This window comes from Alistipes sp. ZOR0009, assembly GCF_000798815.1.
Lineage (GTDB): Bacteria > Bacteroidota > Bacteroidia > Bacteroidales > ZOR0009 > Acetobacteroides.
The window spans coordinates 57,672-115,342 of record NZ_JTLD01000016.1 but is presented as its reverse complement, the minus strand read 5'-3'; the positions used below and the strand labels follow the sequence as shown (position 1 = coordinate 115,342).

The 57,671-nt window shown below is 42.1% G+C and carries 50 protein-coding genes (2 of these 50 cut by a window edge); 20 read left to right on the top strand and 30 right to left on the bottom strand.

What is annotated here, in order from left to right; genetic code table 11:
* The 20 genes from L990_RS05675 to L990_RS05585 all read right to left on the bottom strand — a co-directional run.
* Positions 1 to 106 carry the start of a hypothetical protein gene (locus tag L990_RS05675; protein WP_047446355.1) on the bottom strand. It extends 215 nt beyond the left edge of the window, so 106 of the gene's 321 nt are visible here — the first part of the coding sequence; it begins with the start codon at positions 104 to 106; its stop codon lies beyond the left edge, outside the window.
* A 1,059-nt stretch (positions 107 to 1,165) separates the two neighbouring features.
* The gene (locus L990_RS05670) at positions 1,166 to 1,357 is read right to left on the bottom strand and encodes a hypothetical protein (RefSeq protein ID WP_047446352.1); all 192 of its coding nucleotides are present in this window, start codon (positions 1,355 to 1,357) and stop codon (positions 1,166 to 1,168) included.
* Positions 1,358 to 1,400: 43 nt separating this feature from the next.
* Positions 1,401 to 2,972, bottom strand: coding sequence for a vitamin K epoxide reductase family protein (locus tag L990_RS05665; RefSeq protein ID WP_047446350.1), 1,572 nt, complete (start codon positions 2,970 to 2,972; stop codon positions 1,401 to 1,403).
* A 72-nt stretch (positions 2,973 to 3,044) separates the two neighbouring features.
* Positions 3,045 to 3,242 carry a hypothetical protein gene (locus L990_RS05660; protein ID WP_047446348.1) on the bottom strand — a complete coding sequence of 66 codons (198 nt, stop codon included), beginning with the start codon at positions 3,240 to 3,242 and terminating at the stop codon, positions 3,045 to 3,047.
* A gap of 232 nt (positions 3,243 to 3,474) precedes the next feature.
* Positions 3,475 to 3,642, bottom strand: a complete 168-nt coding sequence (locus L990_RS19865; protein WP_156121360.1) for a hypothetical protein — start codon at positions 3,640 to 3,642, stop codon at positions 3,475 to 3,477.
* Between the two features lie 111 nt (positions 3,643 to 3,753).
* Complete coding sequence (locus L990_RS05655; RefSeq protein ID WP_047446347.1) at positions 3,754 to 4,887, bottom strand: hypothetical protein; 1,134 nt, start codon at positions 4,885 to 4,887, stop codon at positions 3,754 to 3,756.
* Positions 4,888 to 5,053: 166 nt separating this feature from the next.
* Positions 5,054 to 5,266, bottom strand: coding sequence for a hypothetical protein (locus L990_RS05650; RefSeq protein WP_047446345.1), 213 nt, complete (start codon positions 5,264 to 5,266; stop codon positions 5,054 to 5,056).
* Between the two features lie 183 nt (positions 5,267 to 5,449).
* On the bottom strand, positions 5,450 to 5,605 hold the full coding sequence (locus L990_RS19860) for a hypothetical protein (RefSeq protein ID WP_156121358.1): 156 nt from the start codon (positions 5,603 to 5,605) through the stop codon (positions 5,450 to 5,452).
* A gap of 596 nt (positions 5,606 to 6,201) precedes the next feature.
* The gene (locus L990_RS05645) at positions 6,202 to 6,360 is read right to left on the bottom strand and encodes a hypothetical protein (RefSeq protein ID WP_156121357.1); all 159 of its coding nucleotides are present in this window, start codon (positions 6,358 to 6,360) and stop codon (positions 6,202 to 6,204) included.
* Between the two features lie 399 nt (positions 6,361 to 6,759).
* Positions 6,760 to 7,047: a hypothetical protein gene (locus tag L990_RS05635; protein ID WP_047446339.1), complete on the bottom strand. Its 288-nt coding sequence runs from the start codon at positions 7,045 to 7,047 to the stop codon at positions 6,760 to 6,762.
* A 130-nt stretch (positions 7,048 to 7,177) separates the two neighbouring features.
* Positions 7,178 to 8,551 (bottom strand): S41 family peptidase, encoded by a 1,374-nt coding sequence (locus L990_RS05630; protein WP_081981607.1) that lies wholly within the window; start codon positions 8,549 to 8,551, stop codon positions 7,178 to 7,180.
* Positions 8,552 to 8,638: 87 nt separating this feature from the next.
* Positions 8,639 to 10,183, bottom strand: a complete 1,545-nt coding sequence (locus L990_RS19125) for a S41 family peptidase (protein ID WP_052180765.1) — start codon at positions 10,181 to 10,183, stop codon at positions 8,639 to 8,641.
* Positions 10,184 to 10,298: 115 nt separating this feature from the next.
* On the bottom strand, positions 10,299 to 11,261 hold the full coding sequence (locus L990_RS05620; RefSeq protein ID WP_156121356.1) for a tetratricopeptide repeat protein: 963 nt from the start codon (positions 11,259 to 11,261) through the stop codon (positions 10,299 to 10,301).
* Positions 11,262 to 11,435: 174 nt separating this feature from the next.
* The gene (locus L990_RS20190) at positions 11,436 to 11,774 is read right to left on the bottom strand and encodes a hypothetical protein (protein ID WP_197057241.1); all 339 of its coding nucleotides are present in this window, start codon (positions 11,772 to 11,774) and stop codon (positions 11,436 to 11,438) included.
* Between the two features lie 6 nt (positions 11,775 to 11,780).
* Entirely contained in the window at positions 11,781 to 13,133 is a 1,353-nt protein-coding gene (locus tag L990_RS05610) for a hypothetical protein (RefSeq protein ID WP_047446334.1), read from the bottom strand.
* A gap of 91 nt (positions 13,134 to 13,224) precedes the next feature.
* Complete coding sequence (locus L990_RS05605; protein ID WP_047446332.1) at positions 13,225 to 15,426, bottom strand: peptidase domain-containing ABC transporter; 2,202 nt, start codon at positions 15,424 to 15,426, stop codon at positions 13,225 to 13,227.
* A gap of 984 nt (positions 15,427 to 16,410) precedes the next feature.
* On the bottom strand, positions 16,411 to 17,907 hold the full coding sequence (locus L990_RS05600; protein ID WP_047446330.1) for a TlpA family protein disulfide reductase: 1,497 nt from the start codon (positions 17,905 to 17,907) through the stop codon (positions 16,411 to 16,413).
* Between the two features lie 11 nt (positions 17,908 to 17,918).
* The gene (locus tag L990_RS05595) at positions 17,919 to 18,578 is read right to left on the bottom strand and encodes a TlpA family protein disulfide reductase (protein ID WP_047446328.1); all 660 of its coding nucleotides are present in this window, start codon (positions 18,576 to 18,578) and stop codon (positions 17,919 to 17,921) included.
* A gap of 379 nt (positions 18,579 to 18,957) precedes the next feature.
* Positions 18,958 to 20,397 (bottom strand): TlpA family protein disulfide reductase, encoded by a 1,440-nt coding sequence (locus L990_RS05590; protein WP_047446326.1) that lies wholly within the window; start codon positions 20,395 to 20,397, stop codon positions 18,958 to 18,960.
* 62 nt (positions 20,398 to 20,459) lie between these two features.
* Positions 20,460 to 20,660 (bottom strand): hypothetical protein, encoded by a 201-nt coding sequence (locus tag L990_RS05585; RefSeq protein WP_047446324.1) that lies wholly within the window; start codon positions 20,658 to 20,660, stop codon positions 20,460 to 20,462.
* Positions 20,661 to 21,583: 923 nt separating this feature from the next.
* Here L990_RS05585 and L990_RS05575 point away from each other — a divergent pair.
* Positions 21,584 to 22,540: a carboxypeptidase-like regulatory domain-containing protein gene (locus tag L990_RS05575; protein WP_047446321.1), complete on the top strand. Its 957-nt coding sequence runs from the start codon at positions 21,584 to 21,586 to the stop codon at positions 22,538 to 22,540.
* A gap of 179 nt (positions 22,541 to 22,719) precedes the next feature.
* Here L990_RS05575 and L990_RS05570 read toward each other — a convergent pair whose 3' ends face one another.
* The 4 genes from L990_RS05570 to L990_RS05555 form a co-directional block, all read right to left on the bottom strand.
* Positions 22,720 to 24,717, bottom strand: a complete 1,998-nt coding sequence (locus L990_RS05570; RefSeq protein ID WP_047446319.1) for a S41 family peptidase — start codon at positions 24,715 to 24,717, stop codon at positions 22,720 to 22,722.
* Between the two features lie 408 nt (positions 24,718 to 25,125).
* Entirely contained in the window at positions 25,126 to 25,623 is a 498-nt protein-coding gene (locus L990_RS05565; RefSeq protein ID WP_047446317.1) for a hypothetical protein, read from the bottom strand.
* A 515-nt stretch (positions 25,624 to 26,138) separates the two neighbouring features.
* The gene (argF, locus tag L990_RS05560) at positions 26,139 to 27,140 is read right to left on the bottom strand and encodes an ornithine carbamoyltransferase (protein ID WP_047446315.1); all 1,002 of its coding nucleotides are present in this window, start codon (positions 27,138 to 27,140) and stop codon (positions 26,139 to 26,141) included.
* A gap of 149 nt (positions 27,141 to 27,289) precedes the next feature.
* Positions 27,290 to 28,258: a carbamate kinase gene (locus L990_RS05555; protein WP_047446313.1), complete on the bottom strand. Its 969-nt coding sequence runs from the start codon at positions 28,256 to 28,258 to the stop codon at positions 27,290 to 27,292.
* A 618-nt stretch (positions 28,259 to 28,876) separates the two neighbouring features.
* On the opposite strand from L990_RS05555, the gene L990_RS05550 reads away from it, so the two are divergent.
* A complete protein-coding gene (locus L990_RS05550; protein ID WP_047446311.1) occupies positions 28,877 to 31,381 on the top strand; it encodes an FtsK/SpoIIIE family DNA translocase in 2,505 nt (834 codons plus the stop codon).
* A gap of 42 nt (positions 31,382 to 31,423) precedes the next feature.
* Positions 31,424 to 32,071, top strand: a complete 648-nt coding sequence (locus tag L990_RS05545) for a LolA family protein (protein ID WP_081981606.1) — start codon at positions 31,424 to 31,426, stop codon at positions 32,069 to 32,071.
* Positions 32,072 to 32,111: 40 nt separating this feature from the next.
* Here L990_RS05545 and L990_RS05540 read toward each other — a convergent pair whose 3' ends face one another.
* On the bottom strand, positions 32,112 to 34,184 hold the full coding sequence (locus L990_RS05540; protein ID WP_047446384.1) for an HD family phosphohydrolase: 2,073 nt from the start codon (positions 34,182 to 34,184) through the stop codon (positions 32,112 to 32,114).
* Positions 34,185 to 34,317: 133 nt separating this feature from the next.
* Between L990_RS05540 and L990_RS05535 the strand changes: the two genes are divergently transcribed.
* From L990_RS05535 to L990_RS19120, 4 genes are all read left to right on the top strand, one after another.
* A complete protein-coding gene (locus tag L990_RS05535; RefSeq protein WP_047446308.1) occupies positions 34,318 to 35,103 on the top strand; it encodes a C40 family peptidase in 786 nt (261 codons plus the stop codon).
* A gap of 1 nt (position 35,104) precedes the next feature.
* Positions 35,105 to 35,542 (top strand): NUDIX domain-containing protein, encoded by a 438-nt coding sequence (locus tag L990_RS05530; protein ID WP_047446306.1) that lies wholly within the window; start codon positions 35,105 to 35,107, stop codon positions 35,540 to 35,542.
* Between the two features lie 276 nt (positions 35,543 to 35,818).
* Positions 35,819 to 38,281 (top strand): AMP-binding protein, encoded by a 2,463-nt coding sequence (locus L990_RS05525; protein WP_047446382.1) that lies wholly within the window; start codon positions 35,819 to 35,821, stop codon positions 38,279 to 38,281.
* A 43-nt stretch (positions 38,282 to 38,324) separates the two neighbouring features.
* The gene (locus tag L990_RS19120) at positions 38,325 to 39,092 is read left to right on the top strand and encodes a hypothetical protein (RefSeq protein ID WP_052180763.1); all 768 of its coding nucleotides are present in this window, start codon (positions 38,325 to 38,327) and stop codon (positions 39,090 to 39,092) included.
* A 62-nt stretch (positions 39,093 to 39,154) separates the two neighbouring features.
* Here L990_RS19120 and L990_RS05515 read toward each other — a convergent pair whose 3' ends face one another.
* Positions 39,155 to 39,898, bottom strand: coding sequence for a hypothetical protein (locus L990_RS05515; RefSeq protein ID WP_047446297.1), 744 nt, complete (start codon positions 39,896 to 39,898; stop codon positions 39,155 to 39,157).
* Between the two features lie 249 nt (positions 39,899 to 40,147).
* Entirely contained in the window at positions 40,148 to 41,377 is a 1,230-nt protein-coding gene (locus L990_RS05510) for an NAD(P)/FAD-dependent oxidoreductase (RefSeq protein ID WP_047446296.1), read from the bottom strand.
* A 234-nt stretch (positions 41,378 to 41,611) separates the two neighbouring features.
* On the opposite strand from L990_RS05510, the gene L990_RS05500 reads away from it, so the two are divergent.
* From L990_RS05500 to L990_RS05490, 3 genes are all read left to right on the top strand, one after another.
* Positions 41,612 to 42,769 carry a transglutaminase domain-containing protein gene (locus tag L990_RS05500; protein ID WP_047446294.1) on the top strand — a complete coding sequence of 386 codons (1,158 nt, stop codon included), beginning with the start codon at positions 41,612 to 41,614 and terminating at the stop codon, positions 42,767 to 42,769.
* A gap of 151 nt (positions 42,770 to 42,920) precedes the next feature.
* Positions 42,921 to 43,367: a hypothetical protein gene (locus tag L990_RS05495; protein ID WP_156121352.1), complete on the top strand. Its 447-nt coding sequence runs from the start codon at positions 42,921 to 42,923 to the stop codon at positions 43,365 to 43,367.
* A gap of 77 nt (positions 43,368 to 43,444) precedes the next feature.
* Positions 43,445 to 43,891: a hypothetical protein gene (locus L990_RS05490; protein WP_047446292.1), complete on the top strand. Its 447-nt coding sequence runs from the start codon at positions 43,445 to 43,447 to the stop codon at positions 43,889 to 43,891.
* A gap of 49 nt (positions 43,892 to 43,940) precedes the next feature.
* Here the strand turns inward: L990_RS05490 and L990_RS05485 are convergent, their stop codons facing one another.
* Positions 43,941 to 45,188 (bottom strand): aminotransferase class I/II-fold pyridoxal phosphate-dependent enzyme, encoded by a 1,248-nt coding sequence (locus tag L990_RS05485; protein ID WP_197057242.1) that lies wholly within the window; start codon positions 45,186 to 45,188, stop codon positions 43,941 to 43,943.
* A 184-nt stretch (positions 45,189 to 45,372) separates the two neighbouring features.
* On the opposite strand from L990_RS05485, the gene L990_RS05480 reads away from it, so the two are divergent.
* The 6 genes from L990_RS05480 (at position 45,373) to L990_RS05455 (ending at position 51,418) form a co-directional block, all read left to right on the top strand.
* Positions 45,373 to 46,176, top strand: a complete 804-nt coding sequence (locus L990_RS05480; protein WP_047446289.1) for an outer membrane protein assembly factor BamD — start codon at positions 45,373 to 45,375, stop codon at positions 46,174 to 46,176.
* Positions 46,177 to 46,191: 15 nt separating this feature from the next.
* A complete protein-coding gene (locus tag L990_RS05475; RefSeq protein ID WP_047446288.1) occupies positions 46,192 to 46,521 on the top strand; it encodes a DNA-directed RNA polymerase subunit omega in 330 nt (109 codons plus the stop codon).
* 7 nt (positions 46,522 to 46,528) lie between these two features.
* On the top strand, positions 46,529 to 47,740 hold the full coding sequence (gene coaBC / locus L990_RS05470; protein WP_047446287.1) for a bifunctional phosphopantothenoylcysteine decarboxylase/phosphopantothenate--cysteine ligase CoaBC: 1,212 nt from the start codon (positions 46,529 to 46,531) through the stop codon (positions 47,738 to 47,740).
* Between the two features lie 6 nt (positions 47,741 to 47,746).
* Entirely contained in the window at positions 47,747 to 48,664 is a 918-nt protein-coding gene (locus tag L990_RS05465; protein WP_047446286.1) for a DUF4835 family protein, read from the top strand.
* A gap of 11 nt (positions 48,665 to 48,675) precedes the next feature.
* Entirely contained in the window at positions 48,676 to 50,328 is a 1,653-nt protein-coding gene (recN, locus tag L990_RS05460) for a DNA repair protein RecN (protein ID WP_047446284.1), read from the top strand.
* Positions 50,329 to 50,539: 211 nt separating this feature from the next.
* Complete coding sequence (locus L990_RS05455; protein WP_047446283.1) at positions 50,540 to 51,418, top strand: enoyl-ACP reductase; 879 nt, start codon at positions 50,540 to 50,542, stop codon at positions 51,416 to 51,418.
* 105 nt (positions 51,419 to 51,523) lie between these two features.
* Here the strand turns inward: L990_RS05455 and L990_RS05450 are convergent, their stop codons facing one another.
* Positions 51,524 to 52,384, bottom strand: a complete 861-nt coding sequence (locus L990_RS05450; protein ID WP_047446282.1) for an RNA polymerase sigma factor RpoD/SigA — start codon at positions 52,382 to 52,384, stop codon at positions 51,524 to 51,526.
* A 42-nt stretch (positions 52,385 to 52,426) separates the two neighbouring features.
* Positions 52,427 to 53,884, bottom strand: a complete 1,458-nt coding sequence (locus L990_RS05445; protein WP_047446281.1) for a Do family serine endopeptidase — start codon at positions 53,882 to 53,884, stop codon at positions 52,427 to 52,429.
* 283 nt (positions 53,885 to 54,167) lie between these two features.
* Between L990_RS05445 and dapF the strand changes: the two genes are divergently transcribed.
* The 4 genes from dapF to L990_RS05425 form a co-directional block, all read left to right on the top strand.
* A complete protein-coding gene (gene dapF / locus L990_RS05440; RefSeq protein WP_047446280.1) occupies positions 54,168 to 54,959 on the top strand; it encodes a diaminopimelate epimerase in 792 nt (263 codons plus the stop codon).
* A gap of 252 nt (positions 54,960 to 55,211) precedes the next feature.
* Positions 55,212 to 55,883 (top strand): ABC transporter ATP-binding protein, encoded by a 672-nt coding sequence (locus L990_RS05435; protein WP_047446279.1) that lies wholly within the window; start codon positions 55,212 to 55,214, stop codon positions 55,881 to 55,883.
* A gap of 6 nt (positions 55,884 to 55,889) precedes the next feature.
* Positions 55,890 to 57,143, top strand: a complete 1,254-nt coding sequence (locus L990_RS05430) for an ABC transporter permease (protein ID WP_047446278.1) — start codon at positions 55,890 to 55,892, stop codon at positions 57,141 to 57,143.
* Positions 57,144 to 57,164: 21 nt separating this feature from the next.
* Positions 57,165 to 57,671, top strand: the beginning of a protein-coding gene (locus L990_RS05425; RefSeq protein ID WP_047446277.1) for an ABC transporter permease. The gene runs 762 nt beyond the window's last position; the window shows 507 of its 1,269 coding nt (coding positions 1-507); the start codon lies at positions 57,165 to 57,167; its stop codon lies beyond the right edge, outside the window.

Sequence of the window (57,671 nt, the reverse complement as noted above, 5' to 3'; positions counted from 1 at the left end):
ATTTTGAAAATACGCCTACTCTTCTTCCTTTTTCGGCATCCAGGATAGCTCCGTCAAATGTTACTATGCGGACTACGCTGGCTAATATAATTCCATATCCGTCCATTATTTTGGACTGTAGTACTTTAACCAATAAATACTAGCATAATTCGACTATAAAAATTCGGACTCAGACATCCTTCTAAATATATTTTCAGCTTTTCTCTAAAACTTTTCCGCTTCCTTCAAAAATAATCTCAAGTGAAGGCTATTACGGCTAATATTTATCTAAATCTGACTATTTTGGCATAGTAAACAGGCTATACTTCCTCCTAAAAAGAAGCTAAATAGGCAAATAAATGCAAGTAGTTTTTTTTGAAAATGTAACCTCTAAAATTCAATCGGCCCACGTTTTTGTAAAAAAATGCAGCTCTCAACCTAAAAACAGCAGTATTTTTCCTCAAAAATGTAGCTCCAAACTTCAATACAGCAGTACTTTTTCTTCAATAATGTCGTTCTAAACCTAAAAAATGCAGTGTTTTTTCTAAAAACAGACGTTTTTTAGCACAAAAATCCCGTTTTGTTTGTTAAAACAGACGTTTCAAAGGTTAAAACAGCAGTTTCTTCCGTTAATGGGCGTTATACAAAGTTCAAAACAGCAGCTTCGTAGCTCAAAACAGCAGCATTTTACTCAAATACAGAAGCACAAAATTGAAAAACAAGCGTTACCACTAAAATTGCATTTCACTAAATAACAAATACATAAATCAACAAAAACACCATATTATTCTCATACGTTAAAACGCGCTCTTTGCCTCAAAAAGAGGCAAACTCGACACTAATAAAATATACCTTATTTAAAATACGCTACAAACTTTAACAGTAATAGTAATGCAGCTTACTGAAAAGCCAATACAGACCATATACCATTCACTTTACAAATAGAAACGTTAGCCATTAACCAGATAATCGTTATAAAGCAGCATATACTGCAACATAAAATCGTTTTACAGTCTTAATTACCCCCTTTAAATTGGCTTTAAAGCATAACCCGTTTGCGCAATGCAAATAATGGGTTATGCCATCTACCCAACATACATCATCTCAATACCTTTATATAAGACCATATAAAAAGCGCCAACCTTAACTAAGGCTGGCGCAAATGCTTTTGTCATAAAAAACAAATCTACTCGCAAGCAGGTAGCAGACCGCCAGGTCCTGGCTTGGTACTTACGCAGTAACCACGAGAACAGCATGTATTGGGATCATCACAGTTACCATCAATACAGCGAGGAACTCCTTTGCCACCTAAAATTTGCTGTTGCTCCTTTGCTTTTAGAACTTTTCCTTGAGCAAGCGTTTCAATTGCTTTTAGCATAGTAGTACATTTTAGTTTAAATAATATCGAAGTAGCTTGTAGCTTAACAAACAGACAGCTCCTCTACGTTTTCGGCAAGCGACTCTAGCACTACAGGCAGGTCTATCCGATCGTAATCTTTAGGGAATGACTTCCCATTTATTAGTATTTCGGGAGTAAAGCTGATATTATGGTAATCGCACCAGCCACGCTGGTTGGCTATAACCTCCAATACCTTTTCATCCTGCAGCTTTCCGTGCTTACCCTCCCACTTACCTAACGGAATGTTTAGGTAGGCATCGCTTAGCGCCTCCCTACATTTCTCCTCGCCATCCAAAAGGTATATTTCTATTAAACGAGCGCAGATTTGTGCTCCAAATCCAGCCGTATCGCGAATGTTGAAGCGGATAGTAAACTTTACGGATGCCTTTGCCCGCAGCATCTGCTCTACCATCGAGTGTACCTCCTTGCAAAATCCGCATAGCGGAGAGGTAACAATCACCACTTCCAAAGCAGAATTCCTATCTCCAAGTACTATTTCGGGACTATTAATTCTAGTATCAATAGCATTTGTGGCCTGTACAAGCGATGTGTAAACGTTCAATTTCTGCTTAAACCGCTTTGAACGTACCTTTAATTCAGAAAAATCCTGCCCTTCCTTTACCTTTCTTATCCATAAATCAATAACCAAAAATGCAGCAGCAAATAAAATAGCCAACCCAACCAGCTCCCTTCCATTGATGCTAAATAGATTGAGCGTTTCGTTGTATAAGAAGATGGACGCCCCCATTAACCATAGTGTAACAACTACCGAAAGGCATAAGGTACACCATTTCTTTACGGCTAAAAGCTGATAAAAGATGGAGTATAGCGTAAAAGGTAGTGCAACTAGCGTAAGCTGAATAATGGGTACGCTGCTAAAGCTATACAACGAGGCAAAAAACCAAGCTAGGCCCAACATTACAAAAAAACTTAGCCCAATCTGTCCAAAGGAGTATCTGCCAAACACCATAGCCCCCTTCGATTTGAGCACATCATTACAGCTAATACGCTCGCCCCCACCCGAACAAACAGCATCAACCAGCTTACCGCCCCTACCAAGCTCGTGCCTTACAATAAGGTAAGCAATAAAGCCACCCAGTAAGCATAAAACGGAGTGAACAGCAGCAAAAGCGGTTCCATTTAAGCCAATAGCGGCTGCTACAATAGCCACAATAACCGCAGGTGCAATATATCGCTGAACTTTAGAAACCGAAAAAGCCGCTTTTTGAGCATTTTCTTCCACCACTAGGACTACCCCATCCCAGACCTCTAAAAATTCGTCGTTAGTCATTTGCCCCTTACTTCCATCATCAAAAGTAACCGCCAGCTTTTTATCCTTCCGCAGCACAAGTACAAAGCGGTCGTTAACCAGATGGGCCATAAACGATGCTGGCAGCTGAGGAATAATATCTTTTTCGCGGGCAACTTCGGCGGCAATATGCTCAATAGCAAAATGATCGAGCACGGCAGTCATTGCCCGTAAAGATGGGTAGTAGGGACTGCTCTTAAATTGGTATTCCACCTCTGTCTTGTCGATCTGATACCCATTAATGCGAATATATTGGGCTAATATTTCGGATGTTCTATCTTGCATACAATAGTATATATGTTTAACTACTAAAATAAAAAGAGCACATAAGCCCAAAGGCTATGTGCTCCTACTCTTTTAAAAATCGCAGAACATGTAGTTCCCCCGCTTATCAATTTTAGGAATGCAATAGTTATTAAGGCAGCAATAACCAGCCATAAAACAAGGATTTTCCTCGTCGCAATATTGGCTATTGGTATCTCCACCTAAAATAGAAGACTGCTCCATTTTGCTTAAGCATTTAACAACCTGAATGTTTTCAATACTTTTTTTCATACAGATATACCTAAATATAACTCCTACTCATTCCCTTTTCAGAATCCGGGACAAAATGGTTCTTCCCATTTTGCATAGGCCAATATATGCGCATTGCCGTCCAATATTTTGGACGGCAACGCCTATTTTTAGGATATTTGTTAAAATAACAAGAATAATATACATTTAATAAAACGTACAATAAAACAATGTTGAGTTACTATTTTTTAAAACCCAACATTGTTTCTAAATATTAAGCCTTTTTTTTATATTCGGGAAGTGGAATACCATAACGACCACAATTGGTATAATACACATCCATTCCCCAAGAATAATCTCCTTGATAATCGCCATTAATTAAAAGTTCACCTAAAGTACCACAATATGCTTCTCTAGTTTCACCTCCAATAATTTTTCCCATTTCATCCTTGGATAACTATCTAAATGTCTTCAACATAATACAAATTTTAATTGATTATTTCCCAATTTATTTACAGACATTCGGGGTTATGTCTTTTGTATAAAAAACTTACTAAAGTATTTTCTTTATTTCATTTTCTACATTAAATATCTTGTCACCTCTTTTTATTGTATATGTAATATGCAATCCTTCAATATTAAATAATTCTTCAAGTTTGTCAAATTCCTTGCTTTGAACACTTACTCCATTTACTGCTATTATAATATCATCGAGCTTAATCTTACTATGAATAAATAATGGATGATCTAATATCGAAACAACAAGGAGACCTCCTAAATCATCGACTCTATTTCTATAGCTAACATTATCTCCAGTATAGCTAGAAACAAATCCATCTATATGTAAATTTTCTTTAAAATAAATAGCACGACCACTATAATCAACAACTATTTTAAAATTTCGTAAAAACCCACCTCCAATAATACCATCAATAGCAGTTGATGCCTCCATATTTTCATCCATTGAATAGTCAGCTATTAATCCAGAATAAGTTATTTTATTAAAAATAAATTTATCCATTTTAAACACCTTACTCACATTAAACCCATACCAACTAGCATTTTTGCCTCTCCATGTAAAATAATCCTTTTTCACTTTAACAGGAACGTGTCTAAGAAGTGTTATATTTCTTCCGCTGCCTGTGTCAATTATAAATCGCCCCGTATAAGCTGTACTGTCATTAAGTACAATTGTAGCATTAGTTATAAAACTGCCTAAAAATTGAATATGCTTTTGCCATTTGGCTTCTAACTGTATGTACCCTTGTAATACTTCGTCTCTTGAATATATATTTAATACATGCTCAGTATAATCAATTTCCACTAAATAATCTTCAAATAAATTTATTCCAACAATCCCCATATCCATAGTAGAACCTATAGTCTTGCAATCTTGAACCTTATAAAACAAAGTTTTTTTGTTAAATTCACCTATTGATATTTCTATTTCAGATTTATCTTTCAATGACATTTCCTTAACATTATTATTTTCAGCAAATTCTTTATCAATAGTAATTCCATATGCTCCAGTATCATACAATAAAGTACATTTTTGACCATTGATAAGACCTTCAACATAAATTCTATTACCAGAAAATATAAACGGAATTTTATATAAAAACTTAGCATGAACATTCATGCTACAAAAAACAACAATAACTACCAAAAATATTTTCTGTTTGTTCATTCTTAAAAATTTAGAGCAATAAACTATACCATTACAATTTTTTTGCAAGAAGTTACTCTAGCAAATGCAATAGCGTTGCCGTCCAATATTTTAGACGGCAACGCCTATTTTTAGGATATTTGTTAAAATAACAAGATAAGAAAACAGCCGAAAGCAGCCTTCCTACCTAAATTTCAACATGCATACAAATTGCAGAGCGATTTCCACAATGTCTCGGAAAATCGGCTTCTGCATCTTTGTAGCTATCATACTCTCCAATCCAATATTTATTGGAAAAATCATTGCATTCACATTTAAGAGTTACACCTCCTTTTACCATTTTTTGATCTTCCTTGCTTAGAATTTGAAGATCCACCAATGCTTGCATCTTTTTAATCATCGTTTAATTCTTATTTATTACTCCTACTCTTACCCTTTTCGGAATTTGGGGCTGCAGCAGTAGCATTAAGCAGCGCAGCAGTGCTAATATAAAAGTAGAGGTGTCCAAAATTTTGGACTCAGCACCATATTTTGTAAAAAAATAGGGCATAGCTATGCTATGCCCTATAAAAAAGGGTGGTAACTACAGATCTTTGCAATTCATTCTGCAAATTCCATCAATACAACAAGCTATAGGAGGGCATGGATATTGCTCATTGCATGCACGACCACCAGTAATTGCTTGCTGCTGAATTTTTCCCAGCATCGTAACGCCTTTAATCTCCTTTAAAGTCTTCATAACTGAGTTTTTTAATGTAATCGCATCCGATATTTTCAGGCAATCAGAATATGCCAACAGAAAAAATAGTCTTTTCCTATAAAAGTCATTCTCTGTCAAATCAAATGTACATCATCAACTGTCCAAAATTTTGGACTCTTCAAAATTTTACAAAAAAGAGACATAGCACCAAGCCATGTCTCACTTGTTTTCAAATAGGAATAAGGTGCTTAATTTAAAAATCCTCACATTTCCGACAAACACCTTTAATACAGCATCTATATATAGGACATAGATACTGCTCATTACAACCTATACCACCACTTACTAGTAATTGTTCTGCCTTACTAAGCGTTTTAACGCCATTAATACTTTTCAAAGTCTTCATAGCTGAGTTTTTTAATGTAATTGTTCCTAATATTTTCAGGCAATAAGGATTTGCCAGCAGTAAAATCTGCCTTTTTAAAATGAGACTCACTGCCAACTCAAATGTACACCATCAACCGTCCAAAATTTTAGACGGTATGCCTATACCACAATCAGCTACGATCCTTTTTAAATAGAAATATTAAAAAAAAGGGAAACTTTTAGCTTTAAAGTTTCCCTTTTCTCCTCATTTAGGGTTCCATAACCCTCACACAAATATATCCTAGCGAGCACTGGTAGCCTTTGGGGCAAGGTCCCCCCTTACAGGTATATATAACACCTCCTGTAATTGCTTTTTGATCTTCCTTCAAAAGTGTCTTTACACCTTTAATGTTCTTGATTAAGTTCATTTTGGGAAAAAGTTTAATAGGTTTTACATAGAATCGCATCTTGGCCATATACCATTTTTATCTGGACCCGAATTAATGCAATAATTATTGGTACAACATAACCCCTTAGTATTGCAAGGATTTTCTTCGTCACACCTTCTAGGAAATGGTTGTCCTCCTATAACATTTGTCTGTTCCTTTTTACTCAATATTTGAGCATCTAAAAGGTTTAAAACTTTTTTTAGCATAAGCTTTGCATAAATAAATTGCCTACTCTTTATCCTTTTCGGCATCTGGAGCAGCATGCGCTAGCAAGCTACGCTAGCAAATGTAATATCGATGCCGTCCAATATTTTGGACGCCCACTAATAATATAAAAAAAGGTCGTTCTATAAAGCCGACCTCCTTTTTAATAAAAAGTTACTGCATACAACCAGGCTCACCACCTCCAGGCAGTGGACGTTTCATTACACAAACTCCCCGATAACAGCAGTAGTTTGGATCAGAACAACCGTCTTCGGGTAGACATTTAACCCCAGAAATAGCTCCAAGAATATCTTTTTGCTCTTTTTCTGTTAAGATTTTCCCTTGTGCAAGCTTTTCAATCATTTTTAACATGGCAATTTCGTCTAAATAAAACAACACTTTTCGATTTGCTTCTTGTAAAATACAAGCTACGCAAACAAATGTAATAGCGGTGCCGTCCAATATTTTGGACTAAGATGCCATTACTAAATTATTTTGTAAATAAAGTCTAAGCACCAATTCTGTGTGCCATGAAGATGGGTAAACACCACCAAAAAATCTTTTTATCAGATTTTTATCCAAATAGCAGGAGCTAATTGTACGCCTTAACGGAAAACGCCTCCTTAAAATTGGAGTAGATATCGGGTTTTATTGGATAAAAGGTAGCATTTCCGTTAGGTCGTATAAACCTAGAAGTTGATACTTGCAAAATCAGCTTACTATTTGGGAGTAAAAACGCTTGAAAGTTCCCAAAATCTGATCCTCTTCCACCCGTATCCTCACCAACTAAAACTCCAAGCTTATTATCCTGAACAATTGCACAAAATGCGCTTGCTGTCGAAAAAGTACCGGCATTACATAAAACAAACGCCTTCTTACTAATCCCACAAATATTACTTGTACTAAGCAGAAGGCTATCTCTACAAATGCCTATTTTATTTCCCCTAATAGTTTCGACCTTCTCCATTTTCATCTCCGCACTAGCTACACTTGCTAGGTTAACCTCAACTCTATCAAAATAGCAAACCTTGTTTTTAGGTGGAAATAGCTTAAGTAAATAAGGATATAAGTTAGTCGTTCCTCCTGTATTATCACGAAGATCGAGCACAAAATACTTTACGCTATCCGATTTTATAAGCTGATAAACTCTATTTATCAGGCTTGTATCGTTAAGAGAATCAAATTTCGGATATTTAAAAATGACAGCAGAGTCCTTTTTAGAATAAAAAATTGATCCAAAGTCGCTGCGCTCTACCATAGAGCAGCTATCAAAAATATCCCTATTAGAATATGTTGATTTACTTCCAAAATATTTTGGCTGGCTAATACCCTTCAGAAAAACCTCACGACATTCTCCGTTAGGAGCTTTATACTTTACGTTGTAGTTACCTGAATATCCTGTCTTTATAAGTAAATCAAGAGATAAAGATCCACTATTAATAATATGCTCCTTATGCTTTATACTATTCCCCGAAGTTCTCTCTAACAATTTTCTATAAATAGAATCAGCATCTACTCCATTTATCTCAAGAATCTCACTCCCAGACGCTATGTGAGAATACTTTCCAACATTACTTAAAACCAATAACCTACCATCCTTAACCTCCAATTTCAACGGAAGGATTTTACTTCTCCAAAAGAAAGCACGAAAACGAGTATTGTTGTCCAAATTGACTGCTGTATGCCCATCATTCAGCATGGCTACTGCATTTTGTAGCTGCCCGCATAGGTTAAGCCTAGCTATTTTTGTATGCGGAGCAATACAATCTAACCTTTTTATAAAAGCTGCCGAATCGGCTAAAAAATATGGATTAGGATGTAGCAGGCCGATTTGCTTTTTGACAAATGCTACATCCTCCTTTACTTCTTGTGGAGCTACCTTCTTACTTAATGCGCAAGACGAGAGACCTACTATTACGATACAGCATGCTAGTAAACCAATAAAACAAAAATATTTTTTCATCATAGTTTTAAATAAAATTGAAATGTCCTCACTTAATTCTATAATGTATCTCTCTATTTTCAAAAATCATATAAGCAATACTTTCCCGGACTATCTTACTGCTTCCAGATAGCTTTTTACAAAATATACCCAATCGTCTATACGACTATAAATCTGTTTTGTATTAGGAAATGGAATTCTGACATCAGGTGCAATACCTTTGTTGTCGATAGGATTTTCAGGTAGCCGTCTCGATCGAGTCATTGGAAACCTAAGCGAATAATTTCCTGATGGAAATACAATTTGTACTGCATTCGAATAGTCAAGAACTCCTGCCGTACTCTTATCGCCAAATAGAATTACCTTTTTACTATTCTTTGCGCTCAAAATAAATTGCTCGGCCGAAGATCCATTAGTCTCCTCTATAATAATTCCTACTCGTTTTGGATAGGTGTAGATAGTATCTCGCGTAACAGCTCTATCATGCCCCATCATAGGATGCAAAACAAATCCGCCTACATTCTTATGCATTGCCTCTAGCAACGCCTTGGTTGCCTTTATACCTTCATCGCCACCGTTTATCTCTTTATTCTTTATTGCATCCTCAAATAATTTAATATTATCAGAGCACGCATACCACTCAACACCCTTCGTAAAATATGGATTGGTGTATACTAGCTTAAGCAAACTTTGGTAGTAAATATCGGAACCACCATCATTAGATCTTAAGTCGATAATAAGGTTAGGACGCGAGGTTATCTCCTTCCAATGCTTATCTACCAACTTTTCAACTGTACTATCGCCAAAAGAAGATGCTCTAAGATAAAATGTGCTATCATTTAAATAAGTCGTAAATTGAAAAATGTTACGCCCATTAGGATACTTCGGCTGATAGGTCTCCCAAAGCGCATTATCAAATTCTTTCGAGTTGGTTGCCCTAACAAAGCGAGTATCATTATGGAGTTCCAATATCTTATTATCAAATTCAAGCGATGCTTTACTTTTTGTGGGAGCATAGTTATAGTAGCTTGGGAAAAAAGTCAGCTCAAAATCGGCTATCCCTGTTGGTTCAAAGATAAAAACAAGCTGATTGGGTGCTGCATTTCTATACTTCAATGCTATTCCATAAAACTTATTCTCCTGCCTATCCTTAACTATAGCAATTTGATAGTCGAATATGCGCCAAACACCTTCGATTGTCTGCCCAGATTGAGTCTGTTGCCTTAAGCTATCGATGTTTACAGTAATATAGCGATGATTGGGAGCCGATTTCTCTTTTACCTGATTGTTATTGCTCACATTCCTTACTGACAAATGGAAATCCTTAAACCATCTCACATACTGCTGCATATAAAATTTACACGAATCGGGATAAGCTGCAATTTTTCTACGCAGCTCCTTTTCCAACATTTCAAGTTGCGGTCTGGTTTGGGGCGTTACCTTATCCCTATATCCTGGATATACAGCCTTAACCTTTGCTACAAGAAAATCAAAATCTTGAACATTGCTGTATTCTTGCGAAAATGCTGTAATTTTTGATCCAACTAAAAGGATAAGAACAACACTTATCTTTACAAAACTAGCAAACAGATTTTTTTTAAATCCCAATAACGACTTTAAAAAGTTATACAAAACAACGGCTACACCTTTTATCATAATAGTTCTTCAAAATTTATTAGCAGAAATCATCCTTATTGCAATACAACAAAATCTCAGGTATGTTAAATTACAAATTCTATGTAATCTCTGAAACTTTTAACTTCGATTGCACCTATTCAGCCTTATAATTATTTGGTAAAACAACCCCCTTCAATTTTTCCATAACCCATAATGGTGGCAAAAAGAGACTTGCCCTTCGTTTATCCAATTTTAATGGATCTTCTACCGGCATAATTTGCACGCACATCTTTGATTTTTCTTCATTCCAAGAAGAACTATAATGCGCACCATAATACGACTCGGAGTGTCCCAGTACTCTGACATAATTCTGATCAAAATAGATTGCATATTGATTTGGATGCAAATTGCCAATAATAACCTGCCTCTTTAAATAGTCGAATAGAGTATTTACATCATCCTTTTTGGATACACTTAGTGCTATATGTGCTAAGGATATATAAAAGTAGCTCCCGTAGATGTCAAAGGGAATCGATTCATCAATCAAATTAGATCTTATTAAGTTCAAAAATATCCTTGCATTAGCATCAAATCCTATTTCTGAAATTAAGGATTCACCACTACTATCTGCTAATGTCCTCATATACCCAACAAATCGATCGTTTGTGCTAATACTTTGAATATATTTTACAGATTCCTTATCAAAATTCTTAATACTCCTTGTTTTTAAATCGTTATAATTTACCTTCAACCTAGCTAGCAAAGTAGTATCTTCTATAAAATCTGTATTGTCAATTTTCTCCAATGCTGGTTTAGTAGGTAAACACAGATAACTTTTTTCCTCTAACCGAAATCCAGAGATAACCATTCGTTCTAATGTCCTATAGGCATTCTCCTTATCATTTACAGCAATATAGCATTTATACAATTCCTGCAGGTCATCAACAAATGGATGATTTTCACTAAATGCCTTTTCGTAGTACTCAATCGCTCTTTTTGTATTCCCATTTATTTTTTCAATCAGCGCTCTGTTACATGATTCGTGATACTTTGCATAATCTGCAGCCAATAAACTATTACAAATCAGTAAACATATAATCGTAACCCAAACTTTCATCTTTTTCTTTTTTTTAATGCAAATTGCAAATGATATCATAGATTGCTTCAACATCAACCTTTTCTAAGACACAGTTTGTATCAAAGAACTTCAAATCTCTTTTTTTATTTTATCAAGACCTACAGATATCCATTTCAGCATCCACTACACTACCGCAAATAGTCAGCACACTCGTTACAATGAGGAGAATAAATGTATAGAACTATCAAATTTTTGACAACTCAAAATAGATCTTGCCCCTCCCATTATTTTTCGAATGTCATTCATAAGCAAATAATCCTGAGATTCCCGGCCTATTGCCAAAACAATTTTAACCTCCTTAGTATAGTAGTAGGTTTTACGGTGTGCATCGTAGCTTATCTCGGCACCCACCTCTTTTAGCTCCAAAAAAAGATTAAACAGCGTACTTCGCGAAACACCAATTTGTCGAGCCAAATGCTTCGAATCTCCCGTACATCCTTTATGCAGCAGCCTATCAAGCTCTGCTAGCTTCATCATTTCTTTTAGTGCCATAGCCTGTTAGTTTTTCTGTTGGGTTATCATATACTTCAGCGGCGACCATACCCTTGCGAGAATGCTCAGCTCGTCGGTGCTGATTTCGGCCGTTCCGGTGAGCTCACCTCTTAGGTGAAGCTGCCGCCTATAGGTTGTTACAAGATTTTGAGGGATGGATATTGTCGCCGCGTAAATGCTATCGCCGGGTGCCAACGAAAGGTTAAGCACCTTTCCTCTTAGCGTTCCAAACTCCTGGTTGGGATATCCGCTTAGCTTAATGTTTACATTTTGACCTTCGGCAACTTTTCCTATAGCCGCCTTATTTACGGTGGCAACACCAACTATTTTTCCTGCCTTTTGGGGGATTACTGCAAATAGAATCTCACCTGCTCGCACCTCCTGGCTCGTACTCCAGACCTTTAGGTAGGTTAGCTTCCCTGCCTGATGCGTTTTTAGGATATACTTCTCCTCCCACTGCGCTACCGCACTTCTCAACTGGTTGTATAACCCCACCAACGAGCTTTCGAGCTGCTGCTGCTTGTTCTGCGCCTCCATTCGCAGCTCTGTCAGACTCTGTTCGAGCCGTGCTTGCTCTATTTCGGCATTCGTTGCCGAAATGGACTGCTGCGCTACGCTTCCTTTCCTTGCTAGCATGGCCGATTCAGTCTTCTCGTAGTCGGCTGCAGCAATTACTTTTTGCGAAAGCAGCAATGAATCGCGCTTTAGCTGCTTTAAAATAAGCTTGTAGTCTTGCTGGCTAATGGCCATTTGCGAGCTCATCTTAGCACGGTAGGCCTTATATCCCTCAATCTGCTGAATCATAGCCCGCTCCTTCTTAGGATAAAACTGCTGATTCATAAAAAGAGCAAGCTCCGCCTGCGCTTTTATAAGCTCATTGTAGCTTCCCTGAACCTCTCCTAACGATAGGTTGGTAGGAAATCTCATGGTAGCAAGCGCTGCAACGCTTGGGGTTATACCTCCATTTTGCTCTACAATCGCTTTTAGCTTAAGCATATCACCATATCGCGCGCTATTTTGCATAATGGCAACTACCTGATTCGGTTTTACCACCACCTTATCCTCTACAAGAATGGCCATTGGCTTTCCAGCCGATCGGGCAACCAGCATTTCGGGTGGCGACTGCGTTGTGATGGTTATAGGTACAGGAATAACATCGGGATAACGAATAAAGGCGCTTCCAACAACGATCATTACTATTATTGCCCCAATAACCGTAACACCGTAACGAATTATGGCTTTGGGTGGAGTTCCAAGTATTTCATTCATCTCGTCGGAGCGGATAACAAGCTCCTTTTTTGGCTTTTGCTCCTTCAAAATTGCAGCTGCTGCCACTATATCGTCAATATTTTCTTCCATAAAGCCGCTATTTGTTTAAGTAGTTTGGGTAATAATTATCTTACTTATATATAATGGTATGCGAATCCACATTTGCTCCGCACCAACGCGTTTAGTTTCCTAACTCGAGCTGATTTTTTACCAGTTCAAAGTAGGCTCCGCGCTTTTCAACCAGCTCAGCATGCGTTCCTCGCTCTGTAATTCGTCCCTTATCGAGTACTACTATCTGATCTGCATTTTTTACTGTGCTCAAGCGGTGCGCCACCACAATAACCGTTCGCCCTCTAAAGAATTCGTCGAGGTTGGCCATTATTGCCTTCTCGTTGTTGGCATCTAGGGCGTTGGTAGCCTCGTCGAAGAAGATATATTCGGGATTTTTGTAAACGGCACGAGCAATAAGCATGCGTTGACGCTGCCCCTGACTAAGCCCGTGCCCATCGCTACCTATTTTTGTATTAAAACCCAAAGGTAACGACTCGATAAAGTCGAATATGCAGGCCACCGTTGCCGCATGTATCAGCCTATCTCTATCTACCACCTCGTCGGCAGGGGCAATATTGCGGGCAATGGTATCCGAAAAAATAAAACCGTCCTGCATAACTATTCCGCAGCGTTTACGCCACTCGTTTATGCTATAGCGCTCTAGCAAATTTCCGTTTACCCGTATCTCCCCCTTATTTAAAGGATAAAAACCGAGCAGCAGCTTAAGCAGCGTGGTCTTTCCGCTTCCACTCATTCCCACGATTGCGGTTGTTTTTCCGGCAGGAACCGATAAGGAGAGATCCTCGAGCACCAAATCGCTATCGGGCCCATCGTAGCTGAACGACAAATTCTCTATTCCCACTTCACCGCTTACCGGAATGTCTGTTCGGTAGTAGCCATCCTCCTTCTCCTCGTTCTCCTTTAGATGCACCTCGCCCAAACGCTCGATACTTAGCTTGGCATCCTGCGTTGCATTTAAAAAGGAGATCAGCTGATCAATAGGGCTGTTAAGCTGTCCAATAATATACTGCGCAGCAAGCATCATCCCCAGCGTCATATCGCCACGGATTACCGCTCCTGCCGCAAAAACGGATATCAGCGCATTCTTCGATTCGTTTATTAACACCGCTCCCGACTGCTGGTACTGGTTTAATGCAAGCCCCTTGATGCTAACCTTAAATATTTTTGCCTGAATTCGCTCCCACTCCCAGCGTTTCTGCTGCTCGCAGCTGTTCAACTTAATCTCCGGCATCCCCTGTATGAGCTGTATTAGGTTACTTTGGTTGGCCGACATCTGCGCAAAGCGCTTGTGGTCGAGCACCGCACGCTTTTTTAAGAACATCCATACCCAGGTAACATAAACCGCGCTACCAAGCATAAATACACCAAAGATGGCCAAGTTATAGTAGGCCAATACCACGCCAAAAACGATAAGGTTAAAAACGGCAAAAGCAACATTTAGCGTCGTACCAGTAAGAAAAGTCTCTATTCTGTTATGATCGCCAATACGCTGAATAAGGTCGCCCACCATCTTAGTATCGAAGTAGCGCATTGGAAGCTTCATCATCTTAATAAGGAAGTCGGAAATCAACGAAATGTTGATACGAGCACCAATATGAAGCAGAATCCATCCACGAATAAACTCTACGCTCACCTTTCCGATAGTTAAAGCCAGCTGTGCTATTAATATAAGGTATATGAAGCTGATTTTTTGGTTCCCGATACCGTAATCGACCAAGCTTTGCGTTAAGAATGGGAATATTAGCTGCAGCAAGCTCCCCACCAGCAAGGCTAAAAAGAGCTGTACCAGCAGCTTTCTGTAGGGTCTTAAGTAGGAAAATAGAAATGCGAGCCGCGTCTTGTCGAGCTTTTCATCCTCTTGCGCATAAAAATCGGGGGTTGGCTCCAAAAGCAGCGCAACCCCAACATCCTTGCCCTCGCTAGTATCCGATATCCAGCAATTCAAGAATTCTTCGCGCGTATAGTCCACCAGCTCGGCAGCCGGATCGGCCAACCGAACAATTGTTTTTCCATGCTTCTGCTTAATATCATACACTACCACAAAGTGGTTTTGGTTCCAATGCACAATGGCAGGCAGCGGGGCCTCCTCCTGCAGCTGCTCAAACGACGCCTTCACCGCTATCGTACGGAAACCAATACTCTCGGCAGCCTTACTAATACCATAAAGCGATACCCCTTCGCGAGAGAGGTGAGAATTCTCGCGTAAGCTCTGTATGGAGAAACTTTTCCCGTGGTGTTTAGCAACCATTCGCAGGCATGTCGGACCACAATCCATCGCGTCATGCTGATGGTAATGCACAAACCTCTTCATTGTATCAGATATTATATAGTATTAATAATAGGTATTTCCTCGCGAAAGTTTGATTAGCTAATACGCTCTGCAACAATAAGAGGTACTACAAGCCACCACTCTTCCGATTCACTTATATTACGAATAACGCAATATTATTGCTAAAATCCAAAGGTGGAGTCCTAAATTTTGGACGCTATTTTGTTAAAAGGAAGAAGTTGATTCAAAAAAGTAAAATATAAAAATCTAAAAGTGCAGGTATTTCAGCTATCAGTATTCTTTCCAAATAGTAAATGTATATTGTAAAAAAAATGCGTAGCATCAAAAATGCTACGCATCAACAATTAGGCTATTCGTTCCAATTTCTATCCTTACATTCTCTAATATAAGCACCAGCTGCAGCACCGCGTTGGTCATCATCCCATACATCGTTGTAGTTTGCAGCAATTAGTTTTACTAGACCTGTGCTTTAAAACTCGAAATAAACCCTAAGTCTGTGGAACATTAGGATCGATTATACAGGAACTAAAATTTCGACAAATATAACCTGGAGGACAACTTAAATATCTGGAGCAGCTATACACGCCACCTGTAACCATTTGTTGTTCTTGCTTACCCAGAATCTGAGCACCAGAAATATTCATTAACTTCTTTATCATTTCAGCTTATTTTTAGAAGTTATACACCTACTCTATTCCCTTTTCGGCATACGGGGCAGCGTGGCTAATGGCCATCTTGCCAGCTACAGGGACTAATATAGCAGGTGAGCCGTCCATAATTTTGGACGCTATTATATTAAAAAAGAAAAGTTATCATAAGTTTTAGCCTGCTAGACATAAGAAATACGATAAAATAAAAAATTGGCTACCAACGCAGCCTACAACACAAATCCACACAAAAGAAAAAAGGCACAAAACCCAACGGGTTTAATGCCTTTTGTTTTTTAATCAATTTATTACGTTCAAGATGCACTACATGGCAAATTATCTGCTTTAATATTTCCCCCTACAACCCTAAAAGTTGTCTTAACTCCTTCCTAATTGTTTTCCCTTCGGGACCTGGCGCATTGGCATGCGTTAGCTTACCCGTTTTGTCGAACAGCAGGTAGCGAGGAATCAGTTCAACTCCCATCTTTGTTAGAAAATCGGAGCTGCGGGAGTTGGTTATTAGGTACGATTCGGCCAGATAGCCAACCTTATGCTTGGCTACGGCGGCTTTCCAAGGCTCGCGCTTATCGTTTAGCGCCAAGTACACAAATACAACATCTTTCCCCTTAAACTCCTCGCGAAGCTGCAGCGCATGCGGCAGCGCTGCCTTACATGGGCCACACCACGATGCCCAAAAATCAATGTAAACCACCTTACCTCTATTTCTTTTTAGCACCTCATCGAGGTTGGTTGCCTTTCCGTTGGCATCAATCAGGTTAAGCTTATCTCCGCTTTCGAAGGTAACCTCTGCCTCCATGAGCTGCTTCTCCACAAACCTTTTATTTCCGGTTACCTCCACAAATTTTGTGGTTAAAGCCTTAATCTGCGCGGCAGATCCACCCTCCACAACTCCTTCAACACAAAATTCCAGCAGAATATTTCTTGATTTTGGTGGCAGATTTAAGGAAACAATATGGCCGAATATTTTATCATACTGATAGCTGAATCCTTGCTTTTCTTTTACTTTCCATTCAGACTTACAAATAGCCGGAGAAATAAAAGCATACCGCAATAAACGACGATATGATAAGTATTCCGCACTCTCTTCATTGATAATACTTAGAATATTCGATATCTTTTTTATACCATATATTGTCTGCGTCATCTCCCACATACTTGTTCGCCAACCCATATGGTACGTATAGTAGCTATAAAAACCGTTATCAATCCTACTCCCGTTTGCAGCTAAGGTATCCTTAAGCGCTGCTATAAATTTTTCCTGCTGCGGAGCCAAATCAAAAGGGTTACAATAGTCCTTGTATATGCTAGGGCATAACTTAGTATGATTAGGGTTCTTCTGCAGCATTTTGTAATAAAACATATTATCTCCCATCAAAGTTAGCACATCAAAATTCTTACTATTTGTTCTATTAGGAATATCCGTAGCCAGATTATAGCTGTAGGTTAGGTTTCTATTAACTCTGCTGCTTAAATATGGAAACCCATTTCTGTAAGTCACGTCAATGCTATCTCCATTTTTTAGAAGAAAGTAGGCTTCCTCTATGCCCTTAAACTGCATTCCGATCTCCACAAATGGGCGATTCACTGTTATACGCATGGTATCCGTAGGTGCTTTAAATCTTTTCTGCTTCACCACTCCCGCATCATCGAGATAGGTGAGGTCTGAATAAAAGGTATTGCCAGAATAGGAGCCATCGTCATTCTGTAAACGGGATTGATCGGGGGCATCTTTTACAAGCAGCACAATATCTTTCTGACCATAAAGATTTGTATGCCCTATGCATACCATCCCCAGAATCGTTAAGATAATAAACACGTACAATTTACCATTCATATAATAATTTTTTAATAATTAAGCAGCCTATCAATTTCATCAAGCAACTTTTTACCTGTACTTGGACGGGGAAGATCAATAGAAAGAAGCTGTCCATCTTTTCTCCAAAACAGGTATCGGGGAACACTGAATTGCTCTTTTCCATAAACCTGCCGCTGAATATCTTTGTAAAGTTTTTTACCAACCCTATGGTGATATCCACTTAGCTTAAGTACATCTATAGATCTCTTCCATAAGCTATCTCTTTCATTATCATCAACAGAAAGATACAATTTTCTAATATTACGCTTCTCCAACTCTACATCAAGCGGTTTTAGAATCTCCATTCTCATCTCGCTACGGCAAGGCATGCACCACGTTGCCCACAAATCAATAAATAGTGTTTGTCCCTTAAATTCGGAAAATAGCTCGTTTAGCGTTTTGTACTCTTTATCCAAAATTGTTTTATCAACTTTTATTTTATCCAGATATGGATAGAGCAAGCTATCTAATCTAATACTTAGCGCAGTATAAGGATATAGTTTTTTATAATATTTATTACTGAGCTGTACAGGAACCTTTTCCTTCACCACACCAGTAACTTGCTCTTTCATCAGCTCGCTCTGCAGATGCATATGTACCATACCAAATGCCTTCCCCATTATTACAAGCACAACAATAACGGGTTCCACCCATTAATAACCGTTGATTTTCCTTACCCAAAACCTGAGCCCCAGAAATCTTCATTAACTTCTTTATCATTTCAGCTTGTTTTTAGAAGCTATACACCTCCTCTATTCCCTTTTCGGCATCCGGGGCAGCATGGCTAATGGCCATCTTGCCAGCTACAGTGGCCAATATAGCTGGAGTGCCGTCCATTATTTTGGACTGTACAAACGAAAGAGCATTCTAGTTCAGAATTAACACAATGTCAATACGAATATTCTACAACTAATCCGTTTAACTACATGTATTCTATCCTCTACTCCATTATGCTTCATTAAAATAGAGGCTGTTTTCAACAATCAAAATTTTGCTCAGTAAGCAGTTCATGTATTGGGCTCTCCTCTTCTACCTCCCTTCCGTTACCGACTCGTTCGTGATATAAAAAAGTAGCTTGCTCTTTAGCTTATCAAGATCAACTAGCCGAGGAAGGTTACCATCTAGCAACTTTCCGTTCCTATCAATAAATAAATAGCGAGGAACAAAAAAAGGTTCGTTACCATATACCCGTTTCTGCAGGTCATCGTATAGCGCAGCGCTTACCCGATGATGAATTCCCTCTAGCTTTAGAATATCAACGGCCCTTCGCCAAAGGTTATCGCTCTTATCGTCATCAATCGAGAGGTATAATCGTTTAATGTGCAATGAGTCTAGAAACGTTTTGAAATCAGTGTGCTTTTCTACAATCATTTCCTGTCGACAAGGCCCACACCAAGTAGCCCATAGGTCAACAAAAAAAGCATTTCCCTTCATAGGCGCCATTAGTTCGTCCAAGTTGTTCCTTTTTTCATCTATAAACTCCTTACTAACTGGTGCCTCAGGCTTCAAGTAGGGGGCTATCAGGCTGTCTAGCTGCTGAGATAAAGCTGATTTTTTATAGTGCGATTTAAAATAACGGTATGCCGTAGGCCAACCAACTTTATTGTATCCATTACTTGCATATAAGTAAATCGTATTTGCGAGTATAAATTCCCGAGCTCGATTCTTGTCCGGTACAAATCGACTATACTGAAACTCTGCTGGGAGTATTCTTTTATCGGTAAAAAAACGTGCGGAGTCTGCAACAAATGTTTCTGTAGAATAAGTATCTAATAAATCACTTATAAATGGATGCTGAGAGGCATCTTCCCATCTTACATTTTTCAAAAAAATGTTGGCGTAAGGCCTCACTTTTGTCCAAGCAACATCTTTTCGGCTGTGGTAGCTTAAAAAATGCTGATACACCATCCCTTTATATACCTGTAGTATCGATTTATAGTACTGATCGCTTATATCTCCATTCTTTCGTAGCTGCGCAAATTGCATGCTGGTGCTATCCACGGCTTTACATATCGCCTTATACCGATCGTTGGGGGTATGCCTTTTGCCTAAATTTCGATCCCACATCGGATAAATAACGTAGGAAGGACAAGTTTTTTGAAGCCAAAGCATATGCCCCTTAGCATTTGTTCCTTCTACCTTGTACCAAAGGAGGCTGTCAACTTTAACCTGTAGCGTTATTGTATCTTTCGGGAATAGCAGCAAGCGAATATGCTCGTACCCAAAGCTAAATTCAAATACACCTCCCTTACCACCTCCTAAGTTAAAGGTATAGGTGTTTACCGAATCAATAGAATACCTTTTGGTAAACATGCTATTAAAATAGCTATACCCATTGTAAGGCCAGGCAATAGAAAAAGACAAGCTCTTCCGTCCTACTTCTTTTGCTTTAATACGAACCTGCTGTGCTTGATCTGGAAGCGTGCAAAAGAATAAAAAAAATGTGCATAAAAACAGCTTATTTTTCATGCTAAAGAATAAGATCAGTAAATACAAAACAGGAGAGTTCAAAAGAACTCTCCATTAAACAATTAAATAGCCTGACAGCCGCCACCTCCCCTGCAAAATTTTGCAATATCTGCCATCATTTCTTTTTCTGTACTATAACTATCAGTCCATGCACCTACCATTTTATAGCAGCCACAAGCATATTTTGCGCCACCTATAAAGTTCTTCTGATCTACCTTGCTTAAAATCTGAACTCCAGATAAGTTCTCCAATTTTTTAATCATAATCCAATTTTTTAAAAATACACCTACTCTATTCGCTTTTCGGCATACGGGGCAGCGTGGCGAATGGCCATCTTGCCAGCTACAATGGCCAATATAGCCGGTGAGCCGTCCATAATTTTGGACTGGAGTATTTTTAACACATGCATATCCCACTTTACTCTACTACCCATTAATATTACAAAGCAGCTACGCCCAATCCAGCGATATTCTCCATCTAAAATAGTTAAGCGACTGCTGCAGGCAGCATTACTATAGTAGCAATAGCTACTGCTGCTAGCATTGGGGTTGGTTATTCAAATAGAAGGAAGCTTGTCAATTAAATACTGCGCTAATTGAACATCAAACAAAGATACCTTTCTCTCAAAAAGCTAGATAAAAGATGAAAAGTGCCACTTCAAAACAAAAAAATGCAATTATAAAGCTCAATACAGCTATGCTTTTAGCACAATCGGTCCATTCTAAAGTACAAAACAGCTGTACTTTTTTCTAAAAATGTTGTTCCCAAGCTCAATACTGCAGTACTTTTATCAAAAACAGCAGCTTTTTTGCCCGAAAATCCCGTTTTGTTTGTTAAAACAAGCGTTCCAAAGGTTAAAACAGCAGTTTCTTCCGTTAATGGGCGTTATACAAAGTACAAAACAGCTCTTCTTTAGTCGAAAAATGCAATGTTTTACCCATTTACAGCAAGCTAAAAACGGTAAAATGCAGATACAGCATCAAAAACAGACAACTATATATCAAATACATACATCTAAATTTAGCATTCGTTATCACGACTGTTAATTCCCCTTTTACCTACAACCTAATAAACTCCAATTTACTACCAACAAATACACACAAGCTATCCTATCATAAACACGTTCCTAAAAAGAACAAAATCAAATGTTCGATTGCTAATCTACTATAACAAAAACCTTTTTTTTATGATTTTACGTTCAATAAGTACTGAAAATACCATTAACGCAAGATGCGCAACGGTAGCCAACTCGAAAGAAACAGCAGCTAATGACAAAGCAAAAGCGGTAGCCGAAAAAATAAAGGCAGGACTTTTAAGCTACAACACCATTAGGCTATCTATCGAAAATACTAAGATTCTAGTTAAGGAGAATAGCCAGCTCCAAAAAATTACCCTAACAGAAGTTGCAGATGGTATTATAAATGGTAACCGAATGCTGGAATCCATAAAACCCGTCGAAAGCTATGCAAAGGAGAACATCAAAAATAAAACCGACCTCTATAAGCTAACTCCGGTAGAGCTGCTCAAGATGGGCCTTGCCACCAGCACTAGCATTCAGGACAAAAAGGAGGAGCTGCTAGCATACGGTTATAACGAATCGCAGCTAAGCCCTCTTTCAAGCAAATGTACAACGCTATCGAGCTTGCTACAGAAAGAAATCACGCTTCAAACACAGCTAGCGCAGCAGCGTTCGGAGAAGGAGCAGCTGGATAAGGAGATCGAGGCCAACTACTACCAGCTTAACAACATTATCAGCATAAATAAGCTGCTAATGCCTAAGCTATACCGCGATTTCTACGCCATAAAAATGCCTACCAGCAAAAGAGTTGACGACTCCATCGCCGTTAGAGTTACCTCCGGCGGTAATGCGTTGGCTAATGCGCAGGTTACCATTCTCGAAGTAGAGGTTCCAGCTGCCGCTAAGAGTCATGTCGCTAGCAATAGCAGTAAAGCAGCTGCCGCAATAGAAAAAACAATTATCGAAAAAATGACAAACCCCAAAGGCGAGGCAAATATTAAACGAGTAAAACCTGGCGCCTATCGGCTACAGGTTGGTAAGCATGGTTTTATAATGCAGGAAATAACGGTATACGTAAATCCAAATGAAACAACAGAAGTTTTTATAGAGCTCGAAAGTATTTAGTTCTTCATCCCCTGAAGGAATAGTGAAAGGCATAACCCGTTTGCGAGATGCAAATAATGGATTATGCCTATTTTTATTTTATACGGACTTCACAGCTCGCCAAAAAGCAGATCAAAAAACAGCATACTGCATATGCAAAGCAGCCGTAAAGCGTATTAAGCATGGGCGGCAAGCAACCGCTACTTTACAATTAGCTCCAGCGCCTTACTAAGTATTACATCCTTCTTATAAAGAAACTCCTGCGCTCCTATTGGCACCTCATAATCGGGTATTACGCCACGACCATACGGAATTCGGGGATTCGGAATGTCGTTAATGACAATTTTCACCATTGGAATTCGAAGGCTAAGCCCCACCTGCGGTAAAATAATGTTGGCAAAACGCTCTGCATTCATCTGGTAGTAGCAGCTGCCTGTCTCTCGGCCGACAATGGTGCAATTACGCTGCCCCAAAAGTGCTCCTGCAAAATCGGATGCCATAGAAATGGACATTTCGTTTGCCAAAATATACAGCTTACCTCCAAAATTTGTTTTGACACTTGGCTGCACCACGCCGCTATTCGTACTATCTTCCATTACATAGCTGTAACATCCTTTCTTCCCGACTTCTGCCTTAAATTCTGGGAATGGCGGATGCGTAGCATCCCAGTTGTCGGAATATTTTAGCGTCGAATATATGCCGTTGGTATTTACCATTCGATATGCAAACATTTTTTTAGGTTCGGTTAATAGAAAAGATAGAATCCTATTCCCCACCTTTATACTACCACCACCGTTATCTCGAACATCAACTATAAAGTTGGAGATATTCTGCTTCTGAATACGGCCAACGATTGCCTCGATGCTATCTGTTTCCACATCGGTAAGCTGAAAAGTACCAATACTTAGGTAGGCTACATTAGGCTTTAGCATCTTAAAGCTGTAGGGTGCTGGCTCCAACCAATTCTGTGCCTTAAATTTCATATAATTCTGACTGGATGCATATGCAACTACAACTTGTTTTCCGGTGGCTGTTTTAAAGGTAAGAGAATTCTCGGCTGGAAAAAACTTTTTATAAATCGCTATCGATAAATCTTCTGCCAAGTAACGATCGATATATAGCCTGTTGTAACCTTCAAATCCACACATCGTCTTTTTTATATTGCTTACCCATTCGGATATAGATTTTCCTCCAACAGCAACAATTTCATCACCTTTTTTTAGTCCAACTTTGGGCAAAGCGTTAACAACAAACGCCTTTTCGCCATCAAGCGTTAGTAAAACAGGAGGTATCTTTTTTATAGATAATGGAAATGTATACGACATCTCAGTATGGCTATCTGCAATCCCCTGCATAATAGGTTTAAAGAGCAGCGTAAACTCCTTACAGCTCATTGGTTTCAGCTGCTTTTTGGCTACGTCAAAAAGGCTATCCATCTCTCTCTTCGAAATGTAGTCGTACAATCCGGGATGAATCTCCTCCAACGAGCTACGAATAATGGCAAACGTTCTTTTTAGGGTATCAGCTGGTATAATATCCTTAAAAACATCAACTTCCCTACCAGCAACCTTCTTAAAGGTAGTTTCCAAACCAAACACCGACATTGGGTCGGCTCCCTTGGTGTCCATAGTACGTGATAGCTCAATATGGGGCATGCTAAACGCATGGTAGGCGTAGCTAACCTTTCCTATAACATCCCCTTTTGTAATTTTTTCACCAGTTCTGAAGGGTTTCACCAAACCAAGGCCCGAAATGTAGTAGGTTTCACCAGATTTAGTTTCTATTCCAAGAGTTAAAGATACATCCCGAGCAACATCCCCCTTTAGCTGCCTGTTCTTTTTAATAAGATTATCTGCCATTGCCTTTTTTATATCAGCCTCGCTACTTTCCTTTAGCGTTTTTTCTTCAAAGCCAAAAGAATATGAGTAAGACAACGATTCCGAATACTTATACCCGAAACTTTTTACCACCCCATCTACGGGAGCAACAACCAAATCGCCCTCTTTACCTTCAATAAAAAGCTCATCGTAAATTTTTTCTCCATTAATGGATTGCCCGGGCTTCCCAACAATACCTTCTCCAGCACTTTTACCCTTTATCGGCCATTGTGCTTTTTGAAAGGAAATCTTAGAATTCTCTTTTTGAGACATTGCACCCAACGAAAGCAGGATAAAAAATGTCAACAGATAGTTTCTCATACTTATACAATATTATAGTTAGCATTAATATTTTACCGCCAAGATAATACGAAACACTTGCAACGATTAGCACCATTCTTAAAGCGCTACCGCCCACTACTGCACTCAATACATAACAACGATGCTGTTAGAACGCACTCTTACTAAAATATTTTTCGTCTAGCATTATATTCTATAGAAATCAAATCTAATACTATTTTTATAGTAATATCACTACGCTTGTAATTTTAACAATAAAAAAAGCCGTAATAGGACCTGCTGCAAAGCAAAAAACGGATTCTGCAGTCTTAATCAATCATACAGCTATTGCAGCACGAGCAACTTACAAAGATTAGCAGCAAAAGAGGGCTTAAAATCAAAAGAGGGAGACCGCACGGTCTCCCTCTTTTCATATATTGCTAAATATTTCTACTTCTGATCGATTTGCGACACGGTAATTGCCTCTACCAGCTTTTGCAGCACCAGTTCCTTCTCCTCGCTGCTAAAGCACTTTCCGAGGTAAAGTACAAACTGCGGCGAGTTAGACTTAAATCTTCTATCCATGTAGTATTTCACGCCACTTTGGCTTCCATAGGTGCTCATAGTAATAGAGCTTACATTGTAATCCTGCCTAAAGAGCACTAGGTTGGTTTTATCAATCAGCTTCAACGGAATTTCCCACTTGTACTCGTAGCTTTCCACCGATTTTCCCAAAAATACAACCAGCTTTGTTCCTACCGTGTCGAAGCTAGCCTTATACGCCATCGTATTAATGCTGGTATCGCGGCTACAACTGTTTATTAAGTCGATAACCGGCTTAAGAATTTGCTGTGGTGTTGGTTTAGACTCCTTAATATTGTAAGATGGACCGCAGGCAACGGCGAGTAATGCCACTAGCGCTACAAATACAACATGTCCTTTGCTCATACTACGCGTATACTTTTAATTTATACCCAAAAGTAGCAACAATCTGATAATTCTGGCATCTCACAGCTAACAATTCAGCCCAACTGGCACAAAACACCGCTAAAAAAGACGCTTGTAAGATCAATATTTTGCATCCTCAATGCCCTACCGCTGCTACTATCTATGGACTATGCCCAATACACGTCCATAAATTTAGGAAAAAAGGCAGAAAAAGCGGTGAACAGCCCTACGGTGAGCATGCAGTAATAAAAAAAAACCGGCCACATTAAGATGAGGCCGGCCCCTTCGCAAGCTACGATGAAGGTTTAACGTTTATTTTTACATATATCAATCCGTAAACATTGGAATAACAACGCGTAGCTCAATAAAATCGAGCGTAAATTGGCACTACCAATGTTTTATCAGATTAACCTACTAAAGATAGTAGCTCTTCATCCAGAAAAGCAAGCATACTTTCACTATTTTACAAAAAAAGAGGAAGCACTGCTCCCTCTTTTCTTTTATAACGAAGTTTTTTAGTCTCCTAAAGTAGCAACCATTACCGCTTTAATGGTATGTACACGGTTTTCTGCCTCATCAAAAACAATTGAGTGAGCTGATTCGAAAACCTCTTCGGTAACTTCCATTTCTGGAAGACCAAATTTTTGGAAGATATCCTCACCTACAACAGTCTCACGGTTGTGGAATGCTGGTAAGCAGTGCATGAACTTCACGTTTGGATTCTCTGTAGCACGAATAACGTCCATGTTTATTTGGTAAGGATGCAGTAAACGGATACGTTCTTCCCAAACGCTTGCTGGCTCACCCATTGATACCCATACATCGGTATAAACGAAGTCGCAACCTTTCGATCCTTCCTTAACATCTTCAGTCAAGGTTATTTTAGCACCTGTTTCCTTTGCAATTTCACGACACTTAGCAACCAATTCTTCCTCTGGCCAGCATTGCTTTGGCGCAACTGCACGGAAATCCATTCCCATTTTAGCAGCACCTACCATCAATGAGTTACCCATGTTGTTACGAGCATCGCCATAGTAAGCAAAAGTAACCTTGTTAAGAGGCTTGTCGCTATGCTCGCGCATAGTTAGGAAGTCTGCAAGAATTTGAGTTGGGTGGAATTCAGTTGTTAAACCATTCCAAACAGGTACACCAGAGTAGGCTGCCAAGGTTTCAACGATTTCTTGAGAGTAACCACGGTACTCAATACCATCATACATGCGACCAAGCACACGAGCAGTATCTTTCATCGACTCCTTCTTTCCCATTTGAGAACCAGCAGGTCCTAAATAGGTAACATTGGCACCTTGATCCATAGCACCAACTTCGAAAGCACAACGAGTACGAGTAGAATCCTTTTCGAAAAGAAGAACAACGTTCTTACCTTTCATACGTTGCTGCTCGGTTCCTGCATATTTTGCTTTTTTAAGATCAGCAGCTAAGTCCAATAGAAATCCAATTTCCTTTGGAGTGAAATCTAGAAGCTTAAGAAAACTTCTGTTACGCAAATTGAAAGCCATATCTTTTATATTTTATAGTTCTCTAATACTCCGCAAGTAAGCAAATTCGACGGATGTTTGCTATTGCGAATCAATTAATTTTAGCAATCCATCTGCATGGCATAAGCCGCACAACAGCCTATACAAAGCGAGATGCAAAAGGCAAAAGGCTAGTAAGTATTGTACTCCATGGTTATTTTAGAGCCGTACTTTTTATCTTCAAGCTTAGTAGCCTCAGTTATTATGCTCTTTTGTCCACCATTTTCGATAAACTTCAACGCAGCACGAATCTTAGGAGCCATGCTACCTTCGCCAAACATACCTTGCTCCAAGTACGTCATCGTATCTGCATGATTCAAAAACTCAGCAATAGCTTGGTTTGGTTGCTTGTAGTTTAGATAAATGTATGGAACATCGGTAAGAATGTAGAATTCGTGCGCCTTAATGTTACCTCCAAGTAAAGAAGATGCCAAATCCTTATCGATTACAGCTTCTGCAGGACGTAATGTTCCATGCTCATCGTAGTAAACGGGAATACCGCCACCGCCTGATGCAATCACAATAAAGCCGCTGTTCGCCATATTCTCAATAACCTTCTCATTCAAAATACCCTTAGGCTCTGGAGAAGGAACAACACGACGCCATCCGCTAATGGTATCCTTTATCTCTTCTTTAAACACCCAACCTTTTGCTTCGGTTAAACGATCTGCCTCCTCCTTAGAGTAAACACGGCCAACTCGTTTTGTAGGCTTCGAGAAAGCTGGATCATTTATATCTACCAAAACAGGCGTAATTAGCGTTACGATCTCACGTTCGATCTCGTACTTTTTAAGAACATTTCTCAATGCCCTTTCAATAATATATCCAATTGATCCCTGTGTATCTGCCACACATACATCAATTGGCATTTGAGGAAGGCTGTACACTTGCTCACCTGCATCATTCTGCAAAAGCATATTCCCCACTTGAGGCCCATTACCATGGCTAATTACCAAGTTATACCCTTGCCGTAAAAGGAAAACAATGTTTTCGAGAGTGTCTGTAGCATTTTGCTCCTGCTCCTCGATTGTTCCCTTTTGGTTGCCACGTAAAAGCGCATTACCTCCAAGAGCAATAACGGCCAATTTCTTTTCGCTCATAAACCAGTTTATAGTCGTTATAATAGGTCGTTAAAAACGAGTGGTGCGCCCGTCACGAGCGCACCTTATGGGTTGGAGACCTACATCATCCGCCCAATGCAAAATTATATGTTTTTAATACACTTAAACAAAATAAATACTGTTTCTTAACATATATCCACTTAACAAAATAATCATAAAGATTCGAATGAATAATTATATTACGGCCGTCAAATGGCTTAAAAGCGCATTAACGACAACTCCTTCCGCTCACAATCAACATTTCGCAACAGTTAATACCAAATACCACTTTTATACCCTTAATGAGTAAGGGTGGCAAAACAAAAAGGCCGATACTTCCAAAAGTAATCGGCCATACAATTCAAAAAATATTATAGAGGCAGTATTAATCTCATAAAAATACAGCGAGCTTCTTACAGGTTGAATCTTACAACTGCATTCCCAAAGATATGATATTTTTATTCAAATGCAAACTTATGTTAATCCATTTTCAACAAAAAAGGAATCAACTGAACGAAAGTGCGCTCATCAACTTATTTTTTTAATACATGTTTTGCCGTATGAAAGCATTTTTATAACTTACTTTGTAATTCATAACTTAAGGAACAGCACCCCACAATGGCCACAAAAGAAAAACCGAGCAAAAAAGAGAGCTCTAAAAAAGATAAAACAAGCACTGATAATCATAAAGATGGACGATACGCCTTCATTATAGGAATATTCATCCTTTTTTTTGCATTATACCTACTACTGGCTATCGTTTCGTACTTTTTTACATGGAAAAGCGACCAAAGCTTCGTTTGGCAAGCTGTTTTTTCGAGTAGCAAAATATCTGTCGAAAACTGGACTGGAAAAGTCGGTGCCTTTTTATCCAACGCAATGGTTAATAAGGGCTATGGCATATCTGCTATTGGTTTTCCTTTTGTTCTAATTATCGTAGGACTGCGCATTCTTAAATTTCGTCCAGTCCCCTTACGAAAAGGAATCCAAAATATCGTTTTGGGAATATTCCTTTCATCGGCAATCTTAGGTTTCGCTTTTGGCGAGTCTAACGGAATGCTTGGAAGCGGCCTTGGAGGTCAGCACGGATTTTTCATAAGCGAATGGCTCTCTTCCTTTATTGGATCTTTTGGAACATTTTGTCTTCTTGTATTTCTCACCATCATCTACGCGATTTCCATCAATAAGAATACGGTTTTCTACCTAAATAAGCTGATGGCATCAGCTGCCGATGGCATCAAAGGCAAGCCGTCAACAACTCCCCCAACAGAATCGTTTGATGATGTTGCAACCAACGAAACAGTAGAAACAGAAAAAGAGAGCATTCCCGAACAGAAAGATCCTGTCAAACCTATTTTGAGAGCTGCAGAAACATCTCCCAAGGCTCCTGTATTCACCATCGTCCACGAAGAAGATGATGAACAAGAGCTCACCAAAGAAGAGCCTATCGAAGTTACGAACAATTCCACGACTATAGAGCCAACACCCGCTACAGTTGCACCTCCTTTTATTCCAGAACCTTTAGAGCCAATTGTACTTGATGATAGCAAAATCAAGTTTTTAGTTGAGCAAACCTCTGAAGAAAAAGAAGCGACAGAAGATGTCATTAACAGCGAGCTTTACGACCCCACACTAGAGCTGTCGAACTATCAACGCCCTCCAATCGAACTTTTGGAGGATTACAAGTCTAACCATAGGGTTACCGAAGAGGAGCTGATGGCCAATAAAGAAAAAATTGTCAATACGCTCGCTAACTTCAAAATTCAAATAGAAAGTATAAAGGCCACTACGGGGCCTACTGTTACATTATATGAGATCGTTCCTGCGCCAGGAATCAAGATTTCAAAAATTCAAAACCTTGAAAACGATATCGCGCTAAGCCTTGCCGCGTTAGGCATTCGTATAATTGCTCCGATACCTGGCAAAGGAACCATTGGTATTGAAGTGCCAAACCAAAAACCGGATGTGGTGTCGATGCTCTCGATCATTAAGTCGGCTAAGTTCCAAGAATCGAAATTCGATCTGCCTGTTGGATTAGGCAAAACCATCTCGAACGAAATTTTTGTTTTTGATTTAGCCAAGATGCCACACTTACTTGTTGCAGGGGCTACTGGACAAGGTAAATCGGTTGGATTAAATGCGATACTAACCTCTCTTTTATACAAGAAACATCCATCAGAATTAAAATTGGTGATGGTAGATCCCAAGAAAGTGGAGCTTACCTTGTACTCAAAAATCGAGCGCCACTTTCTTGCAAAGCTACCCGACTCCGACGATGCCATTATTACAGACAACCAAAAGGTAATATATACGCTCAACTCGCTGTGCATCGAAATGGACACGCGTTATGAATTACTAAAGAAAGCGCAAGTTCGCAATATTAAGGAGTACAACGAAAAGTTCATCTCTCGAAGATTGAATCCAAACAATGGTCACCGCTTTTTACCATATATAGTGGTCGTAATTGATGAGTTTGCGGATCTTATCATGACAGCCGGACGCGAGGTGGAAACACCAATAGCTCGTTTAGCACAGCTTGCTCGTGCAATTGGGATACATCTCGTTATTGCAACGCAGCGTCCAACTACCAATATCATTACAGGTGTCATCAAAGCCAACTTTCCCGCACGTGTGGCGTTCCGAGTTACTTCAATGATCGATTCGCGCACAATACTTGACCAACCAGGGGCAAACCAACTTATTGGACGTGGAGATATGCTTATTTCTACGGGTAGCGATCTGGTACGCGTCCAGTGCGCATTTGTTGATACACCTGAAGTTGAACGTATAACCGATTTCATAGGAAACCAAAGAGCCTATCCAACGGCATTCCTGTTGCCCGAATACGTTCCTGAAGGACAAGGAGAAGCTGCAGCATCCGTAGATATGAATAAGCTAGATTCTCTATTTGAGGAAGCGGCACGCCTCGTTGTTATGCACCAGCAAGGCTCGACATCGCTTATCCAGCGAAAGTTTGCCATTGGCTACAACAGAGCGGGACGTATTATGGATCAGCTAGAGGCTGCTGGTATTGTAGGCCCATTTGAAGGAAGTAAAGCTCGCCAAGTTCTAATTACCGATGAGGTTAGTCTAGAATTTGTCTTCAATGGGCTCAAAATCTAATTAAACCAAGATAAAGACAGCATTGCCAAACGTAATATTAAAATGATGAAAAGACTTTTAGTGATTGCTTTAGCCTTCTTTTTAGGCTCAATAGCATACGCCCAAGATCCTAAAGCGAAAGACATTCTCGACGATCTATCTGCAAAAACAAAATCGTACAGCAGCATTACAGCCGACCTTACCATCAATCTGGATAACAGAAAAGATAAGGTAAAGGACACTCAACAAGGCAAGCTAATCCTTAAAGGTAGCATGTTTAAAATTGTGATGAAGGCGAGCGATATATACAGCAACGGAAGAGTTAAGTGGACTTACCTTAAAGAATCAAATGAGGTTAATGTTCAAAACGTGAATCCGAATGATCCGAATGTCATGAATAACCCTTCGAAGCTATTCAACGCCTACCTGACTGATTTTAAATACACCTACAAGGGATTAAAAAAAGATGGTGGAGTACAGACACATCAAATAGACTTATATCCCAAAGATCTAAAAGCTGCGTACTCAATGGTTCGTCTATTTATTGATACCAACACCAATCTTCCAAAATCCGTTATATACTCGGGTAAAGATGGTGTTAGCTACACTATTAGATTTAACAAAATAACAGCGAACCAACCTGTTTCAAATTCTGAATTTGTCTTCAACGAAAAAGCGCATCCAGGTGTCGAGGTTATTGATATGAGATAAAAATAAAAAGCAGAGACTTCTCTGCTTTTTTTATGATCTTCTACTTAGGATACTCAACTCTAGAATGGTAAATATTTAACAGCTTCCTTTTGAACGTTTCTTTCACTACGGTAAGCTCATTTAAACTTATATCTGCCTTATCCAGCTGCCCATCATCAACTTTCATCTTCACAATATCCTCCACCAACTTGCCAATTGTTTCTGGACTATAAATTTTTAAACTCCTCGATGCAGCCTCAACCCCGTCGGCAAGCATAAGAATTGCCTCCTCTTTTGATGTTGGCCGAGGACCTCCATAGGTAAAACGCTCATCAATATCTTGCTCCTTAGCATGCTCTAGATACATCCTATAAAAGAAGTTTACCTTAGTCGTTCCATGGTGCGTTTTTATAAAGTTCACCACCTTTGGATGAATTCTATGCTTTCGGGCAATCTGAATCCCCTCGGTAACGTGACGAATAATTATCATTGCACTCTCGTCGGGTTCTAAATTGCGGTGAGGATTAAAGCTGGAGGTTTGGTTTTCGGTGAAATAGCCCGGGTTAACCATCTTACCAATGTCGTGGTAAAGAGCACCTGCTCGAATCAAGAGCGGGTTACCACCAACCTCGTTAGCCGCCGCCTCTGCCAAGTTGGACACCTGCAAGCAGTGCTGAAATGTCCCAGGAGCCTTCTCCGAAAGTTCCCGAAGCAAAGGCTGGTTGGTATCGGTAAGTTCCCTCAACGATGCATCAGAAAGAAAACCAAAGCCACGCTCTAACAGGTAGGCAAACTGGTAGGCCACCAATACAAGTAAGGCATTTGCGGCTAACCATAGCACATTCCATAGCACCTGCGAATCGAAAGCCGTATCCTTTATTAAACCAAGTGCAAAGTAGGCTATAATGTAGGTTAGAAAAATAACCAACACCGAAACAAAAATACGCCCTACCCAACGGTCTATATTTTTCATGGTGAATATGGCCACAACTCCCGGGAAGTAATTCATCAGCACAAACTCGAAGCTATTAGGAGCTATAAATGCGCTGATAAGAACTATTATATTATAGGAAAAGAATGCAACCCGCGAATCGTAAAAGGTTCGAATAAACATTGGAGCGATCACCAACGGAGCAATTAAAATGTTTACTCCAGGCAACTTCACCACCCATGCAACCAGCGCAACCATCCCGACAATCATTAACAGGATAAAAACGGTCGCCCGGTAGCTCATCAGCACCTCTCGGCGATAGCCATACAAGAAAAGGAAAAGCAAGCTAAGGGCTCCTCCAACGATCAGCAGCTGCCCTATAAAAAGAAAGTAGATATTCTTTGAGTAGGAAAACCTATTTTCTGTCTCCTTTTTAAGAGATTCCAGCACCTTAAACGTTGCCTCATTAACGACCTCTCCCTTCGATATAATCTTCTGCCCCTCGCCTATCATTCCGTTAGACGTGGAGATGTTATTTATCAAATCGCGCTGATGCTGTGCCGTTGCCTTCTTATCATACTCGAGGTTTGGCTTTATAAATGCATCCAAATCGATAGATCCCGCAAAATTTTTTGCCCGACTTAGGTTTGAATCAAAAAACTTTAGTGCGAGCTGAGATATTACGTAAGAGTTGGCGGTGCTTACCGTAAAAACCTCAGCCGTTGGCGTCAATTCGGCATTTCCCTCCTTTAATACCATAACTTTGCCATAGTGCTTCGTGTTTACCATGGCAAACTCCGACTCCGACATAACCCCTTTCGAATATATCGAGCGCAAAAGCGACTCCAGATACTCAACAACAAAGGCATAAGTCTCGTCTGATATCTTCATAACCTCTGGGCGCTTTTGTGCCATTAGGCTATTCATGGAAAGAGCACCAGACCGCATAGACAACCTAAACATGGGCGTAGTGCGCGCCTGCAAATCTGACCTTTCGGCAAACAGCTCCGCATCCGACTTATAAATAGGAAAATCGAACGTAGCGTATAAATCGTCGTGCAACCAGGGTGCACCAATGCGATACTCCATTTTAAACTTAGGAGTCTTGGGAAGTATTAGGACGATTGCCGCCGAAGCCAATGCAAATAGTAAAATTAGCATGGGCAACTTCCGACGATACAGGTTTATGGTAGTTATCTTCATTACTCTTTATTCGGAAAAGCAAAGTTACCACGACATGAATCATAACAAAATAAAAAATAACGCATAAGCATCTTTTTTTTAGGTTTTTTTATAAATTTATAAACAAGAAATAAACCAAACAAAACAAGTCGCCATGAAATACGGAGTTTCTTCAATATCAGTCATCCCCATGCGCCACGAGCCATCGGAAAGAAGTGAGATGGTTTCGCAACTACTACTTGGAGAATGCCTTACCATCCTAGAAGAACAAGGCAGCTGGTCGTATGTTGAAAATGCCTACGATGGCTATAAAGGTTGGATAGACAGCAAAACGTATACCCCTGTCTCTAAAAAATACTTTGACGAGTTCGTAGAGCACTCCGGATACGAAACCTGTCCTGGAATTTGTCATGCTTACGACACCACCAGAGGAGATCATATCCTAATACCAACAGGAGCCAACCTCAACTACTACAACGACGAAACCAAGGAGTTTGAGATAGCAGACAAGCGCTACAAAATTACCAGCTTCATTGATGTAGTAAACTTCCGCAAGAGTACCGAGATTGTAGACATGGCAGTTGCCCTGCTAAACACGCCTTACGTATGGGGAGGAAGATCGGCATTTGGAATAGACTGCTCTGGATTAACCCAGCTGCTCTATAAAATTGCTGGCGTTAAGCTCCCACGCGATGCTAGCGAGCAGGTACAAGAAGGCACTCCCGTCAACTTTGTTTCGGAAGCAAAGCCTGGCGATCTCGCCTTCTTCGACAACGAAGAGGGAAACATCATCCACGTTGGAATACTTGATGGCGCAGGGAACATTATCCATGCCAGCGGAAAGGTTCGCAAGGATACCTTCGACCAGCAGGGCATATTTAACAACCGCCTAGGAAAATACACGCACAACCTCAGAGTTATTAAACGAATAGTAGAATAGCATGCCTTACAACTACTCCTACCCACGAATGCAAGTCACCGTTGATGCGGCGATTGTTAGAACCATTGACGATTCGGACGAGATACTGCTTATAGAACGCAAGCACGCCCCCTTCGAAGGGTGCTGGGCTCTGCCTGGCGGCTTTGTGGATATGGACGAAACTCTGGCAGATGCTGCAAAGCGCGAGCTCTACGAGGAAACAGGCGTAGTGGTGGACACCCTAACCCAACTCAGAACCTACGATGCCATCAATAGAGACCCAAGGGATAGAACCATATCCACCGTTTTTGTTGGCTTTGCATCAGAAGAAACCCGCATAAAGGCAGGAGACGACGCTTCGTCGGCAGACTGGTTTACCTTTGACGCTCTACCCCCGTTAGCCTTCGACCATGCGCTAATTTTAAAGCACGTAAAAGAATTTATCGACAACAACCGATAAAAAGAGAGGGCATCTTCGGGTGCCCTTTTCTGCTTATATATAGCGAGAACTGCCAAGCATTAAATTTAAATATATGCGGCACATTACCACTTAACAAGGTTAAAACCTTATTCCATCGAAAAAAACTACCCCAAAAACGTTTACATTTGCGAGTTGTATCCCTGTAAGAAGGCAACTTTAACTAGGGGCTACACCATGCCTGTTAGCAACACGACACTGCCAAGTCTAAACAAAAAAACAGCAAGCGCGGGCATACTTATAAATAATGATGGAACTATGTTTTTAAAAACTGGAGATTCTACGGCTATTATAGAGAGAGGAAAGTTTATCTCCTATAACGAGATGCACAAACGTGTAAAGACCTTCTCTTCTCTTTACGAACCCAACAGCAATGGAAAGGTTGCCATATATGCCGAAAACCGTTCGGGATGGATGTACGCCTTCTACTCTGCTTGGTATAACAAGCACACTGTAGTTCCTATAGACTTTATGGCAATCCCCTCGGAGGTGGCCTATATTATAAACGACTGCCAACCTGAGGTAATATTTTGCAGCAGCCAGAAGCTGGAGGCCATGAAGGAGGCCCTACAAGGAGTAGTAACCTACCAGCCTAGGCTAATTCTTATAGATGATTACGAGCAGGCGCCCATCACCAACGAACCTGTAGAAATGGTGATTGCCCCAGAGATGGAAAAAACGGCACTCATCATCTACACCTCAGGAACAACAGGAAGCCCTAAGGGGGTAATGCTATCGTATGCCAACATTATGGCCAACATTAGCGCCGTTACCACCGAAATCAGCATACTTAAGCCTACCGATACCACGCTAGTACTACTTCCGCTACACCATATCTTCCCCCTACTGGGCTCGATGGTCGTATCGTGCTACACCGGAGCGCGCATGGCCATATCCCCATCGATGTTATCGGAGGATATCATCAAAACGATGCAGGATAACAAGGTGTCGACCATAATGGGAGTGCCTCGCCTGTACGCAGCTATCCGTAGGGGAATTATGGATAAGATAAACAAGAGCGTTGTAGCCAAGCTGCTATACCGATTGGCCGCTAAGGTAAACTCGTACAAGTTTTCGAGAATCGTATTCGCTACCGTGCACAAGAAGTTTGGAGGAAACATCAGCTTCTTGATATGTGGAGGAGCCGCACTCGATCCTGCCGTAGGACGCGACTTCCAAATTCTCGGATTTGAGATACTAGAAGGCTACGGAATGACCGAAGCCGCCCCAATGATCTGCTTCACCCGTCCGGGAAGAATCGTTGTTGGCTCGGCAGGTGCACCACTAGACTGCTGTCAGGTAGATTTTGTAGACGATGAGATCATCGTTAAGGGACCAAACGTGATGAAGGGGTACTACAACCGTCCAGAGGAGACTGCCGAAGTTATAAAAGATGGCTGGCTCTACACCGGCGACTTGGGCTACCTCGACAAGACTGGCTACATCCACATAACCGGACGCCGCAAGGAGATCATCGTCCTATCCAACGGAAAAAACATCAACCCCTCGATTATAGAGGCCGAAATAGAGGAGATGTCGCCTGTAATTAAGGAAATCGGCATCTACCAGAGCAACGACCAGCTAAAGGCAATCATTGTAGCCGACAAGCTAAAGTGCAAGGAGCTTGGCGTTACCAATGTAGAGGAGGCCATCCGCTGGGAAATCATCGACAAGTACAACAAGCAGTCGTCGTCGTACAAGAAAATAATGAGCTTTACCCTTATAGAGGGCGAGCTACCCCGTACCCGTTTGGCCAAGATCCAACGCTTTAAGCTCGAAGAGCTGGAGCAGGTGAAGGAAGACCCCAAGGGGCAGCAACCTGAGATTAAGTTTAAGGAATACGTGTGGCTAAAGGAGTACCTAGAGCGCGAAAAGATGCTCCCCTTGCATCCTAGCGACCACCTTGAGCTAGACCTTGGCCTCGACTCGCTAGACAAGGTAAGCCTTCAGATGTTTATCCAAACCACCTTTGGGCTTAAGATGGAGCTGGCCGAAATCTTGCAGTACGGCAGCGTACTCAAGCTGGCCGAGCACATCCGCGAGAAGAAAAAGACGATGAAGCTCTCGCACATCAACTGGGGCGAAATCCTCCGCGAGAAGTCGAAGTTTAAGATGCCCAGCACCTGGTTTACCGGCAGCCTCATCATCAAGGTATTTAAGATGCTCTTCCACCTTTACTTCCGACTAAAAGGGAAAGGTATCGAGAACGTGCCCACCGGGCCCTGCATTATAGCCCCCAACCACCAGAGCTACCTCGACGCCATGTTTGTGGCCGCGTACCTCTCGTTTGGGCAAATCCGCAAAACCTTCTTCTACGCTAAGGCAAAGCATGTAAACAACAAGATGCTGCGCTTCCTGGCCAACAAGAACAACATAATTGTGGTGGATATCGACCAAGACCTGAAGGAGTCGATACAGAAGATGGGCGAAGCGCTAAAGACAAACAACAACATCATGATATTCCCCGAAGGAACCCGTACCAAGAACGGAAACCTGGGCGATTTCAAGAAAACCTTTGCCATCCTTAGCTGCGAGCTGAATATCCCCATCGTGCCCGTGTCGATAAAGGGAGCCTACGAGGCGCTACCCCGCGGCAGCCGCTTCCCCAAGCCCGGCACCAAGGTAGAAGTCGACTTCCTGCCTCCGATATACCCCGAGGGCGAGACATACGACTCGCTTGCCACCAAGGTACAGAACGAAATAGAGCTATTCCAGCGATAGCCTACCAGCATACAACGTCAAAGGAGCACCATACGGGGCTCCTTTGACGCTTTATAGAGGATCGGTTGCCCACTCCGCCTCGGCTAAGCGCCGCTACGAGGCCGCAACGGCCAACTTGGTCGCCGACACAACGAGCTACCACAACAACACAACGAACTACCACAACAACACAACGAGCTACCACAGCGACACAACGAACTACCACAGCGACAGAACGAACTACCACAACAACACAACGAGCTACCACAACAACACAACGAGCTACCACAGCAACACAACGAGCTACCACAGCAACACAACGAACTACCACTGCAACACAACGAGCTACCACAACGACATAACGAACTACCACAACAACATAACGAGCTACCACAACGACAAATCAAACTACCACAGCAACACAACGAGTTACCACAGCGACACAACGAACTACCACAACAACACAACGAGCTACCACAGCGACATAACGAACTACCACAGCAACACAACAAACTACCACAGCGACACAACGAACTACCACAGCAACACAACGAACTACCAGAGCGACATAACGAACTACCACAACAACACAACAAACTACCACAACAACACAACGAGCTACCACAGCGACACAACGAACTACCACAACGACAGAACGAACTACCAGAGCGACACAACGAACTACCAGAGCGACACAACGAGCTACCACCACAATAATGGCCATTCTGGAGGCACAGCATCCTTACCGGGCGCTACGGTAGCCAAAGCAGCCGCATCAGCCCGAAAAACAGCGCCTACCACCATAAAAAATGCCCGGGCAGGCACCGCCTAGGCATCGGACATGAGCGTGTAGCAAAACGAAAGGCGACCTTGCAGCCGCCTTTCTCTTCTAGCTTATGAATGCAACCTACGCAGGCGCCTAAATAAGATGCTCGATACGCGTTTCATCTCAACGCTCGACACACCAAAGGCGCCTCTAAGATATTTTTTAATCTCCATGAAAAGCTGATGTAGCGACTCGTCGCCATCGTAAAACAGGTCGTCGCGGCGAATACGGGCCGACTGGAGCACGGCGGCAGCCTCGATGCACCGATCGTTGGCGGCCGTGAGGCTATCGGCAAATCCCCTAACAGCCTCCTTGGTTAGGTTGGGCTCGTTGACCTTGTAGAGCGGGCAAGCCTCGATGTGCGAAACCAGCTGGGCGAAGTTGCTGGTCCGATCCTCGAAGCCCAGCTGCGAGTGCGAGCGTAACCTGGCCCTATCGGCATCGGCAGCCTCGGATAAGCTCTGCTTTGCGCCGTAGCGGGCGCCCCTTAGCCTGCGAAGAATCATTCGTGCGTTTTCGACAGCGCGCTCGTCGGGCGAGCAGATGCTGTACATGCTTACCACCTGCGAGGCGTAGGGGTAGAGCTTGCCAAATAGGTTGATGCGCTCGTCGATGGCCTCGGAGTAGGCAACCTCGAGCTGCAGCACCTCGGATGTTGCACGCTGCGCCCGCTCGTAGGTGGCGTCGAGGCTGGATATGGAAAGCCGAGGGCTAGCAGGGTTGTAACGGCTACCAAACTCTTTAACAGCGGCAAGCAGCGTCGCAAAGGCGGCGAGGTTGCTGGCGTTAAGGGTATTGCTTACTGCTGGCATAGCTGTTAGCATTTATTGGTTATAGAGAATTTGAGGATGCCTTACCCGGCAAGCGCTGAGGCTGCTCGACTTTTACAGGTTAAACACAACGATGCTTGGGTAGCACACTTTTACAAAATTAGCGTTATTTATGAATATTCCTATTTCATATCAATAAAATATGGGCCGATAAAAAATACAGGTAGAAAAAAATTGGGAAGATGGGCCCGCGATAGCAAAATCTGCAGCGGGCCTACGAAAGGAGACGCCCTACCGAGCGGCTTCGACCTTTTTGGAGATGGCCTTACCCGCCACGTAGCCCGTAGAGAAGGCCGCCTGGATGTTGTAGCCGCCCGTATCGCCATCGATATCGAGCACCTCGCCAGCAAAGTAAAGGTTGGGGCAGCGCTTAGACTCCATTGTTTTGGAGGATACCTCGTCGAGAGCAACTCCGCCAGCGGTAGCCATAGCCACCTTAAATCCACCTAGGCGATCTATCTGAAAGGGGAACTCGCACAGCAGCTCGATGAGCAGGTTGCGCTTTGCAGCCACCACGTTGGAGAGGCACTCTGCCGCATCGACGTTGCACCTATCGAGCAGGGCGCGCATAAGGCTCTTGGGCAGGTCGTAATCGCGAAGGAACGTTTGGACGGTTTGCCGGCCTTGGGTAGCAGCGCCGTCGATAAAGGATCGGCGAAAGGCATCGACGGGTTTACCCACAAAGTTGATGCGCAGGGTATCGCCGGGGAGCATGTGGCGCGAGAAGTCGATAATCCCCGGTCCGCTAATCCCCTTATGCGTAAAACCGATATCGCCAGAATGCTCGGCCACCTTCTTGGCGCCACGGTACAGGTAAACGGGAACCGCATCCAACGAAACCCCGGCCAGCTCGGCAAACGGGTAATCCTTCACAAACACGGGGGTAAGCGCGGGGCGTGGCTCGACCACGGTGTGGCCCAGCTGCTGGGCGAGCAGGTATCCGTCGCCCGTAGAGCCCGTGGTTGGGTACGAGCGCCCGCCCGTGGCCACCACCAGGTGCTTGGCGCCAAACGTTTCGCCGTTAGCGGCCACCACAAACTGCTCCTCTACCCTATCTACCCGAACCACCTGCTGGTTGCTGCGAATTTCGACGCCACGAGCTCGGCACTCGTCGAGCAAAACGCGCAGCACGTCGCGCGATTTTTCGGTGTGCGGGAATACCTTGCCGTTCTTATCTACAATGGTGGCCAGCCCGCGATCGGTAAAAAACTGCACCATGTCGGTGTTGGTAAACTCGCGCAGGGCCTTTTTGAGGAACTTGCCGTGATCGCCATAGTGGTGGATAAAATCGCCGATATCGCCATTATGCGTTATGTTGCAACGGCCAGTGCCGGCAATAAGAAGCTTCTTGCCCAGCGAGTCGTTGCGCTCGAGTATAAGCGTAGGGCCAGCCGACGCAAAGATGGCGGCAGCCATTCCCGCAGGACCACCACCAATAACTATTGTAGAGTAGGATTTCAAGATTCCAAGTATTGTGGGGCAAAGGTAAGCCAATAATTGGTACATCGCCCCCTCGGCATGGCGGTAAAAAGGGCGGCGATCGATATCGGGATGGAGAGCTAAAAATCGAACTAAAAATGGAGGCAACACTGCGGGGCTATCAATTTTTTAAGTATTCTTGCACGCAATTCGAAAACGAGGCGAAGGCTGCGGCCCCTCGTTGCTAGCAACATAAAGGAATAAACTAAAACGGGAATGATAAAAAGACAACTACTACTCGCGGTAGCTATACTTGCAGGCATCGGGGTAAAGGCGCAAAGCTTCGAAAATGCCGATAAGGTAGCCTCTAAGATACCCAGCAGCGCCACCAAATCGGTAGAGACGCTCGCAAACTACATATCGGACAAGCTCTCGACACCAGAAGAGCAGCTGCGTGCGGCCTACGTGTGGATCAGCAAAAACATTGGCTACGAAAAGGGTGGTGTTGCCGATTTCATTTCGGACTACGACGCCGACTCGGCAGCAAACGTGGTTATCAAAAAGAAGAAGGCCGTATGCAGCGGCTACGCCGAGCTCTTCAGCAAGACGTGCCGAAAGCTCGGATTTGAGGCCTTTACCGTTACTGGCTACACCATGCTAAACGGCGAGGTAGACGACGCGGGGCATGCCTGGAACGCCGTAAAAACAGCCGAAGGCAAATGGTACCTCTTTGACCCCATGTGGGGAGCTGGAATGCTTTCTAAAGGGAAGTTTAACAAGAAGGCTACCACCACCTACTGCCTGGTAGAGCCTGCCCTATTTCTAAACACACACATGCCCTTCGACCCCGTTTGGCAGCTGGTAAGCCACCCCATTAAGGCTGAGGCATTCCTTAAGTCGGAAGAGCCTGCCACCAAAGGCGTAATATGCAGCTACAACGACACCATAAAGAGGGAAGATCCGCTACTCCGCTCGGAGCAGCTAACGGCGCTTTGCCGCCGCCTTAAGTGGGCTGGCGACGTAAACAAATGCACCAGCGCCATGATCGAAAACGTAAACCAGCAGCTGCCGCTACTAAAGAAGAGGGAAAAAAATGCGCTGGAATACCGTAATGTCACCCAGTTTAACGGCGTTGCAGACAAGGTAAACAAGGCTATAGAGTTCCACACGAAGTTTACCAGCCTTAAAAAGAACTTTAGATCGAAGGGCGTTACCGCCTTCCAGATGAAGGCCATGATGGACAGCTGCAGCGCCAACATAGCCGCCGCTAGGCAGCTGCTTGTGAACCTAAACTTTGAGAAGGAAGATCAGCAAAAACAAAAGCTAGGGTTAGAAAAGACGGTAAACGACCTCCAAAAACAGGTAGAGGTACAGAACGCCTTTCTGAAAAAGCAGAAAGAGTTTGCCACCAAAAAGAGAAAAGGGAAGAAATAACTACCAAGCCTCGCAAATGCGGGGCTTTTTTATGCAACAAATTTTAAGAATGACTCGTTTTAGAGATTGTAATGCCGGCCGCTAATCCCAACAAAGGAGTATGGCCATAGCAATACACCATACATAAACATAACAAAGAAATCTAGCCATAATGACTACTAAACATTACTCCAAATTTTTGTTCATTTTGATGGTGCTCGTAGCCTCCAGCGCGTTGGCACAAAACACCGACACCACCAAGCGTTCGGAGACGCTAAAGCTGGTTCAACCCGAAAAAAAGCTGCTGCCGAGTATTCAGTATTCGCCATACTTCTATGCGCCAAAAGTGCTAAACTACAAGCTTAAGTACTACTCCATTGCCAATAGCAGCATTAGCGAGCACGTAAAAAAGAGCAAAAGCACCGACAATGCGATGAGGCTAATACAGCTTACCCTCGAAAACGATAAAAAGATTGCCAAACAAAACGAGATACTAAGCATCATAAATGTGGCAGGCGTACTAGGAGGCGTAGTATATCAGGCAGCCCATGGGGAGTCGATGAGCAAGGATGCACAAAAGGCCAGAGAAGCCAAAGCAAGCCCTCCGACCAGACGCTAATTTTGGTCTGAAATTTGATACAACAACTCCAAAATAGTGTCAAATAAGACTACATCAACAACCCAACAATCGGCATTATGAGCTACTCAAAACATTTTCGGAGATTACTAGGCCTTGGGCTTATTCTCCTAGCTTTTGGAGCGGCAGCCCAGCGCTCTGACTCAACGACGGTGGAGCCTACTGCAATACCCAACATTCAAAAGAAGGCACTTCCTAGTTTGGGCTTTATCCCCTACTACTTTGCCCCAAAACCGTTAAACATCAACCTTAAGCAGTACACGCTGCTAAGCAGCACGTCGGCTGCCATTCAGAAAAACAACAGCACCGACAACGCCATGAAGTCGATCTACAACTCGCTACAGAACGACAAGAAGATGGCCGAGTCGTACAAGGCGTACAGCTATTTTGCCGCGGCAGCCATCGTTGGAGGGATGACCTACCAAATAGTAAACTCGAAGCGCCTTGCTAAAGAAGCACAGCAAAGAAGAGAGGCACGAACGAGCCCTCCACCAAGAAGAAGATAAAACAAAGGGCTGCCCAACGGACAGCCCTTTTATATTTTGAGGAAAAAATCTACTCGGGTTGAACAACCGCCTCGCCCACATACTTACCAGCAGCAAGCTTTTCGCGACAAGCAGCAAATGCGCTAATAGTACGCTCAACATCTGCGCTAGTGTGCACTGCAGTTGGGATAAGACGAAGAAGAATTTGTCCCTTAGGGATAACTGGGTAAACTACGATAGAGCAGAAGATGCCGTAGTTTTCGCGAAGATCCAACACCAAGTTGGTAGCTTCTGGCACCTCTCCGTGCATGTAAACAGGAGTTACAGGAGATTCGGTTACACCTATGTCAAAACCTTGCTTCTTCAATCCAGATTGAAGTTCCCCTACGATTTCCCAAAGCTTATTTTTCAGTTCAGGCTTAGTTTGAAGCAAATCCAAGCGCTTTAATGCACCAAATACCATTGGCATTGGCAGCGATTTAGCGAATATTTGCGAACGAAGGTTGTAGCGAAGGTAGTTTACGATATCGGCATCGCCAGCAACAAAACCACCAATGCCAGCCATCGACTTAGCGAAGGTAGAGAAGTATAGGTCGATTTGGTCTTGAACACCGAAATGCTCGCCAATACCAGCACCTTGCTTACCCATAGTACCAAATCCATGAGCATCGTCAACCAACAAACGGAAGCTGAAGCGTGCTTTTTTCTCTACGATACCAGGGATGTTACCCAAATCGCCAGCCATACCAAACACCCCTTCGGTGATAACAAGAATACCACCACCAGTCTTTAGAACATACTTAGAGGCATGTCCTAGCTGCTTTTCGAGGCTGTCCATATCGTTGTGAGCAAAAACGAAACGCTTTGCAGGCGAAAGGCGCATACCGTCTAGAATACAAGCGTGCGACTCGGAGTCGTAAACAATAACATCGTTACGGCTAGTTAACGAGTCGATGATTGACACCATTCCTTGGTAGCCAAAATTCAAGAGGTAGGCATCTTCCTTTCCTTCGAATTGAGCTAGGCGCTGCTCCAACTCCTCGTGCTTGGTAGTTTGGCCAGACATCATACGGGCACCCATTGGGTATGCCATACCGTAAGCGGCAGCGGCATCCGCATCAGCCTTTCTCACCTCAGGGTGGTTGGCTAATCCGATATAGTTATTCAAGCTCCAGTTAAGGACTGGCTTACCTCTGAATATCATGTGGGGGCCTAGTTCGCCTTCTAGCTTAGGAAATGCGTAGTAACCGTGTCCCTCTTTTTCGTACTTTCCGATAGGACCGCGGTTCTTTTTAATCCTCTCAAATATGTCCACGATATATAAATTTTTAGTTCTACAATATCTTACTAACTTGTCACGTTAAAGAACATGCAAAACTATGTTTTTTTTTGTTGCGACAGTACGCATTGTCTATTAAGATGCATCAAGAACATATGTTAAGACAAAAAAATTCAGAGATTGTCGAAAAAAAATTAATTTTGCCAATTATTTTTAAAATACTATGAACAGAAAGAACGGTATCATATTTGCAGTTTTTGCAATCGCTCTTCTTCTTAGCAGCTGTAGCGGTTTTGATAAGATTCTCAAAAGCAACGACTACGACTATAAGTATAAGAAATCTATAGAGTATATGAATAAGAAGGACTTCTACCGAGCTTCATTGCTTCTGGAGCAAGTCACCACCATATACCAGGGTACTGTTCGCGACGATTCTGTTAACTACTTTGTGGCAAAATGCTACTTCGGGATGGAAGACTACGAGGCTGCAGGAACGCTTTTTGACACCTTCAGAAATAAGTTTCCCCGCAGCGTATTTACCGAAGAGGCCGAATACCTATTTGCCTACAGCTTCTACAAGCAATCACCCCGCGTAACTCTAGATCAAACCTCGACCAGCAACGCCATTGTGCAGATGCAGGAATTCCTTTACAAGTATCCTCGCAGCCCTAAAGCAGATGAGGCTAAGAAAATTATAAAGGATATGAGGGAAAAATTGATGGAGAAGTCGTACCTTAGCTCCAAACTTTACTTCGATATGGGAGGAGAGTACTATAAGTCGGCAATTGTTGCACTAAAGCGCGCAATTAAAGACTACCCAGACTCGAAGCACCACGAAGAGCAGCTCTATATGATCGTAAAAGCCTCTTACGAATACGCCAACAATAGTATTCCAGATAAAAAGAGAGGACGCTTTCAGGAGATGATCGACAACTACTACACTTTGATAGCAGAATATCCTGAGACAAAGTACAAGAAGGAAGTTGAAGATATGCTCAAAGTGGCAAACCAATTTGTAAAGAACTAAACAAAAGTTGTAATAATGGACTACAAAAAAGTAGGCGCAGCCAGCTCGACAATTACCCGTGATTCGCACAAGATTGATGCACCAACAGGCAATCTTTACGAATCTGTATCTATTATTTCGAAGCGAGCTAACCAAATCTCTGCCGAGATGAAGCATGAGCTTAGCCGCAAATTAGAAGAATTTGCCACCTTCACAGATAATCTAGAAGAGGTTTTCGAAAATCGTGAGCAAATCGAAATATCAAGGTACTACGAAAAACTTCCAAAACCAGTACTAATTGCAACTCAAGAGTTTCTTGATGGAAAAGTTTACTTCCGTCAAAGCGGAGAGGGCAACAAACACTAGAAATTAAATGTCTTCTGTTCTTAAAGACAAACACATAATTATCGGGATAACCGGCAGTATAGCAGCCTACAAAGCTGCTATACTTATTAGGTTACTCGTGAAGTCAGGTGCCGAAGTTAAGGTTATCATGACCCCTATGGCCAAGCAGTTTATCACACCGCTAACCATTGCGACACTTGCAAAAAGTCCAATATTGGTAGACTTTTACAATCCTGAAAATGGGGATTGGAATAGCCACGTAGATCTTGGTATGTGGGCCGATCTGTACCTAATAGCACCCGCATCTGCCAATACAATAGGGAAAATGGCCAACGGCATTGCCGACAACCTGCTCCTTACTACCTACCTTTCGGCAAAGTGCCCTGTACTCGTAGCTCCAGCAATGGACTTAGATATGTACGCGCACCCTGCTAACTTGAAAAACCTAGAGACGCTAAAGTCATACGGGAATAGAATTGTAGAACCAGCTTCTGGAGAGCTTGCGAGCGGACTGATTGGCAAAGGAAGAATGGAAGAGCCTGAAAATATTGTAAAGGCCGTCGAGGATTTTTTTTTTCAACCAGCAGAGCTTAGCGGCAAACATTTCCTAGTAACAGCAGGTCCCACCTTCGAACCTATCGACCCGGTACGCTTTATAGGGAACTGGTCGTCGGGGAAAATGGGTTATGCTATAGCCGAAGAATTAGCAAAGCGTGGGGCTAAAGTTTCGCTAGTAAGCGGCCCAACCAACATTTCCAGCACGCATCCCAACATAACAAAAACAGATGTGGTTAGTGCAGAGGAAATGTACCAAAAGTGCATAGACATCTACCCGAATACTCATGGCGCCGTAATGTGCGCTGCCGTTGCCGACTATCGTCCAGATTCGTACTCCAATGTAAAAATTAAACGAAAGAGCAACGATTTATCCATAAACCTGACTCCTAACAAGGATATTGCAGCAGAGCTTGGCAAAATAAAAAAGCAAGAGCAGCTGCTTGTCGGATTTGCTCTGGAAACCAACGACGAGGTACAAAACTCTGCCAAAAAACTTCAAAGCAAAAATCTGGATTTCATCGTTTTAAATTCGCTACGAGACAAAGGAGCAGGATTCAATCACGATACAAATAAAATTTCTATTATATTCAAGGATGGAAAAGCGGAGCATTTTGATCTAAAATCAAAGGCCAATGTAGCCAAAGACATTGTAGACCAAATTGTACGTTCAACAAAATCCTAACCTATAATGAGAAAATATCTACTGACTTCCGTACTTCTAGCGGTTACCTTTTGTGCTCTAGGGCAAGATTTGCGCTGCAATATATCGGTAAATGCGGCACAAATCCAAGGGACTTATAGGCAAGCATTCCAAACGCTACAGACCGCGCTCTACGAGTTTATGAATAACCGCTCGTGGAGCAACAACGTATACTCGGTAGATGAACGTATAGAGTGTAACTTCCTTATAAATATAACGGAGCAGGTTGGCCCCAACGAGTATAAGGGAACACTTCAAGTACAGTCGCGCAGACCTATATTTGGATCATCCTACAGCACCGTGCTCTTTAACTTTAACGACAACGACGTACAATTCTCCTACCAAGAATTCGACAAGTTGGAATTTAACGAAAACAGCTACGGCTCAGCGCTAACCTCTCTCCTTGCCTACTATGCCTATGTCGTAATAGGACTCGACTATGACTCTTTTTCACCGAAAGGAGGCAACGAATATTTCAAGAAGGCTGAAAAAATTGTAAGCAACGCGCAAACAGCCTCAGAAAAAGGATGGAAGCCCTACGAATCTTCCCATAAAAACAGATACTGGCTGATTGAAAACATTCTAAACCCCAAATATTCGGCAGTTCGCAATGCGAGTTACACCTACCATCGGTTAGGCCTAGACCAAATGGCAAGTAAAATTTCGGAAGGAAGAGATGAGGTTACCAATGGGCTTCTTAGCATTCAAAAAGTTTTTAGAGATAAACCAGATCCGTACCTGTTTTTGCTTAAAATATTTTTTGATGCCAAATCGGATGAGCTTGTAAATGTTTATAGCGAAGCATATGCTTCGGAAAAGCAGCGTATTTACCAAATACTTTCTGAAATTGATCAGGCGAACGAGCCTAAATACAAAAAGATAACCGAAGAGAAAAAGAACATCTAACGGATAGTACCATGCTTCAATCGTTATCTGTAGAAAACTATGCCCTTATAGAAAAACTTGAAATAGAATTCAAGTCGGGACTTAACATTATTACTGGCGAAACAGGTGCCGGAAAATCTATCCTGCTTGGAGCGCTTGGGCTCATACTTGGACAACGAGCCGACACCTCTGCCCTAAAGGATAATGAGAAAAACTGCGTAATCGAAGGCATTTTCGACATCGAAAAAATGAATCTTAAAGCATTTTTTGAGGAAAACGACATCGATTTTGAAAAGCAAACAGCAGTTAGAAGAATTATCACCCCAAGCGGAAAGTCGCGCGCGTACATCAACGACATCCCGGTAAACCTAACAACCCTTCGGGATTTAGGTCTAAAGCTTATAGATATTCACTCTCAACATGAGACCCTGCATCTTTCGAATCATCAATTTCAGCTAAATGTTGTTGATGTAGTAGCTGGCAACTCAGACTTACTTACCAACTACCAGCAAAAATTCTCCAGCTATAAGAAGGAAGAACAAAAATTACAACAGCTTATTGATGAACAGAAAAAGAATGCGAACGATTTTGACTACTACTCATTCCAATTCCAGCAGCTGCATGATGCAAAGCTTGTAGATGGCGAACAGCAAGTTCTTGAAGAAGAAGAACGCGAGCTATCGAATGCGGAAACCATAAAATCGGAATTGCAGTTCTGTTCTGAAGCCATTTCTGAAGCAGAAGGCTCAGTTCTGACAATCCTTAAGAATTGCCATCAGTCCTTAAAAAGAATCAAAGAGGTATTCCACAGGTCGGAAGCGCTATTAGAAAGGATTGACAGTACTACTATCGAACTTAAAGATATAAGCCAAGAGATTCAGGATTTAAATGAAAAAATAGAGATGAATCCAGAACGATTGGCCACGGTAAAGGAGCGACTTGATCTAATCTATTCCCTACAGCAAAAGCACAGGGTAACCTCTATTTTTGAGCTCATAGAGCTTCGCAACAGCTTAGACAAGAAAATTTCTCAAATATCCAACTCAGAAGAACAAATTGCGGCTCAGCGCCAGCTTACAGACGAACTTCTTCTTAAATTACGCGAACAGGCCTCTTTGTTGTCCGAAAAAAGAAAAGCCGTATCCGAAAAAATTGCGGAATATATAGCAACCCAACTAGGAGAACTCGGAATGCCATTTGCAAAGTTTAAAATAGACTATTTAGAATCAGAGCTAACGAATACAGGATTTGATAAAATTGAGTTTCTCTTTTCGGCCAATAAGCAGCTTTCCTTTCAGGATGTAGCAAAAGTGGCCTCTGGCGGAGAAATGTCACGACTAATGCTTAGCATTAAGACGTTGCTTGCAAAACAAGGAGACCTTCCAACCATTATCTTTGATGAAATAGACACTGGCGTTTCGGGTGAAGTTGCTGATAAAATGGGGGGCATTATAAAAGATGTATCTCAGGATATTCAGATTATAAATATCACCCACCTTCCGCAAATTGCAAGTAAAGGAGACTACCATTTTTTCGTGTACAAAGAAAGCGACGACAACTCCACTTCGACGCAAATAAAAATGCTTTCAAAAGAAGAACGAATTACCGAAATAGCAAAAATGTTAAGCGGCCAAAACTTAACTCCTGCAGCAATTCAGAATGCCAAAGCACTTCTTAAAAGCTAAGTAGTACTTGAAATAGGACTTAAAAGATGGTTTATAGCGCTTATAAGCCATCTTTTTATTTTAATAAGTATCCATCGCTTTTTTACGATTGAACATTTCCAGCCGTTCATAGTTTAAACAACGTCCAATTTCAATTTAATCAAAGTTAATAGAAACCGCTCTGCCGCTATCGGCTTTAATATCTATATTTGTTTAACTAAATTACATACCTATGTCATACAACTTGTTAAAGGGTAAAAGAGGAATTATCTTCGGAGCCCTTAATGACAAATCAATTGCATGGAAAGTTGCCGAGAAGGCACATGAGGAGGGAGCAACATTCGTTCTAACAAACACTCCGGTAGCGCTTCGTCTTGGAGAACTTGATGAGCTAGCAGAAAGAACGAACTCCAAAGTGATTCTTGCGGATGCAACCAACGTAAAAGATTTAGAGAGGTTGATTTCAGAATCAATGGAAGCACTAGGTGGCAAGTTAGATTTTGTGCTCCACTCAATCGGAATGTCTCCAAACGTTCGCAAAGGAAGAACCTACGACGATTTAGACTACGACTATCTTCAAAAAACGTTAGATATTTCAGCAATCTCATTCCATAAGGTTATTCAAGTTTGCCGCAAGCTAGACGCCATGAATGAGTGGGGGTCGATCGTAGCCTACTCGTATGTTGCCGCGCAACGCACGCTTTATGGGTACAACGATATGGCTGATGCAAAAGCCCTACTTGAATCTATTGCCCGCAGCTTCGGGTATATCTATGGCCGCGAAAAGCACGTACGCATCAACACCATCTCCCAGTCTCCAACAATGACAACCGCAGGAGGTGGCATTATGGGTTTTGATGGATTAATGGACTTCTCAGACCGCATGTCTCCACTTGGAAATGCAACAGCAGAAGAATGTGCCGATTATACGATTGCACTGTTCTCAGATCTAACTCGCAAAGTTACCATGCAAAACCTTCTTCACGACGGAGGATTCTCGAGCATGGGTATGAGCGCCAGAGCAATGGCCATATACAACAAAAGCTTAGAAATTGAGTACAAGGATGTGAACAACAAGGCAAAAAAATGTGATTGCGGTAAAAACGAATAGGTTATTAAGTTCAATACATAAAAAAGGCATCTGTTTTAGATGCCTTTTTTTATACAATGTAAAATGCCCGCTGGAGTGGCGGGCTTCATTTTTTTTAGTAACGATTTATCCAAGAAAACTCTTAAGATGCTTACTACGGGTGCTATGACGAAGACGACGGATCGCCTTCTCTTTAATTTGTCGCACGCGCTCGCGTGTTAGTCCAAATTTCTCACCAATTTCCTCGAGAGTCATCTCGCTACATCCTATTCCAAAGAAAAGGCGAATAATATCTCTCTCTCTATCAGTAAGAGTTGCCAAAGCACGCTCAATTTCTTTTACCAACGACTCATTGATAAGGCTACGATCGGCATTTGGAGAGTCAGGGTTGATAAGAACGTCCAAAAGGCTGTTGTCTTCTCCGTCAACAAAAGGAGCATCAACAGAAACGTGACGACCTGCAACTCTTAGCGTATCAGACACTTTTTCTTTTGGAAGATCCAGCGCATCGGCCAACTCTTCTGGTGATGGAGTACGCTCATTTTCTTGCTCAAACTTTGCAAATGCCTTGTTAATCTTATTCAAAGAACCAACCTGGTTCAAAGGCAAACGTACAATACGCGATTGCTCTGCAAGAGCCTGAAGGATAGACTGACGAATCCACCAAACCGCGTAAGAAATGAATTTAAAACCACGAGTCTCATCAAATTTTTCAGCAGCCTTAATCAACCCAAGGTTTCCCTCGTTGATAAGGTCTGGTAGGCTGAGCCCCTGATTTTGGTACTGTTTTGCTACCGATACCACGAAACGAAGATTAGCACGGGTAAGCTTTTCTAGGGCTACCTGATCGCCTTTCTTGATCCGTTGCGCCAATTCAACTTCTTCCTCAACAGTGATTAGCTCTTCCTTTCCAATTTCCTGTAGGTACTTGTCTAGCGAAGCGCTCTCTCTGTTAGTGATCGATTTGGTGATCTTAAGTTGTCTCATGAAATTATAAACCTTTGTGTGTTGTGTTTTACTCGTAACAAACTACATGCCAATGCTATAAAAAGCCTGCAAACCATTTGGATAAACGCCTTCAATGGTCACTACCTGATTCTTTTTAGCAGTAGCAAACACCTCAGCGAGATTCTCAACGCTGCTAATTGCTACTCTATTTATGCGTAATATGATAAGCCCTTTTCGAATTCCCTGTGACTTTAACAATCCATCTTTAAGGTCAACTATCTGAACTCCGCCCCTCAGCCTTAGGCTATTCTTCAATTGTGGGCTAACATTGGCAAATGTGGCACCTTGGATAGAGTAGTAGCCATTTTCGGCGACCTCCATCATTCCTCCACCCGCTGTTTTACGTAAAGTCGCCTTAAATTGTTTCACTTTTCCATCACGAATTACAGAAATTTCTACATTATCTCCTGGACGATATCTGCTAACTTGCTCTTGCACCTGAGATATAGAGTTAATCTCCTCATTATTAATGGCAGTAATAATATCTCCCGCTTTCACGCCTGCATCTGCTGCTGCACCACCTTCATTAACAGCGGCAACGTAAACACCTTTAACAACTTCCTTCAGCTTAAGTTCATCGTAGGTTTCTGAGGTGATTTCGCTCATGCTAACCCCTAGAAATGCCCGCTGGATAGAACCGTACTCCATTAAATCGTAAATAACCTTTTTTACAATGCTCACAGGAACAGCAAAAGAGTAGCCATTAAAAACTCCATTTTGAGTGTATATGGCCGTATTAATGCCGACGAGTTCACCATCAGTATTCACCAAAGCGCCGCCTGAATTTCCTGGATTTACGACAGCATCCGTTTGAATGTACGATTCAATTTTAAACGGATTTCCATCTCGACGAACAGGAAAATTACGGCCCTTAGCGCTAACAATACCAGCCGTAACGGTAGAAGTTAAATTAAAAGGGTTCCCAACTGCAATAACCCACTCACCAACCCGAAGATTATCGGAATCTCCCATTTTGATGAAAGGCAAATTTTTCTCGTCAATTTTCAATAGTGCAATATCCGTATTGGGATCTGCACCAACAACTTTTGCTTGATAAGTTCTCTTGTCATTTAAAGTGACCTCTATTTTTTCGGCATCCTCTATCACGTGGTTGTTGGTAACAATATACCCATCCTTTGTTACAATTACGCCAGAGCCTGCCCCTCTAGGTGTCGGATCCTGAGATCTAGGCTCCTGCCGATATCCAAAGAAAAACTCCAATAACGGATCAGGAGCCTCCCTTTGAGAGGAATACGTTTTTACGTGAACCACGCTATGGATAGTCTGGTCGGCTGCATAGGTAAAGTTGGGGGCACCAGCACTTCCTCCACTTTGATTTGAAACATACTTCAGCGAAGGGTCGAAAAGATCTTGAGTTTTTACAAAGTTCTTTTGCATGATGCTTACAACCAAAACTGAAGAGATTGCACCACCAACTAGCGCTGCTACAAGAAACCCTAATAAATGTCTTCTTTTCATTTGTGATTGATTTTTAATTAACACTCATATTTAGATGCTGCTACTTCTGTCAAAAAGGCATCTTACAATAACATTTTGGCACAACTACAGATAGAAGCTGCAAAACCACAGCATTAGTGATATAATCAAAAGGTTTGCCAAAACAACTAGCATAATAACTAACCTGTTGCGGGAAATATTATGTGCAAGAATAACTCTAACACAGATTAACTCAAAGAAAAAGCCCTCGTCACCCTAGTTTCGGGCAAAAGGTTAACTTAGTAACATCAAAAAAGTTGAGACGATGGGAGTAAATTTTGTAAAATACCAAGGTGCAGGAAACGATTTTGTAGTTATCGACAATCGTGACGGAAAGTTTCAGCCAGCAACAGAAACCGTTGAATTCCTTTGCGACAGAAATTTTGGAGTTGGAGCAGATGGGTTAATGCTCCTCGAAAATGATGACGACCACGACTTTTTCATGCGCTACTTCAATTCGGATGGAAAAGAATCCACCATGTGCGGAAATGGAGGCCGCTGCATTTCGGTATTTGCCAAATCGCTGGGGTTAGGAAGCGGCGAAAAAGTTGTTTTCAACAGCATTGATGGCTTGCACGAGGCTCACTTCTCTGACGAAGATGGAGAGGTGCTTGTACGCCTAAAAATGATAGACGTTACCCAAATTGAAGAGCATGAAGACTACTACTTCATCAATACAGGATCGCCACACTACGTTACCTTTGTTGAAGATTTAGAAGAAATGGATGTTTACGAAGAGGGTAAGGCCATCCGAAACAGCGAAACCTTCATGCCCAACGGCACAAATGTCAACTTTGTAGAGATATTTGAAGATGAAATATTCGTTAGAACCTTTGAGCGTGGCGTTGAAGATGAAACGCTAGCTTGCGGAACGGGCTCCACTGCTGCGGCCATTGCCACCGCGCTCTTCCTCGAAAGCGACCAAAACGAATGGAACGTAGAGGTTATGGGAGGCTATCTCTCTGTGTCTTTTGAAAAGACAGAAGACAACACCTTCAAGAACGTATGGCTTACAGGACCTGCTGAAAAAGTATTCGAAGGAAGTATCAACCTATAAAAAAAGCCCGACACGTTCGGGCTTTTCTTTTACAGCAAAGAAAGCACTACCGAAATACACGCTAAGCTAACAGCCAACTACACAAAAAAGGGAGTTCGTAACCTAAAACAAATTACTTAAAACTACTATAAAATAGCCATTTAATCTTTTTTACATCCATTTTTACGGCTATCAACAAAAATCTCGTGTTTTAACTTGTAACCTTTACTGCGCACAGACGTCTTATTGGTGCTAAAATTACGGAACCAGGTTATGATAAAACTCGAAGGAATCAACAAGACATACTTCAACGGTAGTCCGTTACATGTCTTAAAAGGTATTGACTTAGATATTCACAAAGGCGATTTTGTTTCGATTATGGGAGCCTCAGGCTCTGGAAAATCTACCCTCCTCAACATTCTGGGAATACTGGATAACTACGACACGGGGGCTTACAAGCTGAACGACGTTCTAATCAGCAACCTTAGCGAAAAGAGAGCAGCGGAGTATCGCAATCAAATGATTGGGTTCATCTTTCAATCATTCAACCTTATTAACTTTAAGAATGCCATGGAGAATGTTGCTCTACCTCTTTACTACCAAAAAGTGGGAAGAAAAAAGCGCAACATCATGGCGATGGAGTATTTGGACATGCTCGGGTTGAAGGAGTGGGCGCACCATATGCCCAACGAAATGTCGGGAGGCCAAAAGCAGCGGGTAGCTATTGCACGGGCGCTTATTGCCAATCCGCAAATTGTACTTGCCGACGAACCAACCGGCGCGCTGGACAGCAAAACCTCGGAGGAGGTGATGGAAATCCTAAAAGATGTAAATCAGAAAGGGATGACCATGATTATCGTAACCCACGAAAAAGCAGTTTCTGAAAAAACAGATAAGGTCATAAGGCTCAGAGACGGCATCATAGAATCGATCACCCAAAACTAGGGCACCATGCTAGATTTATGGCAAGAGATAATGTCCACCATAAAGGCGAACAAGCTAAGGACATTTTTCACAGGCTTTGCGGTTGCATGGGGCATCTTCATGCTGATCATTCTTCTTGCATCCGGAAATGGGCTAAGCAATGGCGTAACTTCCAACTTTGCCAGCGAATCGAAGAATGCCATTTACCTATGGCCAGGAACCACCTCGATGGCTTACGGCGGCTACCAGAGCGGCAAAAGAATGAAGATGAACGAAAAAGACATCTTCCTATCAGAGAAGCAGCTTCCATACGTTGATACCATAGCCTACAAGTTTTACCCCTCGGAGAACGCCTCCTTCTCGAATGGCAACAGAACGGGAACCTACCCGCTTTTGGGAGTAACCACCAACTACGCATCGCTCGAAGGTATTGAAGTGCTACCCGGAATGGGACGCTTTATCAACCTTATGGATATTAGGGAGGAGCGAAAGGTGGTGGCCATCAACGAAAAAATAAAGGATGTGCTATTCCCAAACGAAAATCCGGTAGGAAAATTTGTCAACGTCAACAACGTAATGTATAAGATTATTGGCGTAGTAAAATACTCAACCGGCAACGACTCGCGCGAAGGATACATCCCCATTTCGACTGCTAAGGCAATTTACAACTTTGGGGAGAAAGGGTACGATGGTATCATCATATCTGCATCGAGCCTAAAAACGGCCGACGAAAACGAGGAGTACAACACAACCATCCGCAAGGGATTTGCCAGCCTCCATACCTTCAATCCCGAAGACCGAAGCGCTCTTGGAATATGGAACAACTCGCAAAACTACATTCAAACCATGGGCATATTCAACGCCATTTCCCTATTTATATGGATTGTAGGCATTGGAACCCTGATAGCGGGGATTGTAGGCGTAAGCAACATCATGCTAATTACCGTGAAGGAGCGCACCAAGGAGTTTGGCATCCGCAAGGCACTTGGAGCCACACCTGGCTCAATCATTAAGCTGATCCTCATCGAATCGGTGCTCATTACCTCCACGTTCGGATACTTCGGGATGCTCTTTGGCATTGCAATAACCGAGGCAATTAGCTTTGTGATCGACCAGCAGCCATCGGAATCGGGGAACGTTATCTTCAAAAATCCAACGGTTGACGTAGGCATTATCCTTAGCGCTCTCGGAATCCTAATTATTGCAGGACTGATTGCAGGCTACGTTCCTGCCAAAAGAGCCGTATCCGTTAAACCGATAGAAGCTCTACGAGCAGAATAATCCACCAAAAACGAAACCGCTATGTTCGATTTAGATAGATGGCAGGAGATATGGGACACCATCACCCGCAACAAGATGCGAAGCACCCTTACAGCCTTCGGCGTTTTTTGGGGGATTTTCATGCTGGTAGTGATGTACGGCTCGGGCAACGGCATGCAGAACGGTATCATGAATGGCATCAAAGGGTTTGCAACCAACTCCATATTTTACTGGGCCAACAATACCACCGAACCCTACAAGGGGTTCCGGAAAGGACGCTCGTGGAATATGAAGACCAACGACATTGAGATTATCAAAAGTAAGGTTCCCGAAGTGGAGCTGGTTTCGCCAATGCTTTTTGGCGGTAGCCGCACACCCAAGAATACCATACGCGGCGATAAGTCGGGATCGTACAACATCAAAGGGTTGAACCCCGACTACGCGAAAATTGATAAGCCAGAGATTCTATACGGGCGATTCATCAACGATATAGACATTATCCAAAAAAGGAAGGTAGTGGTACTTGGCGAAAAGGTGTACGAAGACCTC

Excerpts from the sequence above, each read along its gene's own strand:
- L990_RS05490 (WP_047446292.1), top strand. The coding sequence starts at position 43,445 with ATGAGCTACTCAAAACATTTTCGGAGATTACTAGGCCTTGGGCTTATT.
- L990_RS19860 (WP_156121358.1), bottom strand. The coding sequence starts at position 5,605 with ATGAAGACTTTAAAGGAGATTAAAGGCGTTACGATGCTGGGAAAAATT.
- L990_RS19865 (WP_156121360.1), bottom strand. The coding sequence starts at position 3,642 with ATGGGAAAAATTATTGGAGGTGAAACTAGAGAAGCATATTGTGGTACT.
- L990_RS05545 (WP_081981606.1), top strand. The coding sequence starts at position 31,424 with ATGATGAAAAGACTTTTAGTGATTGCTTTAGCCTTCTTTTTAGGCTCA.
- L990_RS05645 (WP_156121357.1), bottom strand. The coding sequence starts at position 6,360 with ATGAACTTAATCAAGAACATTAAAGGTGTAAAGACACTTTTGAAGGAA.
- L990_RS05495 (WP_156121352.1), top strand. The coding sequence starts at position 42,921 with ATGACTACTAAACATTACTCCAAATTTTTGTTCATTTTGATGGTGCTC.
- L990_RS05535 (WP_047446308.1), top strand. The coding sequence starts at position 34,318 with ATGAAATACGGAGTTTCTTCAATATCAGTCATCCCCATGCGCCACGAG.
- L990_RS19125 (WP_052180765.1), bottom strand. The coding sequence starts at position 10,183 with ATGATAAAAGGTGTAGCCGTTGTTTTGTATAACTTTTTAAAGTCGTTA.
- L990_RS05670 (WP_047446352.1), bottom strand. The coding sequence starts at position 1,357 with ATGCTAAAAGCAATTGAAACGCTTGCTCAAGGAAAAGTTCTAAAAGCA.
- L990_RS05565 (WP_047446317.1), bottom strand. The coding sequence starts at position 25,623 with ATGAGCAAAGGACATGTTGTATTTGTAGCGCTAGTGGCATTACTCGCC.
- L990_RS05610 (WP_047446334.1), bottom strand. The coding sequence starts at position 13,133 with ATGGAAGAAAATATTGACGATATAGTGGCAGCAGCTGCAATTTTGAAG.
- L990_RS05590 (WP_047446326.1), bottom strand. The coding sequence starts at position 20,397 with ATGAAAAATAAGCTGTTTTTATGCACATTTTTTTTATTCTTTTGCACG.
- coaBC (WP_047446287.1), top strand. The coding sequence starts at position 46,529 with ATGTCTTCTGTTCTTAAAGACAAACACATAATTATCGGGATAACCGGC.
- L990_RS05500 (WP_047446294.1), top strand. The coding sequence starts at position 41,612 with ATGATAAAAAGACAACTACTACTCGCGGTAGCTATACTTGCAGGCATC.
- L990_RS05605 (WP_047446332.1), bottom strand. The coding sequence starts at position 15,426 with ATGAAGAGGTTTGTGCATTACCATCAGCATGACGCGATGGATTGTGGT.
- L990_RS05450 (WP_047446282.1), bottom strand. The coding sequence starts at position 52,384 with ATGAGACAACTTAAGATCACCAAATCGATCACTAACAGAGAGAGCGCT.
- recN (WP_047446284.1), top strand. The coding sequence starts at position 48,676 with ATGCTTCAATCGTTATCTGTAGAAAACTATGCCCTTATAGAAAAACTT.
- L990_RS05525 (WP_047446382.1), top strand. The coding sequence starts at position 35,819 with ATGTTTTTAAAAACTGGAGATTCTACGGCTATTATAGAGAGAGGAAAG.
- L990_RS05650 (WP_047446345.1), bottom strand. The coding sequence starts at position 5,266 with ATGATTAAAAAGATGCAAGCATTGGTGGATCTTCAAATTCTAAGCAAG.
- L990_RS05600 (WP_047446330.1), bottom strand. The coding sequence starts at position 17,907 with ATGAATGGTAAATTGTACGTGTTTATTATCTTAACGATTCTGGGGATG.
- L990_RS05465 (WP_047446286.1), top strand. The coding sequence starts at position 47,747 with ATGAGAAAATATCTACTGACTTCCGTACTTCTAGCGGTTACCTTTTGT.
- L990_RS05515 (WP_047446297.1), bottom strand. The coding sequence starts at position 39,898 with ATGCCAGCAGTAAGCAATACCCTTAACGCCAGCAACCTCGCCGCCTTT.
- L990_RS05630 (WP_081981607.1), bottom strand. The coding sequence starts at position 8,551 with ATGATGAAAAAATATTTTTGTTTTATTGGTTTACTAGCATGCTGTATC.
- L990_RS05555 (WP_047446313.1), bottom strand. The coding sequence starts at position 28,258 with ATGAGCGAAAAGAAATTGGCCGTTATTGCTCTTGGAGGTAATGCGCTT.
- L990_RS05530 (WP_047446306.1), top strand. The coding sequence starts at position 35,105 with ATGCCTTACAACTACTCCTACCCACGAATGCAAGTCACCGTTGATGCG.
- L990_RS05445 (WP_047446281.1), bottom strand. The coding sequence starts at position 53,884 with ATGAAAAGAAGACATTTATTAGGGTTTCTTGTAGCAGCGCTAGTTGGT.
- L990_RS05660 (WP_047446348.1), bottom strand. The coding sequence starts at position 3,242 with ATGAAAAAAAGTATTGAAAACATTCAGGTTGTTAAATGCTTAAGCAAA.
- L990_RS05475 (WP_047446288.1), top strand. The coding sequence starts at position 46,192 with ATGGACTACAAAAAAGTAGGCGCAGCCAGCTCGACAATTACCCGTGAT.
- L990_RS20190 (WP_197057241.1), bottom strand. The coding sequence starts at position 11,774 with ATGGCACTAAAAGAAATGATGAAGCTAGCAGAGCTTGATAGGCTGCTG.
- L990_RS05620 (WP_156121356.1), bottom strand. The coding sequence starts at position 11,261 with ATGAAAGTTTGGGTTACGATTATATGTTTACTGATTTGTAATAGTTTA.
- L990_RS05655 (WP_047446347.1), bottom strand. The coding sequence starts at position 4,887 with ATGAACAAACAGAAAATATTTTTGGTAGTTATTGTTGTTTTTTGTAGC.
- L990_RS05455 (WP_047446283.1), top strand. The coding sequence starts at position 50,540 with ATGTCATACAACTTGTTAAAGGGTAAAAGAGGAATTATCTTCGGAGCC.
- L990_RS05585 (WP_047446324.1), bottom strand. The coding sequence starts at position 20,660 with ATGATTAAAAAATTGGAGAACTTATCTGGAGTTCAGATTTTAAGCAAG.
- L990_RS05575 (WP_047446321.1), top strand. The coding sequence starts at position 21,584 with ATGATTTTACGTTCAATAAGTACTGAAAATACCATTAACGCAAGATGC.
- L990_RS05480 (WP_047446289.1), top strand. The coding sequence starts at position 45,373 with ATGAACAGAAAGAACGGTATCATATTTGCAGTTTTTGCAATCGCTCTT.
- dapF (WP_047446280.1), top strand. The coding sequence starts at position 54,168 with ATGGGAGTAAATTTTGTAAAATACCAAGGTGCAGGAAACGATTTTGTA.
- L990_RS05550 (WP_047446311.1), top strand. The coding sequence starts at position 28,877 with ATGGCCACAAAAGAAAAACCGAGCAAAAAAGAGAGCTCTAAAAAAGAT.
- L990_RS05665 (WP_047446350.1), bottom strand. The coding sequence starts at position 2,972 with ATGCAAGATAGAACATCCGAAATATTAGCCCAATATATTCGCATTAAT.
- L990_RS05430 (WP_047446278.1), top strand. The coding sequence starts at position 55,890 with ATGCTAGATTTATGGCAAGAGATAATGTCCACCATAAAGGCGAACAAG.
- L990_RS05540 (WP_047446384.1), bottom strand. The coding sequence starts at position 34,184 with ATGAAGATAACTACCATAAACCTGTATCGTCGGAAGTTGCCCATGCTA.
- argF (WP_047446315.1), bottom strand. The coding sequence starts at position 27,140 with ATGGCTTTCAATTTGCGTAACAGAAGTTTTCTTAAGCTTCTAGATTTC.
- L990_RS05570 (WP_047446319.1), bottom strand. The coding sequence starts at position 24,717 with ATGAGAAACTATCTGTTGACATTTTTTATCCTGCTTTCGTTGGGTGCA.
- L990_RS05435 (WP_047446279.1), top strand. The coding sequence starts at position 55,212 with ATGATAAAACTCGAAGGAATCAACAAGACATACTTCAACGGTAGTCCG.